Source organism: Microbacterium sp. CR_7, from assembly GCF_041954755.1.
Lineage (GTDB): Bacteria > Actinomycetota > Actinomycetes > Actinomycetales > Microbacteriaceae > Microbacterium.
Genome location: NZ_JAVAYF010000007.1, coordinates 1 through 55725 on the forward strand (window position 1 = coordinate 1; position 55725 = coordinate 55725).

Sequence of the window (55725 nt, forward strand, 5' to 3'; positions counted from 1 at the left end):
TCTCACGCCCCCCCCCCCCCCCCCGCGACGAGGATCGCGCAGCGCGCGTGTCAGAGTGCGGAGTCGCGACCCAGGTCCCTGAGGCCGATGGCGACGATCTCGGCGATCGTCCCTGCGTGCGCCCCGGTCGGATCGAGGTCGGGATCGAAGACGGTGACGGATGCACCCCATGCGCGGGGAGCGAGGAGCTCGAGCAGTCGGGTCAGCTCGTCGGGTGAGAGTCCGCCGGGATCCGGACTGTCGACCGCAGGCATGTGCTGAGGATCCAGCACATCCACGTCAACCTGCAGCCAGAAGCCTCGATCCGAGGCGGGGAGCGCGAGTACGTCCGCTGCCGCACGCGCCGCCCCGTGCAGGACGACCCTGTCTGCGGGCAGCACCAGACCGATCGTGTCGGCCAGCTCGTCGACGTGCTCGTCGTCGCGACGGCATCCGATGTGCGCTGTCGTCGCGCGATCGAAGTACGGACCGAGGCCGTCGATGTCGGAGATCTCCGGGAGATGGAGTCCGACGGCGGCGGCGAGGTCCTCGCCGGCGAGGGCGCCGATCTCGGGACTGTTGCCCGGATGCCGGAAGTCCGTGTGACCGTCGACGTGCACGAGCCCGCCCGGCCGCGCGACTCGTGACGCGAGACCCGCGGCGACCAGGAGACTGCAGTCTCCGCCCAGCACGAGCGGAGCGCATCCCTCTCTCACCAGGGTGACGAGCCGGGCCGCGAGCCGCCGCGCGTGATCGACGATCGCGTCGTGATTGCGAAGCGTGTGCCGGGAGCGGTTCGGATCGTCGACGTACCTCCCGGGGAGGATCGCCCCGGCGTCCGTCGCACCCTCGCCGAGGAGCCGCGCGTGGAGTCCTGCCTCTCGCAACGCCTCCGGCGCCTTGGCCGTGCCGGGCACCGCCCCCGGTTCCGGCGGGCGGAGGCCGAGGTTCGTGGGAGCGGAGACGATCGCGATCATCACGTCATCCTCTCAGCGACCGCCGACACCCGCTCGATCAGAGCCGGAGGGCGAGGACGTTCGCGGTGAGTCCCGCGGCCGTGCCGCAGAGGACGATGGTGTCGTCGCGGCCGACGCGTCCCACGTCGAGCGCCCGCGCGAGCATGAACGGGACGGAGGCCGAGACCATGTTGCCGAATCCGGTCACTTCGTCGATCCGACGATCGGCGGGGATGCCGAGGCGGTCGAGCATCGGACCGAGCGCCGCCGACGCCTGGTGGGGCACCCAGAGCGCGACGTCGTCGTAGGCGATGCCGGAGCGATCGTGGAAGTCCGCGAAGAAGTCGGGCAGCACGCGCATCATCGCCAGCAGCGCACGCCTGCCGTCCATGTCGAAGAGGTAGTCCGCGGGATCGGCGTCCGCATAGGCCTGCGCAGGGGAGCGCGACAGGCCGCCGCGGATCTCGGTGTCGTGGGCGTACGCCGGCCAGGTGCGCTGCGCACTCGCGATCACCCCCGTTGCCGGGCGGGCGGAGCGACGGAGCACCATGGCCGCACCCGCATCGCTGAAGAGCTCGTAGCTCTCGCGCTGGGCGGGGTTCAGGAACCGGGACCCGACATCACCCGAGACGATGAGCACGGTCTCCGCGTCGCCCGTGTCGAGGTATCGGGAGGCGACGTCGACCGCCGTGATGAAGCTCGTGCAGGTCGAGTTCACATCGAAGGCGGCGGCGTGACCGGTGAGCGTGAGGCGCTCGAGCACCAGTGCGGCCGTACAGGGGATGGGCTGGACCCCGGCAGCGGATGCCCCGAGCACCAGGTCGATCTCGTCGGCGGCGATTCCTGCGTTCGCCAGTGCACGCTCCGCCGCGTCGACGAGCATGTCGAGGTGGGACACGTCAGCGGCGATGCGATATCGCACCTCGTCTCCGAATCGGGTGATCCGATCGGGGAGCGACGTCCCCCAGCCGACGATCTCGCAGTTCCTCATGCTGTTCCGCTCCCCCAGTCCCGCACCACGCGGCGCAGCTTCACCGCCGGGTCGCGCTCGTACGGCACGAACACGACCTCAGGTCGTTCGCAGTCGAGCCGGTCGGCCAGATTGTCGACCTCCGCGACGACGCTGCGCCGCGATCGATCATCCACCACGTCGAGCGCGATCTCGAGACGCGACGCGGCGGTCTGCACGACCCGGTACTCGTCGAAGCCCTCGGCGAACAGCAGGGCCCGCGCCATGACGTCGGCGAACACGGGCACCTCGCCGCCCTCCCGTCCGCGGAAGAGAAGGGTGTCGCCCTCGCGGCCCTCGATGCGGTCGATCGCTGCGAGAGCACTGCCGCATGCGCACGGCCGGCCCGTCGCGCGCAGCACGTCGCCGAGCCGATAGCGCACGATCGGCTGGGCGCGCCGCCGCAGATCGGTCACGATCGGGACGAAGCGCTCCGCATCCAGCGGTTCCCTCTCGAAAAGCACCGCGTCCTCGTTGAGATGGATGACCCCGTGTTCGCAGGTGTGGGCGAGGAATCCCTCGGTGCACTGGTAGAGCTGGTGCAGGGTGGACTGCCGCAGAGCTGTGCGGATCCGGTCTGCGTCGGCGAGCTCGAGCACCTCCGCGACCGCGTAGACCTTCTTCGGCACGACGTCGAAGTCCCCTGCTTCCGCCGCCTTCGCGATCACGCGCAGCACGGAGGGCGGGGCGACGAGGACGGTCGGTCGGTACTCCTGCAGCCGCGCGACGTTCTCGGACATGTCCGCGTAGACGTCGAAGTAGCGGAACGAGACAGCGCGCGATCCCACGGATTCGTATAGGGAGTTGTCCGCGCGGAGGAAGAGCGCGATGCGATGCCCGAGCAGGTCGCCCCGGGGCAGCGTGCGAGCGAGCACGGTGCCGACCCAGGCGTCGCGCTCTGCGGGGCTGACGACGAAGAGCCCGCGATGACCGCTCGTTCCGCTGGAGAGCCCGACCGAGTTCGCACCGAGATCGGCGTCGAACTCGCGCGATCGCTCGTTCGCGATCGCGAGCCTCAGCGCCTCCTCCTTGTTCGCTCCGACGGTGTTCATGCGATCGAACTGCGCCATCATGGTGCGCTTGTCCATGAGCGGGAGCTGGTCGAACTCGGCGTCGGCGAGCAGTTCCCGGAAGTAGGGCGACCGCTGGCGCAGGAAGCGGAGATGCCGCCGCAGCAGACGGCGCTGACGCCTGTCGACCGCCCGGCGTGAGCGCAGCGGTCTGAACCACCGCACGGCGGCGAACTCTCTCAGGATGCGCAGGGTCGACATCAGGTCAGCAGGTCTGTCTCGCGCACAGGATCATGGCTGCACACGACTCGGACGCCGGCATCGGCGAGGAGGGAGACGGTGTGCGCCGTCCGGAGATAAGCGTCGGCGTCGAACTGCACGGCGCGGGGAACCGCGCGAAGACGCTGCACCTCCGGGAGCAGGTCCCTCCCCCAGGCGGCGTCCCCCGCGAGCAGGACTCGGCCTTCGACGAGCGCGCCCACGTGCCCGTCGGCGTGGCCGGGGAGATCCATGACGAGATAGCTGCCGTCATCGAACAGATCGACCGCTGCGACCTCGACCCCGTGAACGGTCCGTGGCGAGAACTCGTCGTCGCGGAGAACCCGCTTCGTGGCGCGGTCGAACCACGCGGGCAGCAGACCGGGCAGGACACCGCTGCGCAGAGTCGAGGCGGTGAGCGTGCGCTGCAGCCCCTCGCTGACGACGAACGTCGCGCCGGGGAAGCGCCGGACACCTCCCACGTGGTCCGGATGCAGATGGGACAGCACGACGTGCGTGACGGATGCCGGGTCGACACCGTCCTGACGCAGCCGGGAAGCGACATCGTCCTCGTCGTCGACCTGCGGCGGCAGGAGTCTCCGGTACACGGCGCCACGCCAGCCGGTCCGCCATCGCCCGGTCGCGTAGCCCGTGTCGAAGAGGACGCGGCGGCCGTCTCCGCCGTCGTAGAGGAAGACCCCGGAGGGGAATCGACGTCTCTCCCGGGGTGCGCCATGGAACATCGACGCCACGTCGTGCGACGTGCTGCCGCACGCGTGATGTCGCAGACGCCCGTTCATCCGTGGCCCCGCAGGTCGGCGGCGACCGCCGCGAGCGCATCGTCCAGCGTCACGGTCGGCACGTACCCGAGATCGCGTACGGCACGGGAGATGTCGAGCGTCTGCGTGTAGGCGATCGTGCTCAGCGTGTACCGGGTCAGTGGCGGCTCCGGGCGCCCTGGCAAGACGCGGCAGAGGGCTTCGAGGAAGGCGGCCGCCGCCCAGGCGGCCCGCCGGTTCGCGGAGCGGAACCGGGGCTGCTCCCCCATGAGCGCGAGCAGTCGTCCGAGGAGATCTCGGAACGACCGAGGCTCCCCGTTCGTGATGTTGTAGACGCCGCCGGCCGCATCGCCCGCGGCCAGGGCGAGCCGCAGCGCCGCCGCGACGTTCTGCACGGCGGTGATGTCGATGAGGTTCGCTCCTCCCCCGAAGACCGGCACCCCGATCCTGGCGTGCACGTCGAGCAGTCGAGGGACGAGGCTGGGGTCGCCGACGCCGATGAGTCCCCGCGGACGCACGATCACGAGCTCGGGGAACGCTCCACGACGCCGCGCCTCCTGGAGCAGTCCCTCGGCGGCGATCTTCGACCGGATGTACCCGTTGAGCCGGTTGGCTGTGTCGACGTCGTCCTCGCGGATGTCGACACGGTCCCGCGCGGCCGCGTAGACGCTGGGTGACGACACGTGGACCACCCGTCGCACCCGGTTGCGTCGGGCGAAGTCCGCCACGTGCGCGGTGCCGTCGACGTTCGCCTCCCGGAAATCCGCCCACCGCCCCCACGGCGTCGACAGCGCAGCGCAGTGGATGACGGCATCCACCGGCAGTTCGCACCATCTCAGCGAAGCGAGATCCCCCGGCACGCGATGGCGGTCATCGACGAGCACGCCGAGCCGATCGGCGTTCCGTCCGGCGGCGAACACCTCGAACCCGTGGTCCTTCAGATCGCGCACGACGTGGCCGCCGAGGAACCCCGTCGCCCCCGTCACCAGCACACGGGCTCCGGACATGACCCTCACCCTAGCTGGCCTATCGTGGTCGGGTGCGCATCGCCATGGTGACCGACTACTACCTGCCGACGCTCGGAGGCGTGCAGACGGTCATCAAGGCCCATCGCGAGGCTCTCGAGCAGGCGGGTCACGAGGTCTTCGTGCTCGCGCCGCTGGCGACCGCGAGTACGGACCGCCGGATCATCCGGCTTCCGACGGCTCGCGGATTCGCACCGGACGGATACCCGTTCACGTGGCCGCCCACCGCGGCGGCGACCGCCATGCACGACGCTCTGCGCGACCTGCGCGCCGACGTGATCCACGTGCACACCGAGATGTTCGCCGCGCTCGCGGGATTCCACGCGGCCCGAGCTCTCGGCATACCCGTGGTGCAGACCATGCACGGCCGCATCGACGTCTACACGCGCTCGGTCCTGCCCCTGCCGTCCGTGACGACCGCGCTGCTCGCGGCCCTGCACCGCCGCCGGATGCCGCACGACCGCGCCGCGATCGATGCGGCCGCGCCATACGCCCGCACACGCCAGGCCAGGCGGATGTGGCGCCTGATGGTGAGTCAGGCTAATCACGCCGACCACGTCATCGTCCCGTCCTCGCACTTCGCCGAGAAGCTCCTCGCCCAGGGCGTCCGCACGCCGCTGGCCGTTCTCTCCAACGGGCTCGAGGACACGGTCCTGGATGCCGTCGGCGCGCCCGCCGTACGCGAGCCCGCTGCCGCCGGGCCCCTCCGGGTGATGTGGTGCGGTCGTCTGTCGCCCGAGAAGCGTCCCGACGTGTTCGTCGAGGCCGTCCGGCGGACTCCCGGCATCATGGCGCACATGTTCGGCGACGGGGTCGTCCGTGCGTCGGTGGCGCGCTCAGCCGCCCGCCTCGACGACGGCCGTCTGACGGTTCACGGCGCTGTGCCCCAGTCCCGTGTCCTGGAAGCCATGCGCGATGCGCACGTGCTGGTCTCGAGCTCGCTCGACTTCGACAATCAGCCGATGGTGATCCTCGAGGCCGTCGCATCCGGACTCCCCGTCGTCGTCACCGACCCCGACCTCGTCGAGACGTTCCCGAAAGGCGCGGGTATCGTCACCGAGACACCGGATGCCGAGGGACTGAGCACCGCGCTCTCGGCGCTTCGCGACGACCCGACCCGGGTCACGGCGCTGAGCCGCGCAGCCGTCGCGCAGCGCGAGAGCGTGGCGCAGACCACGCACCGCGATGCGCTCGTCGAGGTCTACCGCTCGGCGATCAGGCGTCGATCGACTCGCGAGACAGCCGATCCGACGAGTCGATGATGAACTCGCGCCGTGGTGCCACCTCGTTGCCCATGAGCAGCTCGAACACGCGGCCGGCGGCCTCGGCATCCTCCATGCGCACCCGGCGCAGGAGCCGTCCGCCGCGGTCCATGGTCGTCGAGGCCAGCTGCTCGGCATCCATCTCGCCGAGGCCCTTGTAGCGCTGGATCGGTTCGTGCCACCGCTTGCCCGCCTTGCGGAGCTTGGCGAGGAGCGCGTGCATCTCCTGCTCGCTGTAGGTGTAGATCGTCTCGTTCGGCTTCGAGCCGGGATTGATGACGATCACGCGGTGCAGCGGCGGCACCGCGGCGAAGACGCGGCCGTGCTCGATGAGCGGTCGCATGTAGCGGTAGAACAGCGTCAGGAGCAGGGTGCGGATGTGTGCGCCGTCGACGTCGGCGTCGCTCATCAGGATGATCTTGCCGTAGCGCGCGGCGTCGATGTCGAAGCTCCGGCCCGATCCGGCGCCGATGACCTGGATGATCGAGGCGCACTCGGTGTTCGACAGCATGTCGCCGACCGACGCCTTCTGCACGTTGAGGATCTTGCCGCGGATCGGCAGCAGCGCCTGGAACTCGCTGTTGCGCGCGTTCTTGGCCGTGCCGAGCGCCGAGTCGCCCTCGACGATGAACAGCTCGCTGCGCTCCACGTCGTTCGTGCGGCAGTCGACGAGCTTGGTCGGCAGGGTCGAGGACTCGAGCGCGTTCTTGCGTCGCTGCGTCTCCTTGTGGGCACGCGCCGAGACGCGCGCCTTCATCTCGGCGACGATCTTGTCGAGCAGCTGCGTGGCCTGGCTCTTGTCGTCGCGCTTGGTCGACGAGAAGCGCGCCGCGAGGTCCTTCCGGATCACCTGAGCGACGATCTGACGCACAGCAGGCGTGCCGAGCACCTCCTTCGTCTGCCCTTCGAACTGCGGCTCGGGGACGTTGACGGTGAGCACGGCGGTGAGTCCGGCGAGCACGTCGTCCTTCTCCAGCTTGTCGTTGCTGCCCACCTTGAGACGGCGCGCGTTCTGCTCGACCTGAGCACGCAGCACCTTGAGCAGCTCCTGCTCGAAACCCTGCTGGTGCGTGCCGCCCTTGGGCGTGGAGATGATGTTGACGAAGGAGCGGGTGATCGTGTCGTAGCCGGTGCCCCAGCGCATCGCGATGTCGACCGCGCACACCCGCTCGACCTCGGTCGCCACCATGTGCCCGTCGGCCTGGAGCACGGGCACGGTCTCGGTGAAGGTGCCCTCGCCCCGGATGCGCCAGGTGTCGGTGACCGGCGCATCGGTCGCGAGGTACTCGACGAACTCCGAGATGCCGCCCTCGTACAGGTACGAGGTCTCCACGGCCGTGGACTCGCCGTCCGCCACGTCGCCCTTCGAGCGGGCGTCGCGGACCACGATCTCCAGGCCGGGCACGAGGAACGCCGTCTGCCGGGCGCGCGTCTCGAGTTCGCCCAGCTGGAACGCCGCGTCCTTCGTGAAGATCTGCCGGTCGGCCCAGTAGCGAACCCGCGTTCCGGTGACGCCGCGCGGAGCCTTCCCGATGACCCGCAGCTCGCTCTTCTGCTCGAACGGCGTGAAGCGAGCGTCGGGGCGCTTCTCGCCCTTGTCGGCGAAGATGCCGGGCTCGCCGCGGTGGAACGACATCGCATACGTCTTGCCGCCTCTGTCGACCTCGACGTCCAGACGCTCGGAGAGCGCGTTCACGACAGATGCGCCGACACCGTGCAGACCGCCGGATGCCGCGTACGAGCCGCCTCCGAACTTCCCACCGGCGTGCAGCTTCGTGTAGACGACCTCGACGCCGGTCAGTCCGGTGCGGGGCTCGACGTCGACGGGGATGCCGCGGCCCCTGTCGTGCACCTCGACGCTCCCGTCGTCATGCAGGATGACGTCGATCTTCGAGCCGTTGCCGGCGACGGCCTCATCGACGGCGTTGTCGATGATCTCCCACAGGCAGTGCATGAGCCCCGGAGAGCCGTTCGACCCGATGTACATGCCAGGGCGCTTGCGGACGGCCTCGAGGCCTTCGAGCACCTGGAGATGATGGGCGGAATACTCGGCGGTCACAATCTCCGATTCTATTCTCGGGCGCGGACACGGGCCGCTCGACACTCCCCGTACACGATCACTCCGCGTCCGGTCCACGTTCCCCGCGTACGCTCCGAGCGAAACACGCCGTCAACCGGGCATGCATACAGGTGCAGCGTGGTTGTATTGATCACGCCCACCAGCGAACCCGACACCTAGGAGGCACCGAAGATGAACGCAACGACCGAACGTGAGACCTCCGCCGTCGAGTTCCGCCTGACCGCCATGGATCGATGCGATTCCTGCGGCGCTCAGGCCTACATCGCGGCCGAGGTCAACGGCTCCGAACTTCTCTTCTGCGCGCACCACGGCCGCAAGTACGAGGAGAAGCTCCGCAGCGTCGCCACCAGCTGGCACGACGAGACCTCGCGTCTCATCGACGCCGTCTGACCCGCCGACCCGCACGAGTCGACACGGAGCCCGTCTCATGACGGGCTCCTTCTGTCTGTGCTCGTGCCGAGTCAGTCGACGGCGACCCGGCGGACGCGCGAGGTCAGCCGCGTGAGGATCTCCTCGCCGACCGTGTCGATCCGCTCGGCCAGGGTCGTCGCACTCGACTCCCCGTGGTCGCCGGCGCCGAAGATCCAGACCCGGTCGCCGACGGCCGCACCGGGCCACACCGCGACAGCCGAACTCGTCTCGTCGACGCGAACGAGCGTGCCCGCTCCGGCGGGCGTCCCGATCGTCGAGCCGGCCAGCGACGACGGGATGCCGTCGAAGGAGCCGATCCCGACGGTGGCCTCGTTCGCGCGAACCTCGGTCACCGTCGCCACGAGCTCGGCGACGGGAGCGATGCCCTCGAGGTCCGGGCCGTCTGCGGAGCGGATCCCGTAGCAGAAGGCGCCGATGCGCGACACCGTGCCCCGCAGCTCCGGGCGCCACCAGGACGCAGCCGATGCCGTCAGATGGAGCGCGTCCGGCACCTCGCCCGAGCGTCCGCTGACCTCGATCGCGTGCAGGAATTCGCGGCGAGCGTCGTCGTCCTCCTCGTCGCTGGCCTCCGCGAGGTGGCTCCAGATTCCGACGAGCGCCACCGCTCCGTCAGACTCCGCGCGCCGCACGTCCGCGATGGTCTGCTCCCACTCCTCCGGCAGCATGCCGTTTCGGTGCAGTCCGGTGTCGATCTTGAGGTGGATGCGCGCGCGGATGCCGAGCGCTGTCGCCCGCGCGATGACCGCAGACAGGTACTCCGTCGAACCGACCCCGAGGTCGATGTCGTGGCGCAGCGCCTCGTCGATCTCGTCGTCGATCGACGTCACCCACGCGAAGACGCGACCGTGCGCTCCCAGGATCTCCCGCACCCGCACTCCGCTGCACACGTCGTACGCGCCGTACCAGTCGACTCCGGCGGCGAGACCGGTCTCCACGGCCCAGGTCAGTCCGTGCCCGTATGCGTCGTCCTTCAGCACCATCATGAGCTCGGAGGGGGCGATACGGTCGCGCACCGCGGCGATGTTCCAGGCCAGGCGTCGGGTCGAGAGTCGCAGCTCCGGACGTCTCATGCCTCCCACCTCCGGCCGGCGTGCGCCCCCGTGACCGCGATCAGCTCTCCCGCCGACAGTCCGGTGACGGAGCTCCACCGGGCGAGGTTGGGACCTGCGGGCCCCGAGCCGCCGAAGTAGGTCACCTCGTCGCCGGTCGCGGCCCCTTCTGGGCTCTCGACGTCGACGACGCAGACGTCCATCGCGACGCGCCCGACGATCGGACGCATCGTGCCGCGGATCTCGACGTGCGCCGCGTTCCCGAGCGCGCGGACGATCCCCTGCGCGTAGCCGCCGGTGATGAGCGCCGCGGTGGTGTCGGACTCGGCACGATGGGTGTAGCCGTACGAGACGGCGTCTCCTGCCTTGAGTGGCTTCGTCGAGAGCACGCGGCCGACGAGGCGCATCACGGGTCGCGTACGCAGAGCGCCGTCCGCGTCGGGAAGTCCGTAGAGCAGAGCGGGATCGATGTCGGCGGAGCCGCTCGTCACGGCATCGATGCCCTCGAGCGCCAGAGCTTCCGCCTCTGCGGCGGAGTCGACGAGCATCGCCTGGCCGCCCGCAGCGGCCACCGCATGGGCGACCGCGACGAGTCCGTGTCCCCAGGCGTCGCGTCGCAGATCAGCCAGCCGACCCCCTCGCGACACGGCTTCCGAGGCCGCCGCCGCCAACGCCGATCGCGAGATCACGGCCTGCGGGAGGGAGCTGGAAGTCGAGTCACGCACCCACCCAGCCTAACTCCGGGCTGCCAGGTTGCCCGGTGGCCCGCCCGTAGACTGGAAGCGACCGAAGAACTTGGAGATCCATGTCGCGCTTTTCCCCTGTGCCCCGTGTCCGCTACCTGCTGGAGCGTGCGCGCCGCATCGACGTCGGCTCCGTGCTCGAGCGCGCGAAAGAGGCCTCCGCGCAGCACGGCAAGGCCCTGCCGCTCGTGGTGGTCGACATGCTCTGGTCCGCCGGACGCCACAACGTCGGGTTCCAGGACTACATCGACTACGACTTCGCGATCCTCACCAAGGCCGAGCGCGACACGTACATGACGCACCCGGTCTCGAATCAGATCTCGCAGCAGTACGACCACCCCGACTACCGCCACCTCTTCCACGACAAGGCGGAGTTCAACGCGAGGTTCGACGCTCTCCTGAAGCGCGAGTGGATGCTGATCACCGAGGGCAACGCCGACGAGCTCCGGGCCTTCACCGAACGACAGGGCACGATCGTCGTCAAGGAGACCCACGGTCAGGCCGGCACCGGCGTGCACCGCTACCACGCCGCCGATGTCACCGACTGGGACGCCTTCCACGCCGAGCTGCTGTCGAAGAAGCAGGTTCTCGTCGAGGAGGTCATCCGCCAGCACGCCGACCTCGCGGCGGTGTGCCCCGGCACCGTCAACACCACCCGCGTCACCGCCTTCTTCGACGGAGAGAAGACGCACATCCTGGCCATCGCGCAGAAATTCGGCCGCGGCGCCGTCAGCGACCAGATGAGCTTCGGCGGCTTCTACACGATGCTCGACGACGACGGCCACGCCGTCGGCCCCGGCTACGACTCGCACGGCCACGTGCACGTCACGCACCCCGACTCGGGCTTCGTGATCGCGGATTTCCAGCTGCCGATGATGGACGAGGTGCGCGCCTTCGTCGACCAGGCGGCCCGCGTCGTGCCGCAGGTGCAGTACGTCGGCTGGGACGTCGTCGTCACGCCGGACGGGCCCGTACTCGTCGAGGGCAACTGGGGCGCCGGCGTGTACGAGAACAAGCCGAGCGTGACCGGCATCCGCACCGGTCACAAGCCGCGGTACCGCGCAGCGATCGGGTTCTGACCTCCGCGGGACCCTCTCGCACACGACGAAGGCCCGGATGCCGAGCATCCGGGCCTTCGTCGTGTGCGCTGTCTGCCGGCGAGTCGCGCGTCAGGCCGCGCGGACGATGCCCATCGGCGTGGACTGACGGGCCTGACCGAGAGGGTTGTCGCCGAGGATCTGCACGAGCCGGCGCTCACCGGCCTTGTCGAGCGTGGATCCGAGGATGTTCCCGCCGATGTCGTTGATGTCGACCACGGCGACGTCGACTCCGCTGCCGACGAGCTTCTGCAGTCGCTGGGCGACCTCGCGCGGGTTCTTCGGTCCGAGCACGACCGCCTCGTTGTACGGAGGGATCGTGTTCTTGGTGGGGCCGTCGATCGCCCGCGCCTTGTCGCCGGCGATCCGGTAGAAGTCGCCGCGTCGCCCGAAGGCCTTCGTGACGACCGAGACGCCCGCCGCGAAGAGGATGCGAAGCGTTCCGCACTCCCGAAGCGCCATCTCCATCGTCTCGGGCATGCCGAGGCCGATGCCGTAGGACGTCCGCACGACGTACCGCGAGAGGAAGCGCGCCAGCGGGCGCGGCGTGATCTCGTCGAGACGGTACGACCGGCCCTGCGTGATCGCGACGATCTTCTCGGTCACGAACAGCAGGTCACCCGGCTGCACGGCGTCCTTCGCGTACTCGGTCACGATGGCGTCGAGGTCGTCGTCGGGCATCACCACGCGGGTCTTGAGCGGGATGCGGGCGTACTTCTTCCCGTCGACGCTCGCCTCGAGCGCCTTGCCGTCGTTCGCCTGCATCACTCGAGGTAGTCCCGCAGCGACTGCGACCGGCTCGGGTGGCGCAGCTTCGCCATGGTCTTCGACTCGATCTGACGGATCCGCTCGCGGGTCACGCCGAAGGTGTCGCCGATCTGGTCGAGCGTCTTCGGCTGTCCGTCGCCGAGGCCGAAGCGCATGCGGATCACGCCCGCCTCACGCTCGGACAGCGAATCGAGCAGCTGCTCGAGCTGACGCTGCAGCATCGTGAAGCCCACCGCGTCGGCCGGAACGACAGCCTCGGTGTCCTCGATCAGGTCGCCGAACTCGCTGTCGCCGTCCTCGCCGAGCGGGGTGTGCAGAGAGATCGGCTCGCGGCCGTACTTCTGCACCTCGATGACCTTCTCGGGCGTCATGTCGAGCTCGCGGCTGAGCTCCTCGGGAGTGGGCTCGCGACCAAGGTCCTGGAGCATCTGCCGCTGCACACGGGCGAGCTTGTTGATGACCTCGACCATGTGCACGGGGATGCGGATGGTGCGGGCCTGGTCGGCCATGGCGCGCGTGATCGCCTGGCGGATCCACCAGGTCGCGTAGGTCGAGAACTTGAAGCCCTTGGTGTAGTCGAACTTCTCGACGGCGCGGATCAGACCGAGGTTGCCCTCCTGGATCAGGTCCAGGAACTGCATGCCGCGGCCGGTGTAGCGCTTCGCGAGCGAGACGACGAGTCGCAGGTTGGCTCCGAGCAGGTGGCTCTTGGCGCGCTGGCCGTCACGGGCGACCCACTGCAGGTCGAGTCCGAGCTGCCCGGCCTTCTCGGCCGGCGACATCGCGGAGAGCTTCTCCTCCGCGAACAGACCGGCCTCGATGCGCATCGCGAGCTCGACCTCTTCGGCCGCGTTGAGCAGCGCGACCTTTCCGATCTGCTTCAGGTAGTCCTTGACCGGGTCGGCGGTCGCACCGGTGATCTGCGTGGAGTAGACCGGAACGTCCTCGTCGTCGTTCGACGAGATGACGATCGCGCCGGTCGGCAGCGGTTCGGTGAACTTCGGCTTCGAGTCCTCTTCGTCCTCGTCGGCCTCCTCGGGCGCGCCGGCGACGGGGGCCTCGTCCTCTTCGACGATGTCGTCCGACTTCTTCTTCTTCGCGGGGGCGCGCTTGGCAGCGGCGCGCTGTGCGGCGGTCTTGGGCGCCGGCTTCTCGGCCGCCGTCTCCTCGACCTGGGCGTCGACCTCGGGGGCCTCGGCGCTCTTCTTCGTCCGGGTTTTCTTGGTCGTGGCAGGAGTCACGTTTCGCCTTTCACGGGGCCGCTGGCAGCCCCGGGCCATTTCGGACACTAGTAAGACCCTTGTCAAGCCCGATCTCGGAAAAGATCGATTGACAACGGGTCAGACTCCTAGTATCGCACACGTGAGAGGATGCGGATGCATTCCCGCGAAGTCCGCCGACGGGAAAGTCAGCCGCGGCCGTTCTTGTCGTCGTCGCCCGTCGGGCGAGTGGCCAGGTAGCGCTCGAGCTCGGCCGCCAGCTCGTCGGCGCTCGGCAGATCGCGTTCGTTGAATCCGCCCTCGTCGTACGAGTCGTCCTCGGGATCGCGGCCGGCCATGTAGGCGTCGTAGCGACGCTCGAGACCGTGCACCATCTGCTGCAGCTCGTCGTTGCCGAGCACCTGCTCGTCGACACGGCCGAGGTAGTCCTCGCGGCGCTCCTGCACCTCGTCGAGGAGGATCACCAGGCCCGTCGCCGCCATCAGCTTGTCGGCCGCCGCGATCACGGCATCCGGGTTCTCGGTCTCGGCCAGGTAGTGCGGCACGAGCAGCACGAAGCCCACGACCCGTTCGCCCCGCTCCGCGAACCGGAACTCGAGGAGATGCCCGGCCGTCGCCGGCACCTGGGTGCGAGGTCGCCACACCGAGTGCGCGACCGTGAGCTCGCGACGGTTGCCGCTGACGGTCGTGCCGATCGGTCGCGTGTGCGGCACCGGCATCGCGATCGAGTGCACCCAGCTGAGACCGGACACCTCGAACTCCGCCGCCAGGTCCAGCACCGTGCGGGCGAACTGGTTCCAGGCGAAGTCCGGCTCGTAGCCGGCGAGGAGCAGGAACTTCTGCCCCAGGGCGTCGGTGGCGAGGGACAGCTCGAGGCGCGCCGGGCGGAACTCGGTCAGGTGGTCCTGATCGAAGGCGATCACCGGCCGACGAGCGCGGTAGTCGAGCAGCACGTCGTTGTCGAAGACGGCGATCGGCTGCGGCGAGGTGGTCTCGCGAAGGTGCTCGATGAGTCCGGAGACCGCGTTGCCCGCGTCGGTGAAACCGGTCAGCAGCAGCACCAGAGGAAGCCCGCGCGGCACCGCCGGCGCGTTCGCGACACGTTCGTGGATCTCTCCGGAGAAGGGCATGTGTCCATGCTACGAGCACCCGCGCGCGACGGGGTTGAGCGCGTCATGCTCAGAGCGAACACGCCGATCACGACCTCGGCCGAGCACGATCCCTAGGATGGAGGCATGACGCTTCCCGCGCTCTCGCGCACTACAGAACAGTTCCCCGGAAGCGCTGCAGACGCCGCAGTGCTCGTCATTCCCGAGATCACCGAATCCGGCGAAGAACTCGCCGCGTACCCGGGTCTCGCAGACGCTCTGAGGGGCGTCGGTTTCACCGGATCCGCGTCGGCCTTCACCAGGGTGTACGCGCCGGAGGTGACGACGTTTCCGCTCGCCGTCGTCGGGACCGGTTCCGCCCCGGACTCCGCCGCCGTCCGCAACGCGGTCGGCACCGCTCTACGCAGCCTCACCGGTTTCGACACCGTCTCGGTCGGGCTCGCGCCGGGCCTCGCACAGCACGCGCAGGCGGCAGCGGAGGGTGCTGTCCTCGGCGGCTACCGCTTCGACGGCTACAAGACCGATAAGGGCAAGAGCCGGGCGTCGTCGGTGCTGCTGCACGCCGACCTCGACGAGGAGTCCGTCGCGAAGGCGGTGGCTGTGGGAAACGCGGTCGCGCTGGTCAAGGACCTCGTCAACGTCCCCGCGGAGTGGCAGAGTCCCGCACAGCTCGCGCAGAGCGCGGCCGACAGCGTCGCCGACCTCGACGTGGCCGTCGAGATCCTCGACGAGGACGCCTTGACCGAACAGGGCTTCGGCGGCATCCTCGGCGTCGCGCAGGGGTCGGACCGCCCGCCACGCCTCGTGCGGCTCGATTACGCGCCCGCGGATGCCGCGCGGCACATCGCACTGGTGGGCAAGGGCATCACGTTCGACACCGGCGGTCTCTCGCTCAAGCCGGCCGCGTCGATGGTCGGCATGAAGTTCGACATGGCCGGCGCCGCCACGAGCCTCGCCGCCCTGCGCGCGATCGCGACGCTCGGTCTCCCGGTGCGCGTCACGGCCTGGCTCTGCATCACCGACAACATGCCGTCGGGACGCGCGCTGCGCCCCGGCGACGTTCTCCGCATGCTGGACGGCACGACCGTCGAGGTCCCCAACACGGATGCCGAGGGCCGCCTCGTGATGGCCGACGGCCTCGTCGCCGCGAGCCGTGAGAACCCCGACGTCATCATCGACGTCGCGACCCTCACCGGCGCGATCGTCATGGCCCTCGGGCACCGCCACACCGGCGTGTTCGGCGACGACGACGCCGTGGCGGAACTGCTCGCCGCAGCGAACGCCGTGGGCGAGCTCGCGTGGCACATGCCGCTCCCCGATTACATGGAGGACTCGCTCGACTCCCCCATCGCCGACATGCAGAACGCCAACATGGGCGACCGCATGGGCGGCGCGTCCTACGCCGGACTCTTCCTGCGCCGCTTCGTCGGTAGAGTCTCGGACGAGGACGGCGCACCCCGCATCCCCTGGGTGCACCTCGACATCGCCGGCTCCGGCGAGCACGGCGGAGCCCCCTACGGCTTCACCGAGAAGGGCCCAACGGGGGCGATGGTCCGATCGATCGTCGCCTTCGCCGACGCATCCCACACGGAGGCATGACCGAATGACAACCCACACCTTCGACATCGTCGTCCTGGGCGGAGGCAGCGGCGGCTACGCCGCAGCACTCCGAGCGAGCGAACTCGGCAAGACCGTCGCTCTCATCGAGAAGGACAAGGTCGGCGGCACCTGCCTGCACCGAGGCTGCATCCCCACCAAGGCGCTGCTGCACGCGGCCGAGGTCGCCGAGCACGTCCGCGACGCCGCGCACGTCGGCATCACCGCGACGCTCGAGAGCATCGACCCCGCCGGCGTCCGCGCCTACCGCGAGGGCATCGTCGCCAAGAAGTACAAGGGCCTCGAGGGGCTCGTCAAGGCGCGGGGCATCACCACGGTCGCGGGTCTCGGTCGGCTCAACGCCGACCGCTCCGTGAGCGTCGACGACGACGTCTACGTCGGCACCGACGTCGTGCTGGCCACCGGCTCGTACAGCCGCACGCTCCCCGGCCTCGAGATCGGCGGGCGCATTCTCACGAGCGAGCAGGCCCTGTCGCTCGACGTCATCCCGGAGCGCGTGCTGGTGCTCGGCGGAGGCGTCATCGGCGTCGAGTTCGCGAGCGTGTGGCGGTCGTTCGGCGTCGACGTCACGATCATCGAGGCTCTTCCTCACCTGGTGCCGAACGAGGACATCGCGATGAGCAAGGGGCTCGAGCGGGCCTTCCGCCGCCGCGGCATCCGGTACTCACTCGGTGTGCGGTTCCAGAGCGCCGCGCAGACGGATGACTCCGTCACCGTGACCCTCGAGGACGGCACGGAGTTCACGGCCGACTACCTGCTCGTCGCTGTCGGGCGGGGACCGGTGACGTCCGACCTCGGCCTCGAGGAGGCGGGCATCACGCTGGATCGAGGCTTCGTCACGGTCGACCAGGACCTCCGCACGGGCGTCCCCGGCGTGTGGGCGGTCGGCGACATCGTGCCGGGGCTGCAGCTCGCGCACCGCGGCTTCCAGCAGGGCATCGCGGTCGCCGAGCGCATCGCGGGGCTCTCCCCCGCGAACATCCCCGACTCCCAGATCCCGAAGGTCACGTACTCGAGCCCCGAGGTCGCCTCGGTCGGCATCACGGAGGAGGCCGCCGTCGTGGAGCACGGAGCGGATGCCGTCTCCGCCTACGAGTACAACCTCGCCGGCAACGGCAAGAGCGAGATCATCGGGACCGGCGGTCTCGTGAAGGTCGTGCGCCTCAAGGACGGCCCCGTGCTCGGCGTGCACCTCCTCGGCGACCGCGTGGGCGAGCTCATCACCGAGGGTCAGCTGGCCGTCGCGTGGGAGGCGCACCCCGAGGACATCGCGCCGCTCATCCACGCCCACCCGACCCAGAGCGAAGCGCTCGGCGAGGCGTTCCTGGCTCTGGCCGGGAAGCCGCTGCACGCTCTCTGAACCCCACACCGGCCACGCGGACCACCAAGGGTCGCGCAGGTCACTAAGCTAGACAAGCGTCATACAACTTCTAAAGGAGACTCCGTCATGAGCACATCCGTGGTCCTCCCCGCTCTCGGTGAGAGCGTCACAGAGGGTACGGTCACCCGCTGGCTCAAGCAGGTGGGAGACACCGTGCAGGCGGATGAGGGCCTGCTCGAGATCTCGACCGACAAGGTCGACACCGAGATCCCCTCCCCCGTCACCGGCGTGATCGAGGAAATCCTCGTCGCCGAGGACGAGACCGTCGAAGTGGGTGCACTGCTCGCGCGCATCGGCGACGGCAGCAGCTCCGCACCCGCCGCCGACGCCCCCGAGGCCGCCGCACCCGCGGCCGATGCGACGCCCGAGCCCGCCGACGCGAGCGTCGGCGCGCAGGCCGAGGCGGCTCCCGCCGAGCCCGCGCCGGCTGACGCTGCTCCCGCCGCCGCTCTCGCGGGAGACGCGAAGGACATCGTTCTCCCGGAACTCGGCGAGAGCGTGACCGAGGGCACCGTGACGCGCTGGCTCAAGCAGGTCGGCGACAGCGTCGAGGTCGACGAGGCTCTGCTCGAGATCTCGACCGACAAGGTCGACACCGAGATCCCGTCCCCGGTCGCGGGCGTGCTGCAGGAGATCGTCGCCGCGGAAGACGAGACGGTCGCCGTCGGCGCCGTCCTCGCCCGCGTCGGATCCGGAGCGGCGCCCGCCCCGGCCGAGTCCGCTCCTGCCGCACCCCAGGCCGCCCAGCCTTCCGAGGCCCCCGCCGCCGCGGCGTCCGTGTCCGAGACTCCCGTCGAGAAGCCGGCCGAGCGCCCCGCCGCAGAGGCTCCCGTCCAGGCTCCGGCCGGGGCGGCCAAGGAGGAGGCAGCACCCGCCACCTCGTCCACCCAGGCGCCGTCCGCTGAGTCGTCTGCACCGAAGCTCTCTCTCCCGACCGAGAGCGACAACCTCTACGTCACGCCGCTGGTGCGTCGACTGGCCTCGCAGCAGGGCGTCGACCTCGCGAGCGTCAAGGGCACCGGTGTCGGAGGACGCATCCGCAAGGAAGACGTCCTGAAGGCCGCCGAATCCGCATCCTCGGCCCCCGCCGCAGCTGCGGCACCGGCCGCGCCGGCTCCGCTCGAGGTGTCGCCGCTGCGTGGCACCACGCAGCCGATGTCGCGTCTGCGCAAGGTGCTCGCCCAGCGCGCCGTCGAGTCGATGCAGTCGACCGCTCAGCTCACGACCGTGGTCGAGGTCGACGTCACCGCTCTCGCGGAGTACCGCGACAGTGTCAAGGCGTCGTTCCTCGAGAAGACGGGCGACAAGCTGTCGTTCCTGCCGTTCTTCGCTCTCGCTGCCGCCGAGGCCCTGCAGTCGTTCCCGATCGTGAACGCCACGGTCGACGGCGACCAGATCACCTACCCGGCGACCGAGAACCTGTCGATCGCCGTCGACACCGAGCGCGGGCTGCTGACCCCCGTCCTTCGTGACGCGGCGACGAAGAACATCGCCGAGATCGCTCACGAGATCGCCGACCTGGCTGCGCGCACCCGCGACAACAAGCTGAAGCCCGACGAGCTCGCCGGCGGCACGTTCACGCTGACCAACACCGGTTCGCGCGGCGCGCTCTTCGACACCCCCGTCGTGTTCCTGCCTCAGTCTGCGATCCTCGGGACCGGCACGGTCGTCAAGCGTCCCGGCCTGGTCAAGGTCGGCGGAAGCGACGCGATCGCGATCCGTTCGTACGTGTACCTGGCGCTGTCGTACGACCACCGCATCATCGACGGTGCGGACGCCGCCCGCTTCCTCGGGGCAGTGAAGTCTCGCCTCGAGTCGGCGCAGTTCGCCGCTCAGCTCGGCGCCTGATCCGAGCACATCACTCCGGCTGGTCCGCGTCGTCATAGACGTCGCGGACCAGCCATTTCTCTGCTGTCTTCACGAGCACCAGAACGAGCGAGCCCGGTCCGTCGCCTCCCTCCGCGAGAGATTCCGCCACGCGGAGCACCGCGATATCGCCGTAGTCGTCGAGCAAGGTGAACTCGGGTTCCGCCCCACGCCCGCGGCCGGAGCTCAGCGCATCGACGACGCCGACCGATCCGGCTGCGACCGCGCCACGACACTCGGCATCGCCGGAATCCGCGCACTCTTCGACCGCGCGGAGCAGCCGAGGCGCCGCGGCGACAGGATCCTCCTCGCGAGGCTCCCCGGACGGCTCGGCGGATCCGGAACCCTCATCCGGCAGCTGCGGGGACGGACCCTCCTCCGTCGTCCTCGCCGTCTCCACCCCACTGTCACCGGCCTCACCTGGAGCGGTCTCGATCGGACGCGCCCCCGTCTGCTCACCCGTCGCTCCACCGGGCCAGAGTGCTCCTCCGGCGAGGACGAGAGCGGCGGCTCCGAGTCCGACGACGATCTTCGGCACACGTCGCCCGCGCCCGGCCCGTGTGCTCTCGACACCGGTGGACGGGTGTCCGGGCTCCGAGGGCATCTGCCGCCTTTCGGCCTTGCGCCGCCCGATCCGCGCACGCAGCTCCGTCGCCCGTTCCGCCGAGCGGCGGACGAGCGACACGACGGTCGAGCCCGAGAACCACCCCGATCTCACGACGCCGCCTCGCGTCTGCGCGGACCGACCGGCTCGACCTCGCGATCGTGTGCGTGCCTCACGCGTCGACTCCGACACGACGAGGTCGCGCACTCCCCTCGCGACATCGCTCTCGCGCACCTCCGCGCGATGCTCGAGCCGAAGCAACGGTCGCGGCGCGGCGATCTCCAACAGCTCGGCTTCCCATCCGAGAAGCTGGCGTCGCGGAACATCCGGGCGCTGCAGGGTGGCGCGCAGACCGTCGCGGATCGCTCCGAGCAGCCGCCGTAGAGCACGGTCTGCGCACCCGTCCTCCAGCGCCGCGACGAGCTCCGCTGCCGCAGCGCGGGCATCGGCTCGGCTCTCCGCCCCGATCACGAAGGTCGGACACCCCTCGTCCGTGAGCCACCATTCCCCGCCGGACCCGAGGGTGCCGGAGCTGATCGATTCGTCGACGCCCCTCAGAAGGCTGACGACGAGAGTTCCGACCTCGCCGGCGGACAGCGCGGGCTCCCCCAGCCCGCGCTGTCCGATGAAGCCCGCGACCCGCTCCGTGCACCACGGCAGCAGCACATCGTGTCCGTCGACACGACGCACGAGGTCGAGTGGGCCGACGACATGGCGGTTCCCCGCGTGCCGCCAGCCGTCCCAGCCGCTGACCTCGTCGACATCCCGCAGCACCGCCACACCGTCCCCACGGGTGACCAGCGTTCCGGGATACGGTCCTTCCTCCGCCGACAACCGCCGCACGACCCGGTGCGCACCGGGGACGAGCTGCGACTCGCGTCGAGTGATCTCCTGCTGGGCCTTCATGCCCCCATGACAGCGCATTCGGACACCCGGTGGTCACGAAAGAGGCGCCTGTGCAGGGATCGCCCACGGTTCGCGGGTTGTGCAGAAGAGCTACACGCACGGTCCGCCTCCCGCGAACGGCGACATGGCGGCATCCGGGAATCGGTATTCTTGTACCCATGGCAAACCGATCGTCCGCGCCCGAGAAGCGCCCCGGCTTCTTCTCTCAGATCAAGTCGCTCTTCCGGTTCACCCGCGAGGTGTACCCCTGGCTTCCCTGGGCGCAGATTGGCGTGCTGATCGCCGGCGTGCTGATCGGTCTCATCGTCGGCTACCTGATCCCGCCGTTCCAGGTGTGGACCCTCATCCTGTGGGGCATCTCGGGCCTGATGCTCGGCGTTCTCGGCGCGATGTTCCTCATGACACGGCTGTCGACCTCGGCCATGTACCAGAAGATCGACGGGATGCCCGGAGCGACCGGTCACGTGATCAGCACGAGCCTCGGCCGCAGCTGGCAGGGCTCCGACACCCCGGTGGGCATCAACCCGAAGACGCAGGACGCCGTCTACCGCGCCGTCGGCCGCGGCGGCGTCGTCGTGATCGGCGAGGGTGCCCGCGGGCGCCTCACCCGGCTGGTGAACGACGAGCGCAGCAAGGCCGCCCGCGTCGCCCACGGCGTCCCGGTGACCGTGCTCTACGTCGGTCACGGCGACGACGACGTCGCGATCGCCGATCTCGCGAAGACCATCAAGAAGCTGCCCAAGGCCATCGACAAGGCCACCATGGCCGCTGTCATCAAGCGCATCGACTCGGTGTCGCAGTCGATCTCCTCGCTGCCGATCCCGAAGGGCATCGATCCGACCAAGGTGCGTGCCCAGCGCCCGCGTTGATCGCACTTCCGCACACGACGAAGCGCGGCCGTTCTCCCGAGGAGGACGGCCGCGCTTCTGTCTGTCACTCCGACAGCGGCTGCCGCGGCAGCTTCCGCACCTTGGCCCGGCGCCGACGCCGTTCCGGGATCATCGACCGCATCTCGTCGAGCTTGCCGAAGCAGAACAGACGGTCGTCCGCCTCGAGGACCACGTGCTTGCGCGGGTTCGGGATCACCGAGACGCCGCGGTGCAGGGTCAGGACGGTGATGTCGCGCTCCCACAGCCCGGCCTCGCCGAGTGTCTTGCCGACGAGGCCTGCTGCGTTGTGCACCATGAGCTCGGCGACGCCGTAGCCCGTCGAGACCGTGAGCCGCTGGCGGACGTCGATTTCGGGGAAGGCCACCTGACCAGCGATGTAGTCGATGATCGCTCCCGCGACGTCGAGCTTGGTCGCGGTCTCGATTCCCTGCAGACCCGGAGAGGAGTTGACCTCCATCACGAGCGGTCCCTCGTCGCCCTCGAGCATGTCGACACCCGCGACGCGCAGGCCCATGATCTGAGCGGAGCGGACGGCGGCGCGCTCATACACCGGGTCGAGCTCGATCGCCTCGACCGATCCCCCGCGGTGCACGTTCGAGCGGAACTCGTCTCCCGCGGCGGAGCGACGCATGGCAGCGACGACGCGGTCGCCGACGACGAGGGCGCGGATGTCTCGGCCGCGGCTCTCGGAGATGAACTTCTGGATGAGCACGTTCTGCTTCGTCGAGTGGAGGGTCTCGATGATCGCCTCCGCCACCTTCACCTGAGGCGCGAGGATCACGCCGATGCCCTGGGTCCCCTCCAGGAGCTTGATGACGACGGGTGCCCCGCCGACGCGCTCGATCGCCGGCCGCACATCAGCCCGATTGCGCACGAACGCGGTCGGCGGCATCGCGATGTTGTGTCGGGACAGGATCTGGTTCGCGCGGAGCTTGTCCCGCGCGCTGCTGATGCCGTTCGCGGTGTTCGGGGTGTACACGTCCATCTGCTCGAACTGACGCACGACGGCCGTACCGAAGTACGTGATCGAGTTGCCGATGCGAGGCAGGATCGCGTCGTAATCGCTGAGCTGGCGACCGCGGTAGTGCAGGTCAGGCTCGTCTGAGGTGAGGTCGATCGCGAAGCGCAGCGTATTCAGCACTTTGACGTTGTGCCCGCGCTGGAGAGCGGCGGCACGCAGTCGTTGCGTGGAGTACGCCTGAGGCGCACGGGAGAGCACTGCGATCTTCACGGGGGATTTCCTGCCAGGATGGTCGGGTGAGTAAGTCATCCCATTCAAACACTCTTATCGGGTGGCGAGAATGGGTGAGCCTGCCCGATCTCGGAGTCGACTGGATCAAGGCCAAGATCGACACGGGTGCGCGCACGTCGTCGCTGCACGCGTTCGACATCCACGAGTTCGAGCGTGACGGCGCAGCATGGGTGCGCTTCCGCGTGAAGCCCTGGCAGGACAGCCAGGAGGATGCCGTGGTCGTCGAGTCTCCCGTGCACGATCGCCGGGCGGTGCGCAGCTCGTCGGGTCACGCGCAGGACCGCTTCGTCGTCGAGCTGCTCATCCGCCTCTACGACCGCGAGGTGCTCGCGGAGGTCACCTTGAGCAACCGCGACGAGATGGGCTTTCGGATGCTGATCGGCCGCGAGGCTCTCAAGCAGGGCTACGTCGTCGACCCGGCACGGTCGTTCGTCGGCGGACGCGCGCCTCGCGAAGCGCGCCGACGCAACCGCGGTAAGGACTGACCCGGCTCAGGCGCGGATGAGGACGAGACCCGGGAGCTTGTCATGCAGACCCCGCTGATCTGAATCCCAGATGACGGCCGGGATGACGACGACGAGCAGCAGCGTCCGGACGATCGGTCGCCAGAGGCCGACCCATCCGCCGTGCAGGCGGACGACCCGCATTCCGAGGATGCGGTGACCGGGGCTCCCGCCCGCGGTCGGGATGAACAGGATCTGCAGCACCGCGAACACGGCGATCGGTCCGAACTGCGACAGCCCCGCCTCGGAGGGAAGCGCGAACTGGTCGAACCCGAGGAACGCCGTGGCGATGATCGTCGCCGCGAGGTAGTCGATGACGAGCGCCCCGATCCGGCGCCCTGGGCGGGCGATGCTGCCGGTCCCGGTGTTCGGCAATCCGAGTCGCTCTCCGGGGTACGCGTTCACAGCATCCGTCACGTCTCCAGCCTACCGGCGCGTAACATCCCCGAAACAAAGTCGATACCCCGGGGAAACGCCTCAGCCGTACTGTGCAGAATGGCCGTAAGCCATCGATCCGCAATCCAGGAGTCGTCCATGTTCACAGATTCGTCCGAGGTTCTCGCCTACATCAAGGAGAACGAGGTCAAGTTCCTCGACATCCGCTTCACCGACCTCCCGGGTGTGCAGCAGCACTTCAACATCCCCGCCTCCACGGTGGACGAGGACTTCTTCACCAACGGACAGCTCTTCGATGGCTCGTCGATCCGCGGTTTCGCGAACATCCACGAGTCCGACATGCAGCTCATCCCTGATGTGACGACCGCATACATCGACCCCTTCCGCGAGGCGAGCACGCTCGTCATGATCTTCGACATCTACAACCCGCGCACGGGTGAGATCTACACGAAGGACCCGCGCCAGGTCGCCAAGAACGCCGAGAAGTACCTCGCGTCGACCGGCATCGCCGACACCGCGTACTTCGCCCCCGAGGCGGAGTTCTACATCTTCGACGAGGTGCGCTACTCGGTCACCGCGGGCGAGAGCTTCTACAAGGTCGATTCCGAAGAGGCCGCGTGGAACACCGGTCGCGAAGAAGAAGGCGGAAACCTCGGCAACAAGACCCCGTACAAGGGCGGCTACTTCCCGGTCTCCCCCGTCGACAAGACGGCCGACCTGCGCGACGACATCACCCTGAAGCTCATCGACGCCGGCTTCATCCTCGAGCGTTCGCACCACGAGGTCGGCACCGCCGGTCAGCAGGAGATCAACTACCGCTTCGACACCATGGTGCACGCGGCCGACGACATCCTGAAGTTCAAGTACATCGTCAAGAACACGGCAGACCTCTGGGGCAAGACCGCGACCTTCATGCCGAAGCCGCTGTTCGGTGACAACGGCTCGGGCATGCACACGCACCAGTCGCTGTGGAACGACGGCAAGCCGCTCTTCTACGACGAGGCCGGCTACGGCCAGCTCAGCGACATCGCACGCTGGTACATCGGCGGCATCCTGGCGCACGCGCCGGCACTGCTGGCCTTCACCAACCCGACCCTCAACAGCTACCACCGCCTGGTGAAGGGCTTCGAGGCGCCGGTCAACCTGGTGTACTCGGCGGGTAACCGCTCCGCCGCGATCCGCATCCCGATCACGGGCTCAAACCCGAAGGCCAAGCGCATCGAGTTCCGCGCACCGGACGCCTCCGGAAACCCGTACCTCGCGTTCGCCGCGCAGCTCATGGCCGGCCTCGACGGCATCAAGAACCGCATCGAGCCGCACGAGCCGGTTGACAAGGACCTCTACGAGCTTCCCCCCGAGGAGGCCAAGAACATCCCGCAGGTGCCGAACTCGCTGCTGGACTCCCTCGAGGCGCTGCGCGCCGACCACGCCTTCCTCCTCGAGGGCGGCGTGTTCACCGAGGAGCTCATCGAGACCTGGATCTCGTACAAGTACGAGAACGAGATCCTGCCGATGGCACAGCGTCCGCACCCGTTCGAGTTCGAGCTGTACTACGGCGTCTGATCCCGATCAGCACCACGGGAGAGCCCGCCTCCGGCATCGCGCCGGAGGCGGGCTCTCCCGTTCGCATTCCCGCGCTTCTCGGTGCTCTGCCGGAAGTCCTGTTCAGGCAGAGGCGGTCCGGACGGGATGGAGGTCGAGCGCCCACTCGTGAGAGTGCAGCTCGGACCCGCGGAACTCTCCCGATGACGAGCCGACGAGCTCGAATCCCGCCCGACGGCAGACGCCGTTCGAGGCGGCGTTCTCGACGCCGGGGAAGGCGACGAGATGGCGCAACCCCGCGGGGTGCGCCCGGGCGTCGTCGATCAGCAGCGCGAGCGCGCGCGAGGCGATGCCCCTCCCCTGCGCCTCCGGCACCACGAACCAGCCCGTCTCGAACGCCGGCTCCTCTCGCCACGAGACGGTCCAGTATCCGATCGCGCCGACCGCGGTGCTCGTCGCGTCCAGCACGACGAACATCCTCGCCTCCGCGGGGTCGAGACCGAGGTATCGACGGTGGCGGTCGAGAACCTGCTGCTCGCTCTCCGGCCCGTTCAGATGGGCCGTCATCTCGGCGGTGTTCGCCGCGCGCAGCAGCGGCAGATCGTCATCCGACCACGGCCGGAGTCTCAATGTCTCCATGCATCGACCCTGCCACGGGCCGCCGACATCCCGCATAGCACCGGAGAGTGCCCTGGCGCCACCCGGCGTGCCCTGCTTGACCGGCATCCGCGGCGATGGTCAACTGAGAGGTCGGCAACAACAGAGGGGGCATCATGCGTCGGAAGACGATCAAGGCGCAGACCGCGGCCACGGAAGAGCTGATGAACCAGCCGAAGACGGCGGCGGCGGCGATCGCTCGGATCAATCCGTTCATGTACGGGCTCCTCGGCGCCCTCGGGGTGCTCGTCGCACTCGTGATCGGCGGCATCGTCGATCAGCTCGCCACCGTGCTCGTCTACATCGGCGTCGCCATCTTCCTCGCCCTCGGGCTCGACCCGATCGTCACCTGGATCGAACGGAAGCTTCCCCGGCCGGCCGCTGTCGCCATCGTCGTGTCGGCCGTGGTGCTGGCCTTCGCCGGCATCCTGCTCGCGATCGTGCCGATCCTCGTGGAGCAGATCTCCAACCTCATCAAGGACGGGCCCAGGATGGTCCAGGACTTCATGGCCAGCGACTGGTTCACGAGCATCAGCGAACAGTTCGGCTCGACCTTCGACGACGCGGCCCAGGGCGTCCTGAGCTTCATCCAGGACCCCGGCAACATCCTCAACATCTCCGGCGGCGTCTTCGCCGTCGGCGCCGGCATCGCCGGCGGGTTCACCGGCGTCACCATCGTCCTCATCCTCACGCTCTACTTCATGGCCTCGCTGCGCAGCATGAAGAAGGTCTCCGCACGCTTCGTCCCCGCCTACCAGCGCGAGACGTTCAGCGGCCTGCTGGAAGACGTCTCAGGGGCGGTCGGACGCTACGTGATGGGCCAGGCGAGCCTGGCTCTGATCAACGGCATCCTGAGCCTGATCGTGCTGAGCATCATCGGGGCCCCTGTCCCCGCTCTCCTGGCCCTCATCGCCTTCATCGGATCGATGATCCCGCTCGTCGGAACACTCACGGCATCGATCATCAACTCGCTGATCTGCCTGATCGCGAGCCCGATCACGGCGCTGATCGCGTTCATCTACTACCTCGTCTACATGCAGATCGAGGCATACGTCCTCTCGCCCCGGATCATGAACAAGGCGGTCGCGGTGCCCGGTGCTCTCGTCGTGATCGCCGCAGTGGCTGGCGGTGCTCTCGGCGGCATTCTCGGAGCGCTCGTCGCGATCCCCGTCGCGGCGAGCATCATCATCGTCGTGCAGAAGGTCGTCTTCCCGACGCAGGACGCGAAGGTCGTGCCGCCGGGAACGCTCAGCGAACGGTGACCGCGGCCGGCTGAACCCGCACGCTGAAGCGGGAGACCTCGCCGACCTCTTCACCGTCGATCTCGAAGACCTGAGGCGACGACAGCTCGACCGAGATCCGCTCCGCGGCGACGTGTGTCGTGGAGTTCGTGCTGACGGCCTCGTCGACCGCCCCGAAGATGCGGCGGATGCCGTTCTCCCAGACGACCGAACGCACGGTGTCGAGCCACTGCAGCGGCCCCTCCGCACTCACGAGGAGCATGTCCAGCTGACCGTCGTCGAGCACGGCGTCGGGGAGCAGGCGGATGCCGCCCTGAACCATGCCGCAGTTGCCGATCAGCATCGTGTGACCGCGCAGCTCCTGTGCTTCGCCGTCGTCGAGCGTGAGCGCGATGTCTGTCATCTCCGTGCCGGCGAGTGCGCGACCCATCGCCTCGACGTAGGCGAGCCACCCGGCCCGGTCCTTCAGGTCCTCATCGGTCTCGACGAGCATCTGCGCGTCGATGCCGAATCCGACCATGACGACGAACGCGTGCTCCTCTCCGTCGACCTCCACCCAGCCGATGTCGATCTTCGCCTCCTCGCCGTCGCGCACCCGGATGAGCGCGGCCGACGGGTCGTTGAGCGGGATCGACAGATTCCGCGCGAGCAGGTTCCCCGTTCCGCGCGGCACGATGCCGAGCGCGGCATCGCTGCCGGCGAGGCCCTCTGCCACCGCGCGCACGGTGCCGTCGCCACCCGCTGCCACCACGACATCGCACCCGGCCACGACGGCGTCGGCAGCCTGCCCGCGGCCCGGATCCTCGACGGTGGTCTCCCACCACTCGACCTGGGTCCCGTCGGCGTCGCCGAACACCTCCTCCACGGCGGACCGCAACTGGTCTGCGCCCGGCTTCGAGGGGTTCCAGATCACACCGAGCTTCGAGATCGCCATGAGGTCAGCCTGTTCCAATCCCGGCCGCTTGGCAACTCGACGGGCGGTCAACCGTAGAACAGCTGCTCGAACGCGCGTCGCGCACGGCGTGTCACGCCGAGGTAATCGTCCTCCATCACGCTGGCCGAGCGATCCGGATACCCGAGCAGCCGCCCGATCGCGTCGAGGTCGCGGGGGTCGGTCGGCAGCACATCGCTCGTCCTGCCCGTGTAAAGGGTGATCGCCGACCGCAACCTGCTGGAGAGGAGCCACGCCTCTCGCAGCAGCTCGGCGGAGTCCTCCGGCACGTAGCCCGCCTCGACCGCGGCATCCAGCGCAGCGATCGTCGACGTGGTCCGCAGCGCGGGCGTCTCGTGCGCGTGCTGCAGCTGGATCAGCTGCACGAGCCACTCCACGTCGCTGAGCGTCCCGGGACCGAGCTTCAGGTGGCGCCGCGGGTCGACACCCTGCGGGAGGCGCTCCCCCTCGACTCGCGCCTTGATGCGCTTGATCTCCCGTGCGCCCTGCAGATCGACGGAGGCCGGATAACGGATGCTGTCGGCGAGCTCAGTGAACTTCGCGATCAGCTTCGCGCTACCCGCCACGCCGCGGGCGCGCAGCAGCGCCTGCGCCTCCCACGAGAGCGACCAACGCCGGTAGTACTCGGCGTACGCCTGGAGCGTGCGCACGAGAGGGCCGTTGCGCCCCTCCGGTCGCAGGCCCGCGTCGAGGTCGAGCGGCACCCGGTGGTCGGTGAGGTGCTCGCGGAGTCCCGCGACGATGCGTGCGGCGAGGGCCTGGGCGCGTTGCGGGTCCACGCCGTTCGGGTCGTACACGTAGAGGATGTCGGCGTCGGATCCGAATCCGAGCTCGGCTCCCCCGAACCGCCCCATGCCGATCACGGCGAAGTCGAGGGCGTCGTCCTCCGGCGGCACGATCTCGCGACGCACGGCCCTCAGCGCGGCCTGGATCGTCGCGTCGGTGATCTCGGTCAGGGAGGTGGCGACCTCCTGGATCGTGAGCACGTCGAGCACGCCGCCCATGGCGGTGCGCAGCAGCTCCCTGCGCCTCAGCGCGCGGACCGCCTGCAGCGCATCGCCGATGCCGCGGTGCCGTGTCTGGATCGCCCTGGCCTCGTCGTCGAGCGCCGCACCGCTGCGGGGTCGCAGCAGGTCGCTGCTGTCGAGCCAGGCCACGGATTCGGGAATCCACTCCATCAGGTCCCCGACGTAGCGTGACGACGAGAGGAGGCGAGTGAGGCTCTCCGCCGCGCCGGAGGAGTCGCGCAGCATCCGCAGGAACCACGGCGTGTCGCCGAGCCTCTCGCTGATCCGACGGAACGAGAGCAGCGCGTAGTCGGGGTCGCTGCCGTCGGCGAACCAGCGGACCATGATCGGCATGAGGTGCCGCTGGATCGTCGCCTTGCGGCTGAGCCCGGTGGTCAGGGCTCCGATATGGCGCAGCGCGCCGGCGGGGTCACGGAAGCCGATGGCCATGAGCCGGTCGTGCGCCTGCTCCGTCGACAGCGTGCGCTCGTCTTCGGGCAGCGCTGCGACGGCGCTGAGCAGCGGCCGATAGAACAGACGGGTGTGGATGTCGCGCACTTCGCGGCGCACGCTCTCCCACCGTGCCCAGATCGCCTCGCCGGAGTCGGCGAGTCCTGAGCTGCGCGCGAGGATCCGCAGTCCGGCGGGCGTGCGGGGCATGAGGTGCGTGCGGCTGAGCTCGCGGAGCTGCAGACGGTGCTCCATGAGTCGCAGGATTCGGTAGTCGTCTGCGAAGGTTCCGGCATCGGCCCTGCCGATGTAGCCGCCGTCGACCAGCGCATCGACCGTCTCGAGGGTGCCTCTCGTCCGCAGCCTCGGGTCGGTGAGCCCGTGCACGAGCTGCAGGAGCTGCACGGTGAACTCGATGTCGCGAAGGCCGCCGGCGCCGAGCTTGATCTGATACGGCACGTCGGCCGGGTCGATGTGCTCCATGACCCGTTCACGCATACGCTGCACGCTGTCGACGAAGTTCTCGCGGGCCGCGCTCGAGAACACCTTGGGCTGCATCGCTGCGATGTAGTCGGCGCCGAGCTGCGCATCGCCGGCGAGCGGTCGGGCCTTGAGCAGCGCCTGGAACTCCCAGCTCTTCGCCCAGCGGTCGTAGTACGCCACGTGCGAGGCGAGCGAGCGCACCAGAGCCCCCTGCTTGCCCTCGGGACGCAGCGCGGCATCCACCTCCCACAGCGGCGGCTCGACCTCGATGCCGCTGAGCCCGCGCATCGTCTCGCGCGCCAGGCGCGTGGCGATGTCGATGGCCCGCGATTCGGCGACGACATCCTCGTCCGAGGTGCCGCCGACGAAGATCACATCCACATCGCTGACGTAGTTGAGTTCGCGCGCGCCCGCCTTGCCCATGCCGATGATCGCGAGCTGCGTGGCTGCGACCTGCGCCTCCCCGGAGGCGTCGGCGACCCGTCGTCGTGCCACGGCGAGAGAAGCCTCCAACGCCGCCCCGGCGATGTCGGCGAGAGTCGCAGCGACCTCGCCGACAACCATCACGGGATTGTGCGCGGTGAGATCGAAGGCGGCGATCGCGGCGAGGTTGCGCCGGTAGGCGATCCGGAGCGCGACGATCGCGGCATCCTCCCCCGAGGAGGCGAAGCCGTCGCGGGCGTCGACCGCGGCGAGCATCCGGTCGCGCAGCTCGTCGGACGAGGGCAGCGTCGACACCCGCTCGGCGAGGACCGAAAGCTCCTCCGGGTGGCGGAAGAAGAAGTCGGCGAGCCCCTGCGAAGCGCCGAACACGCGCCACACCCGGTCTCGGACCGCCGCATCGCCGAAGAGCGCGCGCAACGGTGCCGGATCGCGGCGTGCGACGCGCAGCATCCCCTCCACCGCCGCATCAGGATCGGCCGCGACGGCGCCGTCGAGCAGCCCGACACGATCGATCCCGAGGAGCCCTGCCAGCTCTTCGAGGTTCGCGGCCGCCTCGCTCAGCTCCGCGAACCCGAGTCTCGCCAGCGCAGAGAGGGAGACGGAGTCGTGCGAGCGGGCCATGCGACGGTCAGAGGAGCTCGAGGTTGTTCTTCAACTCCAGCGGGGTGACCTGCCCACGGTAGGCCTCCCACTCCTTGCGCTTGTTGAGCAGCACGTAGTTGAAGACGGACTCGCCGAGCGTCTCGGCGACGAGCTCCGAGCTCTCCATGTACTCGAGGGCGTGATCGAGGCTCGCAGGCAGCGCGGCGTAACCCAGAGCCCGACGCTCGGCATCGCTGAGCGACCACACGTTGTCCTCGGCCTCGGGCGGGAGGTCGTACTCCTCCTCGATGCCCTTCAGCCCTGCGGCGAGCATGAGCGCGTAGGCGAGGTACGGATTGGCCGCCGAGTCGAGGGCGCGGTACTCGACGCGCGAGGAGCCGCCCTTGTTGGGCTTGTACATGGGCACCCGCACGAGCGCGGAGCGGTTGTTGTGGCCCCAGGTCACGAAGCTCGGAGCCTCGTCGCCGCCCCAGAGGCGCTTGTACGAGTTCACGAACTGGTTCGTGACCGCCGCCATCTCGTTGGCGTGGCGCAGCAGACCGGCGATGAAGTGGCGCCCCGTCTTGGAGAGCTGGTACTTCGCACCCTCCTCGTAGAACGCGTTGCGCTCGCCCTCGAACAGCGACATGTGCGTGTGCATGCCGCTTCCGGGGTGACCGCTCAGCGGCTTCGGCATGAAGGTCGCGTACACGCCCTGCTCGATCGCCACCTCCTTGATGACCGTGCGGAACGTCATGACGTTGTCGGCCATGGTGAGAGCATCCGCGTAGCGCAGATCGATCTCGTTCTGCCCGGGCCCACCCTCGTGGTGGCTGAACTCGACCGAGATGCCGAGGTCCTCCAGCATCCGCACGGAGCGACGGCGGAAGTCGTGCGCCGTGCCACCAGGCACGTTGTCGAAGTAACCGGCCGAGTCGACCGGCACGGGACCCTCCGGGCCGAAGTTCGACGACTTCAGGAGGTAGAACTCGATCTCCGGGTGGGTGTAGAACGTGAACCCGGCGTCGGCGGCCTTCGCGAGCGTGCGCTTGAGCACGTGACGGGGGTCGGATACCGCCGGACGCCCGTCGGGAGTCGTGATGTCGCAGAACATGCGCGCGGTCGGGTCGATCTCACCGCGCCACGGCAGCGTCTGGAACGTGGTGGGGTCGGGCTGCGCGAGCAGGTCGGACTCGTAGCTCCGCGTCAGTCCCTCGATCGCGGAGCCGTCGAAGCCGATGCCCTCCGCGAACGCTCCCTCGACCTCAGCCGGCGCGATGGCGACCGACTTCAGCGTGCCGATGACGTCGGTGAACCACAGACGCACGAACTTGACGCCGCGCTCCTCGATCGTCCGGAGGACGAAGTCCCTCTGCTTGTCCATCGTCACTCTGCGGAGCTCTTGCCGATGCCGGCGTCCCAGCCGTCTTCCGCGGCCTCCTCGTCGGCCCACGCACGCGCGCGCTCCTGGAGCTTCTCGGGGGCGCGGGCGGCCTCGGCCTCGGTGTCGAACGGGCCGACGCGGTCGGCCGACGGCGAGATCATGCCGAACTCGACCTGTCGGGTCTCCAGGTTGTACCAGTACTTCTCATCGCCGTTCGACATGGCCGATCCCCTTCATCACGTGGTGTCATCGATCCTACTGGCGCAGAGCGCGGTCGCTAAGCTATCGACCATGGTGAAAGCGATCGGCGTCGACATCGGCGGCACGGGTATCAAGGCAGGCATCGTCGACCTCGAGCACGGCACTATGGCTTCGGAGCGTGTGCGTGTGCCCACACCCGAGGGCGCTGCTCCCGAAGACGTGCTGCTCGCCGTGCAGACGGTTCTGAAGACCCTCGACGTGCATGAATCGACCCTGCCCCTCGGCGTGGCATTCCCGGCGATCGTCAAGCGCGGCAAGACCCTGTCGGCCGCGAACGTCTCGAAGAAGTGGATCGACTTCGACGCCGAGCGCTTCTTCCGCGACGGCCTCGGCCGCAACATCGTCTTCGTGAACGACGCGGATGCCGCGGGCGTCGCCGAGGCGCGTCACGGTGCCGCCCGCGACGTGCGCGGCTTCACGCTGCTGACCACGCTGGGCACCGGCATCGGCTCGGCCTTCCTCTACGACGGCGTTCTGCTGCCGAACACCGAGCTCGGACACCTGAACTTCGGAAAGTACGAGTCGGTCGAGACCTATGCCGCGACGTCGGCGCGCGAGCGCGAGAACCTCTCGTGGGCCGAGTGGGCCGAGCGCCTGCAGAAGTTCTACTCGCACATCGAGTTCCTGTTCAGCCCCGACCTCTTCGTGGTCGGCGGCGGCGTCTCGAAGAACGCCGGCGACTTCCTGCCGCTGCTCGACCTCAAGACCCCGATCGTCCCGGCGATCCACCGCAACAACTCGGGCATCATCGGCGCCGCCTCGCTGGCCGGCGACTGACCCTGCGCCGACGACGGCGATCCGACGATGAAGGCCCCGCTGGATCAGCGGGGCCTTCATCATGTCTGAGGCGAATGGGCCGACCTGTACGCCGGGTTCTGTTCCGGGGTTCTTCGCCCCTTCGACGGCCATCTCTCTCGGCGACACGTTGCCGTGGCACTCTAGCGGTCTACCCGAGGACTCGGCGAGCCGCGTCATCATCCTCTGTCTGACCTTGCTCCGGACGAGGTTTACCTGGCGGGCCATGTCACCATGGCCCCCGGTGGTCTCTTACACCACCCTTTCACCCTTACCCCCGGACCTCGCGGTCGGGGGCGGTCTGCTCTCTGTGGCACTGTCTCGCGGATCACTCCGGGTGGGCGTTACCCACCGTCCTGCCCTGTGGAGCCCGGACGTTCCTCGGTGCGGTCTCCCGCCACGCGACCGTCCAGTCGACCCATTCGCGTCTTCCAGTCTACGCGGGCGCTACTTCTCCGCCGACTCCGCGATGCGCAGATCCAGCGGGACGTCGATCGGGAAATCGCCGAACAGGCGACGCGTCGCGACGGCCGCCGCGTCGCGCACGGCATCCGCCGCCGCCTCCGCCTGCTCCACGGGGACGTGGAGGATGACCTCGTCGTGCAGGAAGAACGCGAGATGGGCGCGGGTGCGGAAGACGCCGGATGCCGGGGCTGGTCGCTCCGCCTCCGGGAGCTGCTGCAGACGATGACGGATCTCGGCGAGCCAGATGAGCGACCACTCCGCGGCCGTGCCCTGCACGACGAAGTTGCGGGTGAAGCGCCCCCAGTCGCGGGCCCGTCGTCGGGCGACGCTCACGTCCGTCGGCTCCGCGTCGGCATCCGTCGCCCTCGCCTGCATCCGCGACCACTCGGTCGACGGTCGGGGCGACGATCTGCCCAGCCACGTCGACACCACCCCGCCGTCCTCGCCGACCCTGGCCGCCTCGTCGACGAGGGCCATCGCCCGCGGGTACACCTTGCGCAGCCGCGGCACGAGACGGCCGCTGTCACCCGTCGTCGCTCCGTACATCGCCCCGAGCACCGCGTACTTGGCCTCCTCGCGCGTGCCGACGGCGCCGGTCGCGACGATGCCCGCGTAGAGGTCGCTGCCCTGCGCGGCACGCGCCATGGCCCGATCCCCTGCCATCGCCGCGAGCATGCGCGGCTCCAGCTGAGCGACGTCCGCCACCACGAGTCTCCACCGGTCGTCGGCACGTACCGCGCGACGGAGGATCCGCGGGATCTGCAGTGCCCCGCCGCCGGCCGAGGCCCAGCGCCCGGTCACGACCCCGCCGGGGATGTACACGGGGCGGAAACGCCCCTCGTGCACCCACTCGGCGAGCCATGCCCATCCGTTGGCGCTGAGCAGCCGCGCGAGCTTCTTGTACGCCGTCAGCGGGCCGATGACCGCATGGTCGTGACGAGCGAGCTCCCATCGTGCTGTCGACTCGACCTGCACGCCCACCCGGTGGAGGGCACGCAGCAGCTTCGGCTGGCTGTCGAGATTGAGCCCGGGGTCGCCCAGGATGCTGCGGACGCGCTCCGCCTCCGCGACCATGAGGCTCGGCAGACCGCCGGCGATCGGGCGGGTGCCGAGCGTCTCGACGAGGATCCTGTCGTGGATCTCCTCGCTCCACGGAAGCCCCGCCGCGCGCATCTCCTCCGCGACGAGGCCGCCGGCCGACTCGGCAGACGTGAGGAGGGCGAGTCCGCCGTCCGGCGAGGACTCGATCACGCGCCTCTGCAGACGGTACTGGTCGAGCAGCTCGCCGACGGGGTCGCCGGTGTCCGGGCGCTCCAGCGCGTCGAACAGCGAGGGAGTCTCGTCGACGACGGGGTCCTGCCGCACCCAGTCCGGCGACGGGGCGAGGGGCCGTGCGACCCGGTCGGTGTCGCGGAGGATCGCGTGGCACAGCAGCAGGTCGTGCGTGCGCGTGAGTCGTGTCCCCATCGCGAGCAGCGGAGCGTAGACCTCTCGGGCGCTGCGGATGACCCACCGCGGGGCGCCGTCGCGCTCCTGCGCCGCTATCCAGTCGGCCACGGCGGTTTCGGCGAGTGTCTGGCGCTGCTCCTCCTCCCCCGCGTCGTCGAGCACGACCGCCGTCCAGGCGCCTGCGCTCTCGCGCGCCAGGACGATCCGACGCTCGGGGGTCCGCCGCGAGGTCACGTCCGGCGCGCTCGCGGCGAGGCTGTCACAGGCCGGATTCCTCGGTGCGCACGAGGATGCACCCGCACTCGGGGCACGAGACCACGGCGTCGTCGGCGGCGCGGCGGATCTCGTTCAGGTCGGTGCCGGGGAGCACGATCCGGCACCCCTCGCAGGTGCCCCGCGTGAGCAGAGCCGCTCCCGCGCTGTTCGCGGCGCGGCGCGTGTACTCGGCGAGCAGCGGCGCGGGGACCGTCGCGGCGACGGCCTCGCGGTCGCGGGCGAGCTGCGCGCCGAGGTCGGTCGCCGCGGCGACGTCGGCCTTCGCCTGCGCGGTGAGAGCTGTGCCCTCGGTCGTCGTCGTGTCGAGCAGCGCCTGCTGAGCCGCTACCGCGGCATCCGCGTCTTCAACCCGCCCCATCACGTCGAGCTGCGCGTCTTCGAGGTCGCTCTGCCGGCGGGCGAGGCTGGCGATCTCGTGCTCGAGGGCCTGCGCCTCCTTGGGGTTCGTGGCGGCGGCCAAACGCTGGGCGTCGCGCGCGCGGCGCTGCTCGACGAGGGCGACATCCGACTCGATGCGCTTCAGCTCGGTGCGCACATCGTCGCGAGTGCCGGTCACAGCGGTCAGCTCGCGCAGCTGCTCCTGACGGATCGCGACGAGCTCTGAGATGCGAGCGGCCTGCGAGGGCTTCGTGCGGGCTCGCTCGGCCTGAGCGATGCGCCGGTCGAGGTCGGCGATGTCGAGAAGGATGCGCTGGTGCTCGGGGCTGGCGTTCACGCTCTCAAATCTACTCGGTGGGTCGGACGAGCGGACTCCCGGACCCCGACGTCATGAGACGTCGCCGTCGACGTAGAGCCAGCTGCGACCCTCGCGGCGGAATCGGCTGCGCTCCCGCAGCACGCCGCGTTCGGTCCCCTGCTGCCACGACGCCGCGAACTCGACGATGCCGTCCCGGTCGAACGGTCCGCCGGCCACCCGATCGAGGATCGCGAGCCGCCGCCACACGAGACCGTCGTCGAGATCGATCGTCGCCGGGCGTGTCGAGGGATGCCAGGTCGCGTGCAGATGGCTCGCGTCGCCGCGCGCGAACGCGGTGTATCGCGACCGCATGAGCCTTTCGGCCGTCGGCGCAGGCGCTCCCTCGAGCAGGGGGCCGCAGCAGGAGCGGAAGAGATCACCCGACCCGCACGGGCACCGGAGCGTATCCTGCCCGCTGCCGTCATCCGGCGCCATGGTCTCCGCTCCCGTCACCGCTCCAGCGTACGCTGACGTCATGACCGCTCTCCCCCAGTTCACCGCCCACAACGGCTTCACCCTGCCGGCCCTCGGACTCGGCACCTATGCGCTCAACGGCGACGCAGGGGCGGATGCCGTGACCACCGCGATCGGAGCCGGCTACCGCCTCCTCGATTCGGCGTTCAACTACGAGAACGAGGGATCGGTCGGGCGCGGCGTCCGGCAGTCGGACGTCGACCGCTCCGACATCATCGTCACGACCAAGCTCCCCGGCCGCCACCACGCTCGAGCCGAAGCCGTCGCGAGCATCGAGGAGAGCCGGTCTCGTCTCGGCCTCGACGCCACCGATCTGCATCTCATCCACTGGCCGAACCCGAGCCAGGACGAGTACGTCCAGGCCTGGGAGGCACTCGTCGATGCGCAGCAGCGCGGTGTGGTGCGGCAGATCGGCGTCTCCAACTTCCTGCCGGAGCACCTGGAGCGCATCGAGCGCGAGACCGGCGTGCGCCCCGTCGTCAACCAGATCGAGGTGCACCCGTACTTCCCGCAGACCGAGCAGCTGGCCTATCACCGCGAGCACGGCATCCTGACCGAGGCGTGGAGCCCGCTCGGCCGAGCGAAGGAGCTGCTCGACGAGTCGGTGATCGCCGAGGTCGCCGCCGCGCACGGGATCACGCCGGCACAGACAGTGCTCGCCTGGCATGTGGCGCGCGAGACCGTGGCGATTCCGAAGGCGTCCTCGCTGGAGCACCAGCAGTCGAATCTCGCCGCGGGAGAGGTCGTCCTGGACCCGGCCGAGGTCGAGGCGATCACCGCGCTGGGCCGCGCGGACGGCCGTCTGTTCGGCGCGGATCCCCGCACGCATGAGGAGTCCTGACGCGGCGGAGGGAGATCAGACCCGCTGCGTGCCCAGCACGCGGAGCAGCTCCAGCTTGCTCGCCGATTCCGAACCGGGGGCGGCCGTCAGCACCACCAGCGTCTGCGACTCGTCCTCGGTGAAGAGCGCCTGGCAGTCGACCTCGATCTCGCCGATATCGGGGTGGATGAGCACCTTGTGGTCGTCGAAACGCCGACGGACCTCGTGCACCTGCCACAGCGCGGCGAACTCGGGGCTTCGCGCCGTCAGCTCGCGCACGATGTCGCCGGCGCGCGACCTCTCCCCGAGCGCGCCGTAGGCCGCTCTCAGGGAGGCGACCAGCACGCGGCTGCGGTGGTCGTGATCCGCCTCCGGGTATCGGCGGCGCTCCTCGTCGACATCGGTGAACCACCGGTAGATCCCGCTGCGTTCCAGCCCCTCCAGAGCGCTCGCGTCGCCGAGAAGGGCCTTCGCCGCATCGTTCTGCACGAGGACCTCGTCGAGCACCGAGACGATGAAGGCGGGCGTGTCGCTCAGCCGGTCGAGGATCCTCAACATCCCGGGGTGCACGTAGTCGATGAACATCGCCCGATCGGGCGCGCTGTGTCCGCTCACGCGGTGCAGGTAGTCGCGCTCATCGGGAGTGAGTCGCAGCGCCCGCGCCAGCGAGGCGAGGATCTGGACGCTCGGCTGCGGCCCACGCCGCTGCTCGAGACGGGTGTAGTAATCAGTCGACATGGCGGCGAGCTGCGCCACCTCCTCACGGCGGAGCCCGGGCGTGCGTCGACGTGGCCCGGCGCTCAGCCCGACATCGCCGGGGCGCAGCTGCGCGCGGCGCGCGAGGAGGAAGTCCGCGAGTGCATCTCTGTCCACCTCCTCAGTATCGCGCGCGGCGGACGAGGCCATCCAGGGACCCCGGATCCCTGGATCATCGGCCCCTGGAGCGGCGCTCGGGATCCGCGCAGAGTGGACGCATGAACATCAGCGGAAACACCATCTTCATCCCCGGAGCGACGAGCGGCATCGGTCTCGCGCTCGCACAGCGGTTCGCCGAGCGCAGCAACACCGTCATCGTCGGCGGACGACGCGGCGAGCTGCTGGAGCGGATCGCCGCGGAGAACCCGGGCATCGACACGGTGCAGATCGACACGACGGATGCCGACAGCATCCGCTCGGCCGCCGCGCAGGTGCTCGACGCGCACCCCGACCTCAACGTGCTGATCACGATGGCGGGCATCATGCGCGCCGAGGACTGGACGACATCGAGCGGCTTCCTGGAGACGGCGGAGTCCATCGTGACGACGAACCTGCTCGGGCCGATCCGCCTGATCGCCGCCTTCATCGATCATCTGGTCACGCGACCGGACGCGACCATCATGACCGTGTCATCGGGTCTGGCGTTCGCTCCGCTGCGGGTGACTCCGACGTACAACGCCACGAAGGCCGCCATCCACATGCTCAGCGAGTCGGTGCGGCTTCAGCTCGCCGGGACGAGCGTGGCCGTGCAGGAGCTCGAGCCGCCGTCGGTGCGCACCGCCCTCATGCCCGGCCAGGAGTCGAGCGACTTCGCCATGCCGCTCGACGACTTCGTGTCGGAGGTCATCGGGATCATCGAGTCGCAGCCCGACGCCCGGGAGATCCAGGTCGAGAACGTCAAGTTCCTCCGCTATGGCGAGGCGCGCGGCGACTACGACCAGGTCGTGGCGACGCTGAACGCCCGCGACCCGCACGGGAACTGATCGGACGGCGGTCGGCGCGGTCCGTTAAAGCGCCGCGTCGACCGCCTGCCGAACAGTGCGGTGGGTGAACGAGAAACCGCTCTGCTCCAGCGCCTCCGGACGCACGTCGGCATCGGGGAGCAGGAGGGATTCGGCCGCCGCCCCCAGCGCGAGCCTCAGCGCCCAGGCGGGCGCCGGCAGCCAGAACGGGCGGTGCATGGCCGCTGCGACCGCGCGGCCGAGGTCGTTCGCGGTGGCGGGAGTGGGACCGGAGAGGTTGACCGGGCCGTCGAGCTTCGCATCGATCACCTGACGGATGCCGCGCACCTCGTCGTCGAGCGAGATCCACGGCCACACCTGCGTGCCACGCCCGAGCGGCCCCGCGAGTCCGAACCGCGTCAGCTGGATCAGCGGCTTGAGGACACCCTGCCGGTGCACGATGGGCGCCGTGCGCAGAAGCGCCACGCGCGTGCGGTCACCGGCGCGTCGCGCCTCGTCCTCCCACCGTACGCAGAGCTTGGCGAGGAACGTGTCGCCCGGACCCGCGGCCTCGGAGAGGATCTCCCCCGGTGCCGAGCCGTAGTACCCGACGGCGGAGGCCGAGACCAGGGCGGGCGCGTCGTCGCCGAGGGCCCGAAGGGCGGTCGCGATGGTCCGCGTCGACGAGATTCGGGAATCCACGAGTTCGCGGCGGTACCCGGCGGTCCACGGCAGGCGTCCGACACTTGCCCCGCCGAGGGCGACGATCGCGGCGGCACCGTCGAGAGCGCCCGGAGAAAGGACTCCCGCGGACGGATCCCACTGGATTTCGTCGGACGAGCGGGCGGGGCGTCGGACGAGCGTCGTGACGGGGATGCCGTCGGCCCGGAGAGAGGAGACGAGAGCCGTCCCGACGAGCCCGGAGGCTCCGCTGACCACGATGCGTCCGTCCATGCCGGCTCCCGATCCTCGACCCGTGCGGAGAAGTCTCCTGCCCCGAGTCTGTCACGGTGCGGTCACGACGCGCCCGAGTTTCCCTCCGCGCCTTACGCCTCGCGCGATCCGACCGATATTACAGTTCGGGGAGCGCAGGAAGAGGAGAAGTGACCACCACCTACATCGAGACCGGCGGCCATGTACGCGTCTACGACGACGCCGTGCGGACCCATCAGGTGTTCCCCCTCGGCACCTACCGGGTGCACTTCACCTCGAAGGAGGGGTTCAGCCTGGTCAAGGTCGACGACCTCACCGTCGGCACGGAGCGGGTCTACGGGGGCCTCGAGAAGAAGGTCGCGAAGATCTTCCGCTCGTACGCGCTGTCGGACCGCAGTCTCGGCGTGATGCTGTCGGGCGACAAGGGCATCGGCAAGACGCTCTTCCTGCGGATGGTCGCGGAGGAGGCGCGGGATCAGGCGCTGCCCGTCGTGATCGTCTCGGAGGACAACGAGGGCATCGTGGAGTTCCTCGACAGCCTCGACGAGTGCCTCATCGTGTTCGACGAGTTCGAGAAGACGTTCCCGGTGGCACGCCGCGGCGGCGTCGACGGCGCGAACCGCCAGAATCAGTTCCTCTCGCTGTTCGACGGCCTCTCATCGGTCAAGCGCATCTACTGCCTGACAGTGAACGACATCAACGACGTCAGCACGTACATCGTGAACCGGCCGGGGCGGTTCCACTATCACATGCGGTTCGAGTACCCCGGCCCGGACGAGGTCAGGCAGTACCTGCTCGACCAGGCGCCGCACGCCGACCCCGCGGAGATCGAGAACGTCGCGCTGTTCTCGCGTCGAGCACGTCTGAACTACGACCACCTCCGCGCGATCGCATTCGAGCTCGCGCAGCCCGACTCGCTCTTCTCCGAGATCGTGCAGGATCTCAACATCAAGTCGATCGAGCCGAGCCTGTACCGCATCGAAGCGCGCTTCCCCGACGGCAAGGTGTGGTCGGAGGAAGCGGAGATGAATCTCTTCGAGCGCGGTGACGTGGGCCGCACCTACGAGCTGCGCAACTCCAACCGGTCGCTGTTCGTATCCTTCGTGCCCCGCGACCTCGTGTTCGAGACCGACGGCACGATCTTCGTGCCGATCGACCGGCTCGACCTCGTCGACGACGAGGACGAAGAGCCCGAGGTGTACCCGACGAGTGTGAGCCTCACCCTCGTCGGTCAGACCGCGTACGGGTTCGGGCTCTGAGACGACGCTCGAGACAGGACTGAGGCGACGCTTCAGACCCCGATCGTCTGGCCGAGGAAGGCTCGCGCGTACCGGTGCCCGCTCGCGATGGCCAGCCGGTCGAAGTACGCGTCGAGGACGGCGGTCGATGAGCGCGACCGACGGGTCTCCCCCTCATGCCCGTCGGCGAGATGGCGGTCGAGCGCGTCGCGCAGCATCCGCACCGCCTCCGCACGCTGCTGCGACACGGCAGCATGGGAGACCCCGAGCTCCTCGGCGATCTCGGTGACGGTGCGATCGTCGAAGTAGATCGCCCTGATGATGCGTCGTTTGCGCTCGGGCAGGGCATCGACGGCGATGTGCAGGAGCTCCTCCCGCTCCGCAGCGATCGCCATCTCCTCGGGGAGGTACCCGGTCCAGACGATCTGATGCACGTCGAGCACGTCCAGGCTCGTGATGGTGCGCTCGGCGTCGGCGATCCGCTGCTTGACGGCGCTCGCGTCGATTCCCATCGCGTCGGCGATCTCAGCCACCGTCGGCGTTCGCCCGAGCAGGCCGCCCAGCATGTCGCGGACCCGGGTGGTCTCCCTGGCCTTCGCCCTGACGTCGCGCGGCGCCCAGTCCATCGCCCTCAGCTCATCCTTCAGAGCCCAGTTGATCCGCTCGCGCGCATAGGCGCCGAAGGGCACGCCGAGATCCGCGTCATAACTGTCCGCCGCGCGCACGAGCGCGAACGCGCCGGCGGCGGCGAGGTCTTCTCTGGAGACGTGGGTCAACCGGGCGACGACAGCGGCGGTCGCCGCTCCCACGATGTGCAGGTGATCGATCACGAGCTTGTTCCGCGCGCGCAACGGCATTCGGTCCCGCCTCTTCCGCTGTCAGTGCAAGCCCCCCAGCGACCCACAGCATCACCACCCCACGGTGACGAGAAACATCATTCGTGTACATGCTAGGGCCGCGCGGGGCGCGAAGAGGGACCGAACGTCGAAACGCTCGTGAATTCTCGTTTACGTTTAGATCACGATTGCTAATCGGTCGACTTGACGCGCTTGTTCACCTCGCGCGTCGCCGAGAACTTCAGCACCGTGTAGTCGTCGACCTCGCCGGCGCCCTCGTCCTTCGAGAACTGCACCCGGTGCCCCTTGTGGGTCTGCGGGTAGAACTTCCCGAAGTTCGTCAGGGTCACGGTGTTGCCGCGACTGACGAGATCGACGAGCTCGTCGATCATCGCGTTGTACGCCGTCTGCGCAGCGCCCACGGAGATCCCGCCCCGTCTTGCGAACCGCTGCACGAACTCCCTCTTGCTCACCCGACTCGTGTCGAGCGTCCTGGATGTGCTCATCTTTCCGTCCAATGGAAATGTCACCCGTCACCGGGTGTCTTGCGCTGTACCCCACCAGCGACATCCGCCGACGCGCGCAGGCCCCAAACTTCCTGCAACGTCGTCGGATCTGCCAGTACCCCAGCCTGTGCTCCTCAGAGGATAACTGCTGTTCCTTGGTATACGCGGTGAAAATCGAATTCCTCTGATCGTCGACCCACCGAGCGCCCGAGCGGCTGCGAGGATCGCCCTCAGCCGTCGAGCCGCACCCGGATCGGATACTCCTCGCCGTCGAGGATGATCTGCAGCGCCCGTCCGGACGCGGGATCGAGCACGATCGGCGCCCGGAGGTTCACGTACACGCCGTCGTCCGACGGATTGGCCACGATGAGGATCCGCACGTCGTCGGCCTCGCCCACCCCGATATCGGAACGGACTCCCGCGGAGATGCGCGGGGCGTAGTCGTAGTCGTTGAACACCGCGTCGAGCAGGAAGAGTCGAACGTCGGCATCCGTCGCACGCAGAGCATAGAGCCCTTCGGCGCCCGCGATCGGCTCCAACGAGAACGACGTGTGCGGCCGCAGACCGGGCATGGGCGCGACGAAGTCGACGGCGATGCCCGCGGTATCGGTGAGGACGGTCATCGCAGGAACTCCAGCAGGTTGGTCTGCAGCGACTTCGCGGTCACCTGCAGGGCGGATTGGAACACGAGCTCGGCGGACTGCAGGCGCACGAGCACCTCGAGGCTGTCGACGTTCTCGACCTCGACCCGGCGGGCCTCCAGGTCGGTCGACACCGACAGGTTCTGCGACATGGCTCTCTCGATCTGAATCTGACGGGCTCCCGTCTCCCCGCGCGCCGCGGTGAAAGCGGTGAGACGTGCGTCGACGTCGGCGAGACGTGCGCCGATGTTCGCGCCCCCGCGCAGGTCGGTGGCGATGTCGCGCAGCATCGCGAAGGCGCTGGTCGGGCCGGATCCGAACGCCTGGGCGCCGTCGAAGTCCACCCGCACGGTCTCGTTGTCGCTGATGCGCCGGCGCACGCCGTCGCCGGCCGCGCCGTTGAAGCCGAAGGTCACCGGATCGAACGCCGTGGCCGCATCACTGGTGCCGGCGAACACGCTCCGACCGAGCACGGTGGTGTTCGCCTGGGAGAGCAGCTCAGCGCTGATCGTCTCCAGTTCCTGCGCGATCGACTCGCGGGCCGTCGCGCTGAGCGCACCCGAGTTCGCACCCTGGGCGACGAGATCGCGTGCGCGGTTCAGCAGGTCGGTGCTGGCGTCGAGAGCCGTGTCGACGGTCGTGACCCAGGCCAGGCCGTCGCTGAGATTGCGTGAGAACTGAGCCACGCGCGACTGCTCGCCGTGCAGCCCCAGGGTGGTCGCGGCCGCTGCCGGGTCCTCGCTCGGCGTGCGGAACGCACGCTGCGAGGTCGCCTGGTGCTGCAGCCGCTCCCGGTCGACGAGGTTGCTCTGCAGGGTGCGCAGCGACTGCTGCGTCATGGTGTTGCTCGTGATGCGCCCGATCATGATGCCTCCGGGATCAGCGGCCGACCAGGCCGGTGCGGTTGATGAGCAGATCGAGGGCCTCGTCGACGGCGGTCAGCACGCGCGCAGCCGCCTGATACGCGGTCTGGTAGGTGAGGAGGTTGATGGTCTCCTCGTCACCGTCGACCGAGGCGTTCGACTGCTGCGCGGTGACGGCGGCGACCGCGCCCATGTCGGCGATGTCGGCCCGCTGGCGGTCTCCGGCGACGGTCACGGCGAAGCCCGTCACGAAACTCGACCACACGGTGCTCGGTCCTGTCGCCGCCGATCCGAGGGTGCTGATGCGGTCGGCGATCGTGGTGTCCTTCGCTCCGGCGCCCGGCGCGGCCAGCGCGAGGTCGGCGAGTCCGTCGGGTACCACCCGGAGTCCGAGCGCGGCCGGTCCGCTCGGATCGATCGCGAAGAAGTCGCCGCCCGGCGTGCCGGCGGACGTGACACCGGTGCGATGGATGTCGTTGACGGCCGTCGCAAGGGCGGATGCCGTCGCGTTGTATGCCGCGGCGACGCCGGCGAGCGTTCCGCCGTCGGCGGCAGGGCCGAGCGCGCTGATCGCACCGCCGACCGAGCCGCCGGTCACGGCGACCGGGACGGTCGGACGGTCGGCCCAGGCCACCGTGATCCGGCCACCGGCCGCGATCTCCCGCGGACCGCTCACGGTCAGCGCACGGCTCACGTCGCCGGAGACGAGAGCGTTCCCGTCGATGCGGAGGGTCAGGGTGCCGTCGGCCTCGACCGCTCCCGTCGCGCCGACCGCGGTCGACAGCTGCTGCGCGAGCACGTTGCGCTGATCGATGAGTTCGTTGGCGCCGCGCCCCGAGAGGAGAGCATCGCGGATCTGCCCGTTGAGGGCCGCGACCTGCCCGGCGATCGCGTTGACGTCGGTGATCTGCCGATCCACCTGACCGCGCAGATCGGTCCACTGACCGGCGATCGACTGATAGCCGGCGGCGATCTGACCGACGAGCACCTCGGCGTTCGTCAGCACGACCTTGGCGGCCCCGGCATCCGGGGTGTTGGCGAGGTCGGACCAGCCCGACCAGAACCGGTTGAGGTTCGCGGCGAGTCCGTCGGACGTCGGCTCGGCCATCACGGCCTCCGCCTGACCCGCCGCGGTCGCCCTGGTGACCCAGAAACCCGACGTCCCGAGGGCATCACGCACCCGCGCGTCGAGCAGATCGTTCCCGAGTCGGGCGACGCCAGTGACCCCGACTCCCCCGCCGACGGAGAACGTGGTCGGCCAGCGTCCGGTCGACCCCGGAGCCGACAGCGACGTCTGCTCGAGGCGCTGACGCGTGTAGCCGGCGGTGGTCTGGTTGGCGATGTTCTGCCCGGTGACGGTCATGCCCGCGCGGGCCGCGGCGAGGGCGGATTCGGCGAGCCGGAGTCCTGCGAACGACGACATCGCGGTCACACCCTCGTGTCGAGCAGCCGGGCATCGCCGTCGCGCACGACGTCGCCGGACGGGTCGTATTCACCGGTCGGTGTGCCGAGGCCGGCGATGGTCTCCTGCGTGACGCGGATCGCCGTACGCAGGCGCTGCTCGTTGACCTTTTTCATCTGGGCGATCTCCTCGGCGAGCGAAGTCATCGCCTCGAGGTGACCGGACATGACCTCGCGCCAGGCGTCGGTGGGTGCGGCGTCGATCAGCTCCCGCAGCGTGGTGGCCTCGGGGACTCCCCATTCGTCGGCGACGGCGACCACCAGTGTGTCGCGCGAGAGGGCGACCGTCGGCATCGCCGCCAGCACCCGATCGATCTCGTTCGCCGCGTGGTGGATCCAGCGGTTCCGTCCGGTCGCGAGGAGCATCTGCTGCTCGTCGAGCTTGAAGAGCAGCACTTCGAGCAGATCGCGCTCTCGCATCAGCTGCATGCTCAGGTCGTGAGCGGCCACGGTTCGTCACCTCGTCAGTCGCGGTTTGCCGACGGGATTGCCCGTCATACTCAGGACTATCGCGACATCGATGTGCGGGGTAACTCGGGCCGGATGGGGAGAACTCCCCATTGACAGCCTCAGGGTTTCGTGCTGATCCGCGCGAGCGCACCAAGAAGGGCGTTCTCTGCGGCGTCGTCGGCCGAGGTCTGCACGGCCTCCTGATTGGCGTCGGAGACCGCGAGCACGATCTCCGCGCGGTTGATGCGCTTGTCGCGCGGTGCATCGATGCCGACCCGGACGCCGCCCGGTGTGACCGCGAGGATCGTGACAGTGATGTCGTCGCCGATCAGGATGCTCTCGTTCGCGCGCCTCGTGAGTACCAGCATGCTCGTCCGCCTTCCATGGCCGGCACGCAGGAGCGCGCCCAGACAAAACTAGCGCATGATCCGCTCGTAAATGAGAGGAAGGAGGGACCTATGCCGCAGGGCTCGGGAGGGCGGTGGGCGCGATGCGCACGACGCCGACCACGTCGGTCGCGAATCCGCCGGCCGCAGCCTCGTCGTACGACAGCACCGGCAGCCCGCGCACCTGGGCCGTCAGCATCTTCCGCACGGCCGCGCGGAGCGAGGGAGCGCAGACCAGCACGGGCTCGGGGCCGGACTGGTCGAGCTCTGCGACGGTCCGCCGCACGCTCTCGAGGAGGTGCATCGTGGCGTCGGGGCTCAGCACGATCTGAGTCTGTCCTTCGACGGCGCGCATGCCCTCCAGCATCTGCTGCTCGAGCATCGGGTCGAACATGAGCACACGGAGGCGACCGTCCTGCGCGAAGCGGGCCGCGATGGCCGGTCCGAGTGCGGCGCGCGCCGCCTCGATGAGACCCGGGGTGTCGGTCGAGGTCTTCGCCCGGAGCGCGAGCGCCTCGTATATGCGGGCGAGGTCGTTGATCGGGACTCGCTCAGAGAGCAGCCCGGCGAGCACGCGCTGGATCGCCGCAAGCGAGAGCATCGCGGGCGTCAGCTCCTCTACGGTCGCGGGGCTGGACTGCTTCAGGTGCTCGGTCAGCTGTCGCACGTCTTCGAGCGAGAGCAGCCTGTCCGCCTGGCTCTGCACCACGTCGGACAGATGGGTGATGATGACGCTCGCGCGGTCGATGACCGTCGCTCCCGCCATGTCGGCGGCATGCGACATCTCGGTCGGCACCCACTTGCCCTCGAGCCCGAAGACCGGATCGGTCACCGCGGTACCGGGCAACTGGTCCAGTCCGGTCCCGATGGCCAGCACATGTCCGCGTGGCACCGTGCCTCGTCCGACCTCGACGCCGGCGATCAGCAGCGCGTACGTCTGCGCCGGCAGATCGATGTTGTCACGGGTGCGCACCGGCGGCATCAGGATGCCGATCTCCATCGCGAGCTTGCGGCGGAGCGACTTCACCCTGGTCAGCAGATCGCCCTGACCGCCCGAAGCCAGATCGACGATGTCGGGGGCCAGCGAGATCTCGAGGGCGTGCACGCGCATCCGGTCCATGAGCTCTTCTGGGCCCTCGGCCGCCGCCTCCGCCGCTTCGAGCTGCTGGGCGTCGAGCGCCGCCGCCGTCTCCTTCGCCTCGTTCGCCCGCACCCGCGAGGCGGCGAACAGCAGCACGGCTCCGATCGCGAGGAACACCAGCAGCGGCATCCCGGGGATGAAGCCCATCGCACAGGCTGCGAGACCGGTGATGAGCAGCGCGTTGCGCGACTGCAGCAGCTGGCGTCCCGCCGCCTGCCCCATCTCGGCCTCGGCGTTCTCGCGGGTCACGATCATGCCGGTGGACACCGCCATGAGCAGCGCGGGGATCTGGGTGACCAGACCGTCGCCGATCGTGAGGATGCTGTACGTCTCGAGCGCCTCGCCGACCTCCATGCCGTGCTGGACCATGCCGATGATGATGCCGCCGACGAAGTTGATGACGACGATCACGATGCCGGCGATCGCGTCGCCCTTCACGAACTTCGACGCACCGTCCATCGCACCGTAGAAGTCGGCCTCCGCGGCGACCTCTGCCCGTCGGGCTCGCGCCTCGGCCTCGGTGATGAGTCCGGCGTTGAGATCGGCGTCGATCGCCATCTGCTTTCCCGGCATCGCGTCGAGGGTGAAGCGGGCGCCGACCTCGGCGACGCGCTCCGCGCCCTTGGTCACCACCACGAACTGGATGACCGTGAGGATGAGGAAGATCACCGCGCCGATCACGAGGGATCCGCTGATCGTGATCTGTCCGAACGCCTGGATCACCTGTCCGGCGTGGGCCTCGCTGAGCACGAGACGGGTGGAGGCGACGTTGAGTCCCAGGCGGAACAGGGTCGCGACCAGCAGCAGGCTCGGGAACACCGAGAACTCCAGCGGCTTCTTGATGAACATCGCCGTGAGCAGGATCAGCAGGGCGAATGAGATGTTGACGACGATGAGCACGTCGAGCAGCGGCGTGGGGATCGGCACGATGAGCAGCAGGATGATGCCGACGACGCCGACCGGCACTGCGGCCTTCGACAGGATCTGTCCGATCATGGGTGTCTCGTTCTCTCGTGACGGTGGATGTGCGGGGTGCCGGGGATCAGAGGCCGCGGTCGCGGGTGCTCTCGAACGGCATGGTGTGGGTTCCGCGCGCCGACCCTCGACGCTTCAGATGCTCGATGAAGGCGAGCACCTGCGCGACGGCGGTGTAGAGCTCCTCGGGGATCTCCCGCCCGAGCTCGCACGCCGAGTGCAGCGCCCGCGCGAGCGGGATGTCGCGTACCAGCGGCACACCCGCCTCCTCCGCCTTCTCACGGATCTTCTGCGCCACGACGCCCGCGCCCTTCGCGACGACGCGCGGGGCGGACTTGCCCGGTTCGTACCGGAGAGCGACCGCGACGTGGGTCGGGTTGACGAGGACGACGTCGCTGTCGCCGACGGCGGCGATCATGCGATTGCGACTCAGCGCGATCTGACGCGAACGACGCTGGGAGCGCACGAGCGGGTCTCCCTCGCTCTTCTTGTGCTCGTCCTTCGCCTCCTTCTTCGTCATGTGCGTGTGCTTGCGGTTGCGGCGCATCACGACGACGACGTCGATCGCGGCGAGCAGGATGCCGACGGCCACCGCGACCTGCAGCAGTGCGACGGCTCCCCCGGCGGCCTGCTCCAGCAGCCAGGTGATGTTGTGGCTCCCGCTCGCCATGAGCACGGGCACGAGCCCGGACACGACGATCCACAGCGAGACGCCGATCGCGACGGTTTTGAGAAGCGCCTTGAGCCCCTCCCACAGCGCCTGACGCCCGAAGACGCGTCTGAGCCCGGCCACGATGTTGAACTGCTCGGCACGCATCGGCACGCCCCGCAGGTGGATGCCGCCCTGGGCGACCGCGGTGGCTGCGGTGGCGAGCAGCACCACCAGGAGCATCGGCAGCAGCACTCCCCCGAGCGACGCGATCGCCGCGCCCAGCGCATCCATCGCGGCGCCGTCCGCAGGGTGCCGAGCGACCTGCGAGACACGGAGGAAGAGATCCGTGGTGACCTGGGTACCCGCGGCGACGGTCGGCACCATCATCACGGCCGCGGCGGCGATGCACACCCACGCCGTGAAATCCTGACTGCGTCCGATCTGTCCCTTGCGACGGGCGTCTCTGAGCCGCTGCTCGGTCGCCTTCTCGGTGCGTTCCCCGGTGTCGACGTCGCTCATCGCGTCACCCCCACGAGCAATCGGGCCGCATCTTCAGCGATCGCACCGACCACGCTGGGGAGCGCGGCGTACACGAAGCCGACCAGCACGAGCGTGAGTCCGATCTTCACGGGGAAGCCCATCGCGAACGCGTTGAGCGCCGGCGCGACCCTGGTCACGAGACCGAGACCCACGTCGGCGAGGAACAGCACGATGAGCAGCGGTCCGGCGATCTGCACCGCGCTGAGCATCATCTGACCCGCGGCGCCGACGAGTGCTTCGGCGGGGCTCGTCAGGTCGATGACACCGGAGACCGGGATCGCGTCGAACGAGCGGAAGAGGCCGCCCAGGACGAGCTGGTAACCGTCGGACGCGAACAGCAGCAGCAGCGCCGTCATCTGGAACAGGCGGGTGAACTGCGCCCCGTTGATCGCCATTCCCGGGTCGAACGCCTGCGCCAGCTGGAAGCCGCCGAACGTGTCGACCAGGTGACCGGCTCCCTGGATCGCGCTGAACAGCACCATGACGAGGAAGCCGAGCAGCGCCCCCGTGAAGGCCTGGCCGACGAGGGCGAGCAGGAACCCCCCGGTGTCGAGGCGCTCATACCCCACCGTGACCACGGGCGAGACCGCGAGGGCGAGACCCGCACCCAGCATCGCGCGGATGCGCATCGGGATCGTGGCGTGGCTGAACGGCGGCGCCAGCACGAGGAACGCCGTGATGCGCACGCAGGCGAGCGCCGTGGCCTCGAGCCAGGTGAAGTCGATGGGGATGTTCATCATCCCCCGTTCAACAGGCCGGGAATACGGGCGAACATCTCGTTCGAGAAGGCGATGAGCTCGGCGATCATCCAGTGCCCGCTCACGAGCAGCGCGATGCCCACCGCCACGAGCTTCGGCACGAACGAGATCGTCATCTCCTGCACCTGGGTGATCGACTGCAGCAGCGAGATCGCGAATCCCACGACGAGCGCCGTGATCAGCAGCGGCGCGCAGAGCTTCGCGCCGAGGATCAGGGCGGCCTGTCCGATGTCGATGACGGCTTCGGGGCTCATCAGCCGCCCCCGCTGTACGACTGCACGAGGGCGGTGATGATCATTCCCCATCCGTCGATGAGCAGGAAGAGGAGGATCTTGAACGGCAGCGAGATCATCACCGGCGGGAGCATCATCATGCCCATCGACATGAGGGCGCTGGCCACGACGAGGTCGATGACGAGGAACGGCACGAAGATGACGAACCCGATGAGGAACGCGGCCCGGAGCTCGCTGATCATGAACGCCGGGACGAGAGTCTGCAGCGGGATGCTCGCCGCGTCGGTGGGGTTGTCGAGCTGCGCCGCGCGGTGCATCAGGGCGATGTCCTCCTCGCGCGTGTACGACAGCATCCAGTCGCGCAGCGGCGCCTGGGCGAGGTCGAACGCCTGACCGAAGTCGATCTGCCCGGCTGTGAACGGGCTCACGGCGACGGTGTTGATGTCGGTGAGCACCGGCCACATGATGAACAGCGTCAGAAACAGGCTGAGACCCGCGAGCACCTGGTTGGGCGGGATCGAGGGCAGCGAGAGCGCGTTCCGGGTCAGGGCTAGCACGACGAAGATCTTCGTGAAGCTCGACATCATGAGCAGCAGCGCCGGCGCGACGCTGAGGACCGTGATGCCGAGCAGCGTCATGATGCTGTCGGACGGCGTTCCGTTGATGCCGTTGATGGTCACACCACCGCCGTCACCGGTCTCGGAGGGCAGGACGGCCGCCTGAGCGTCCGCGGCCCCGAGCACGACCATCGCGACGGCCACGCCGACCGCGAGGAGCGCGATCGTCCCGACCCTCCGGTGCGCCTGCGCACGCCGGCGCCGCTCGAGCGCACGCGGCGCGGAGAGGGGCACGACTGAGGACACGGCGGCACTCCGGGAATGGGTGTCGTGGCCGATCCGTAGCCGAGGGGGCGAGCTATCCGTGCTCGCAGACGACTATCGCGACAGAGCGTCCCGAGCGTAACCTCGGGCGCCGGTTCAGGCGACGGAGCGCAGAGCCCGGTCGACGATGTCGTCGGGTGGGGCGCTCGGCGCCTCGTCGCGAGCCGTGACGGACTCGTCGTCGGCGACCGGAGCCTCCTGCGTGTCGACGACGCTCACGCCCTGCTCGGTCACGCCGAGCACATAGCGGATGCCGCCGAACTCGGCCACCACGAGCTGCGCGCGACCACCGAGGCCAGAGCGTGCGACCACCGTGATCTTCTCCGGACGCGCGCGGCGCACCGGGGCGGGCCGCGGCGCACGCGTCCGCGCGAATCCGGTGAGCTTCTTGGGCATGAGCCCGGCGAAGGGGCTCGTCCCCGTCGACTGGCTCTTCTGCAGCCGCTTGCTGAGGAAGACGAGCAGACCGAGCACGGCCGCCAGCGCGACGATCGCGCGCACCGCGACGAGCAGGTCGTTCACGGCTACACGACCTCGGCGCCGTCGAGGATCCGCTCCACGCGGATCGCGAAGTCACCCTCGGCCACGACGACCGTGCCGTGGCCGATCAGGCGCCCGTTGAGCTTGATGTCGGCGGGCGAGCCGGCCGCGCGGTCCAGTTCGACGACGCGGCCCGGTTCGAGTGAGAGCACGTCGCGCACCGGCATCCGCGTGCGTCCGATCTCCACGACGAGCTCCATCTCGACACCGGCGATGCGGCTGAGTCGCTGCGGTCCGGTCGATCCCGCAGGCTGCGCTCCGTCGATGCGCACGGCGGCGCGGGCGACGACTGCTCCTGCGGCGTCGACCAGGTCGAACACCTGGGTCCCCGCGTCCGTGAAGACCGACGCGGCGGGCAGGAGCTCTCCCTCGCTCAGAGAGCCGGCGCCGAGCACCACCACGGCGGCCTCGAAGATCGGATGCAGGCGATCGGCGAGCGGTGCGGTCGCGGATCCGTCCTCCAGCTGGGTCGGATCGACCACCTGAAGCGCGATGCGAGCGCCGGGCGTTCCCGTGAAGGTCACGGCGACGGCATCCCCGACGGCTCCCGGATCGGTGGACGGGGCGGGGATGACGGGGAAGGCGAACGGCATCCTGCCGGCAATCGCCGCGGCGACGGCGGTCTCGTGGAAGGTGCTCATGAGTGGTTCTCCTCGGGGGTGCTGGTGATCAGACAGGTCAGCCGGGAACCTCGGCTGCCCGGGGTCGCGAAGCCGATGGTCGTGCGGTCGGCGACGAGTTCGTAGGGGCGCGTCTCGGGGTGCGGGAGTCGCAGGAGGTCACCGGGAGCGAGATCCAGCACCTCTCCCGCTCCGATCGTGATCGGCGCGAGTCGCAGGGTGACCTCGAGCGGCGTGCTGCGCACCTGCTCCAGGGTGTGCTCTGCGGTGTGCGCGGTCGCGGCGTCGGAACCGGACGCGGCGAGGCGGTCTACCACGGCGGATGCCGGCAGCATCACCGTGGCCGTGGTCTCGACGTCGCCGAGGCGCAGGGAGTACCGGGCGACGATCACGGCCGCTGTCCCGGAGATTACCTGCATGTACTGGGGGTTGTAGTGCACGGCCGCGAAGCGCGGCTCGCCGGGGAGCAATCCGTCGAGGCTGACGTGCAGATGCTCGAACGTGCCCTCCATCAGGTGCCGCACGAGGGCGAGCTCGATCGGCGTGAACGTCCGAGCGGCCGGGAGCGACGTGCTGCGCCCGCCCATCATCTGCACGACCCACAGCAGCGCGCTGTCGAGGCCGAACTGCACGACGCACGGCTCCTCGCGGCCCGGGAGGGCGCCGGCCACCATGGCGGTCGTGCCGGGAAGAGTCTCCGCGTACTCCTCGTACGAGATGAGCTCGACGCGTTCGAGCGCGAGGTGCGCCCTGACCCGCACCTTCGCCGTGAGCTGCGACGACCACAGGCGCGCGAAGGACTCGAACGCCGCCTCCAGATGGCGTGTGCTCTCGCGGTCGAGCTGCGTGGGTCGGCTGAAGTCGTAAGCCGGGTACCGGGTCGCCGGGTCGTCGATCACGGGTGCGGACATGCGTGGCTCCTGGGCGGTGGTGGTCATCGGTTCAGCCCGTTCCGGCGGCCGAGGCGAGGGCGGGGATGAGGGCGCGCACCTGGTCCTCCTCGGAGGACTCGACGACGATGTCGACGCGGCGGTTGCTGGCCAGGGCCTCCGGTGCGTCGCCCTGGGCGATGGGCCGTGTGTCGGAGAACGCCGTCGCCTTGACCCGTGCGCCCGCGATGCCCTCGTGCTCGACGAGAAAGCGGGCGACCTGGGTCGCGCGTCCGCCCGACAGCTCCCAGTTCGTCGCGAACGGATAGGCGGAGACGCGGTGGTCGGCGTGCCCCTCGATGCTCACCTGGTTGTCGACCGAGGTGAGGACGTCGCCGATCGAATCGAGGACTGCGTCCGCCTTGCCCGACAGCGCGGTGCTGTTGTCGCCGAAGAACGTCTCCGCCCCGACGAGCCCGACCCGCAGACCGCGCTCGTCGATCACGAACGACACGGTGTTCTGCAACCCATGCGCGGTGAGCGCCTCGAGCATGCGGTTGCGGAGCTCCTCCAGCGACTCGTACTCGGCGTTCGCCCGCGCCTGCAGATCGATCACGCCGTCGTCGTCGCGCAGCTCCGGCGGCACGACGACGCCCTCCGCGGTGTCGGCCGCTCCGCCCGGCTTCTCCTCCTGGCCGAACCCGGTCGCCAGGCTGTTGGCCAGCAGCTCGAACTTCGTCGCGTCGACGTTCGAAACCGCGAACAGGACGATGAACAGGCACATGAGCACCGTGACCATGTCGGCGTACGACACGGCCCAGCGCTCGTCCGGCTCGTCGTGCGAGTCGTCCGCATGGCCGCGTCCGCGTGCGCGACGGGCGCTGCTCACGCGTCCTCCCCCAGCGGGTCGGACGACACCTTGGCCTTCTTCTCCTTCGGACGCACCGTCGACATGGCCTCGAGACGTTCCTTGAGCAGGTGCGGCGCGCTGCCGGCCTGGATCGCGAGCATCCCCTCGGCGACGAGGGACATGCGCTCGAGTTCCACGGCGCCGATGCGGTTCAGGCGGCCGGCGATCGGGTTCCAGATGAAGTTGGCCGAGAGCAGACCCCAGAGCGTCGCGACGAAGGCGGCGGCGATCATGGGGCCGAGGTGATCGGGCTCGTCGAGCTTCTCGAGCACGTGCGTCAGCGACACGACGGTGCCGACGATGCCGATCGTCGGCGCGTATCCGCCCAGGGAGGCGAAAAAGCGGGCTGCGACGCGGGTTCGGGAGGACGCCGCCTCGATCTCGTC

55 protein-coding genes and 1 other RNA gene (1 of these 56 only partly in view) are annotated in these 55725 nt (G+C 69.2%); 14 read left to right on the top strand and 42 right to left on the bottom strand.

What is annotated here, in order from left to right:
• Nucleotides 1–50 precede the first annotated feature (50 nt).
• The 5 genes from RAC81_RS14815 to RAC81_RS14835 are packed head-to-tail and all read right to left on the bottom strand — an operon-like array spanning nucleotide 51 to nucleotide 4998.
• A complete protein-coding gene (locus RAC81_RS14815) occupies nucleotides 51–956 on the bottom strand; it encodes an arginase family protein (protein WP_375083071.1) in 906 nt (301 codons plus the stop codon).
• A gap of 37 nt (nucleotides 957–993) precedes the next feature.
• The gene (locus RAC81_RS14820) at nucleotides 994–1926 is read right to left on the bottom strand and encodes a 3-oxoacyl-ACP synthase III family protein (protein WP_375083072.1); all 933 of its coding nucleotides are present in this window, start codon (nucleotides 1924–1926) and stop codon (nucleotides 994–996) included.
• Complete coding sequence (locus tag RAC81_RS14825) at nucleotides 1923–3215, bottom strand: F390 synthetase-related protein (RefSeq protein ID WP_375083073.1); 1293 nt, start codon at nucleotides 3213–3215, stop codon at nucleotides 1923–1925. The genes RAC81_RS14820 and RAC81_RS14825 overlap by 4 nt, the downstream gene beginning before the upstream one ends.
• Nucleotides 3215–4012: an MBL fold metallo-hydrolase gene (locus RAC81_RS14830; RefSeq protein WP_375083074.1), complete on the bottom strand. Its 798-nt coding sequence runs from the start codon at nucleotides 4010–4012 to the stop codon at nucleotides 3215–3217. The genes RAC81_RS14825 and RAC81_RS14830 overlap by 1 nt, the downstream gene beginning before the upstream one ends.
• Nucleotides 4009–4998, bottom strand: a complete 990-nt coding sequence (locus RAC81_RS14835) for an NAD-dependent epimerase/dehydratase family protein (RefSeq protein ID WP_375083075.1) — start codon at nucleotides 4996–4998, stop codon at nucleotides 4009–4011. Before RAC81_RS14835 ends, RAC81_RS14830 begins: the two co-directional genes overlap by 4 nt.
• Nucleotides 4999–5030: 32 nt before the next feature.
• On the opposite strand from RAC81_RS14835, the gene RAC81_RS14840 reads away from it, so the two are divergent.
• Nucleotides 5031–6278 carry a glycosyltransferase gene (locus tag RAC81_RS14840; protein WP_375083076.1) on the top strand — a complete coding sequence of 416 codons (1248 nt, stop codon included), beginning with the start codon at nucleotides 5031–5033 and terminating at the stop codon, nucleotides 6276–6278.
• Here the strand turns inward: RAC81_RS14840 and RAC81_RS14845 are convergent.
• On the bottom strand, nucleotides 6232–8337 hold the full coding sequence (locus RAC81_RS14845; protein WP_375083077.1) for a type IIA DNA topoisomerase subunit B: 2106 nt from the start codon (nucleotides 8335–8337) through the stop codon (nucleotides 6232–6234). The two genes, RAC81_RS14840 and RAC81_RS14845, sit on opposite strands and share 47 nt — an antisense overlap.
• 192 nt (nucleotides 8338–8529) lie before the next feature.
• On the opposite strand from RAC81_RS14845, the gene RAC81_RS14850 reads away from it, so the two are divergent.
• The gene (locus tag RAC81_RS14850) at nucleotides 8530–8748 is read left to right on the top strand and encodes a hypothetical protein (RefSeq protein ID WP_096715398.1); all 219 of its coding nucleotides are present in this window, start codon (nucleotides 8530–8532) and stop codon (nucleotides 8746–8748) included.
• A 71-nt stretch (nucleotides 8749–8819) separates the two neighbouring features.
• On the opposite strand, the gene RAC81_RS14855 is transcribed toward RAC81_RS14850, so the two are convergent.
• A complete protein-coding gene (locus RAC81_RS14855) occupies nucleotides 8820–9860 on the bottom strand; it encodes an alanine racemase (RefSeq protein WP_375083078.1) in 1041 nt (346 codons plus the stop codon).
• Nucleotides 9857–10564 (bottom strand): alanine racemase, encoded by a 708-nt coding sequence (locus RAC81_RS14860; protein WP_375083079.1) that lies wholly within the window; start codon nucleotides 10562–10564, stop codon nucleotides 9857–9859. Before RAC81_RS14860 ends, RAC81_RS14855 begins: the two co-directional genes overlap by 4 nt.
• An 80-nt stretch (nucleotides 10565–10644) precedes the next feature.
• On the opposite strand from RAC81_RS14860, the gene RAC81_RS14865 reads away from it, so the two are divergent.
• Complete coding sequence (locus RAC81_RS14865) at nucleotides 10645–11661, top strand: sugar-transfer associated ATP-grasp domain-containing protein (protein WP_375083080.1); 1017 nt, start codon at nucleotides 10645–10647, stop codon at nucleotides 11659–11661.
• 90 nt (nucleotides 11662–11751) lie between these two features.
• Here RAC81_RS14865 and RAC81_RS14870 read toward each other — a convergent pair whose 3' ends face one another.
• From RAC81_RS14870 to RAC81_RS14880, 3 genes are all read right to left on the bottom strand, one after another.
• Nucleotides 11752–12444: a coenzyme F420-0:L-glutamate ligase gene (locus tag RAC81_RS14870; protein ID WP_375083081.1), complete on the bottom strand. Its 693-nt coding sequence runs from the start codon at nucleotides 12442–12444 to the stop codon at nucleotides 11752–11754.
• Nucleotides 12444–13688, bottom strand: a complete 1245-nt coding sequence (locus RAC81_RS14875; protein WP_375083082.1) for an RNA polymerase sigma factor — start codon at nucleotides 13686–13688, stop codon at nucleotides 12444–12446. The genes RAC81_RS14870 and RAC81_RS14875 overlap by 1 nt, the downstream gene beginning before the upstream one ends.
• Nucleotides 13689–13855: 167 nt before the next feature.
• On the bottom strand, nucleotides 13856–14797 hold the full coding sequence (locus tag RAC81_RS14880) for a proteasome assembly chaperone family protein (protein WP_375083083.1): 942 nt from the start codon (nucleotides 14795–14797) through the stop codon (nucleotides 13856–13858).
• Nucleotides 14798–14902: 105 nt separating this feature from the next.
• Here RAC81_RS14880 and RAC81_RS14885 point away from each other — a divergent pair, with 105 nt between their 5' ends.
• The 3 genes from RAC81_RS14885 to sucB all read left to right on the top strand — a co-directional run bounded on the left by RAC81_RS14885 (nucleotide 14903) and on the right by sucB (nucleotide 19622).
• A complete protein-coding gene (locus RAC81_RS14885) occupies nucleotides 14903–16375 on the top strand; it encodes a leucyl aminopeptidase (RefSeq protein WP_375083084.1) in 1473 nt (490 codons plus the stop codon).
• A gap of 4 nt (nucleotides 16376–16379) precedes the next feature.
• A complete protein-coding gene (gene lpdA / locus RAC81_RS14890; protein ID WP_375083085.1) occupies nucleotides 16380–17753 on the top strand; it encodes a dihydrolipoyl dehydrogenase in 1374 nt (457 codons plus the stop codon).
• An 87-nt stretch (nucleotides 17754–17840) separates the two neighbouring features.
• Nucleotides 17841–19622, top strand: a complete 1782-nt coding sequence (gene sucB, locus RAC81_RS14895) for a 2-oxoglutarate dehydrogenase, E2 component, dihydrolipoamide succinyltransferase (protein WP_375083086.1) — start codon at nucleotides 17841–17843, stop codon at nucleotides 19620–19622.
• Between the two features lie 10 nt (nucleotides 19623–19632).
• Here sucB and RAC81_RS14900 read toward each other — a convergent pair whose 3' ends face one another.
• Complete coding sequence (locus RAC81_RS14900) at nucleotides 19633–21150, bottom strand: hypothetical protein (RefSeq protein WP_375083087.1); 1518 nt, start codon at nucleotides 21148–21150, stop codon at nucleotides 19633–19635.
• Between the two features lie 158 nt (nucleotides 21151–21308).
• Here RAC81_RS14900 and RAC81_RS14905 point away from each other — a divergent pair, with 158 nt between their 5' ends.
• Complete coding sequence (locus RAC81_RS14905) at nucleotides 21309–22019, top strand: DUF4191 family protein (protein ID WP_375083088.1); 711 nt, start codon at nucleotides 21309–21311, stop codon at nucleotides 22017–22019.
• Nucleotides 22020–22083: 64 nt separating this feature from the next.
• Here RAC81_RS14905 and RAC81_RS14910 read toward each other — a convergent pair whose 3' ends face one another.
• Nucleotides 22084–23271 carry a RimK family alpha-L-glutamate ligase gene (locus tag RAC81_RS14910; RefSeq protein WP_341934327.1) on the bottom strand — a complete coding sequence of 396 codons (1188 nt, stop codon included), beginning with the start codon at nucleotides 23269–23271 and terminating at the stop codon, nucleotides 22084–22086.
• 26 nt (nucleotides 23272–23297) lie between these two features.
• On the opposite strand from RAC81_RS14910, the gene RAC81_RS14915 reads away from it, so the two are divergent.
• The gene (locus tag RAC81_RS14915; RefSeq protein WP_375083089.1) at nucleotides 23298–23777 is read left to right on the top strand and encodes an ATP-dependent zinc protease; all 480 of its coding nucleotides are present in this window, start codon (nucleotides 23298–23300) and stop codon (nucleotides 23775–23777) included.
• A gap of 6 nt (nucleotides 23778–23783) precedes the next feature.
• On the opposite strand, the gene RAC81_RS14920 is transcribed toward RAC81_RS14915, so the two are convergent.
• The gene (locus tag RAC81_RS14920; RefSeq protein ID WP_375083090.1) at nucleotides 23784–24212 is read right to left on the bottom strand and encodes an RDD family protein; all 429 of its coding nucleotides are present in this window, start codon (nucleotides 24210–24212) and stop codon (nucleotides 23784–23786) included.
• Between the two features lie 117 nt (nucleotides 24213–24329).
• Between RAC81_RS14920 and glnA (RAC81_RS14925) the strand changes: the two genes are divergently transcribed.
• Nucleotides 24330–25754, top strand: a complete 1425-nt coding sequence (glnA, locus tag RAC81_RS14925; RefSeq protein ID WP_375083091.1) for a type I glutamate--ammonia ligase — start codon at nucleotides 24330–24332, stop codon at nucleotides 25752–25754.
• 102 nt (nucleotides 25755–25856) lie between these two features.
• Here glnA (RAC81_RS14925) and RAC81_RS14930 read toward each other — a convergent pair whose 3' ends face one another.
• Entirely contained in the window at nucleotides 25857–26372 is a 516-nt protein-coding gene (locus tag RAC81_RS14930; RefSeq protein WP_375083092.1) for a GNAT family N-acetyltransferase, read from the bottom strand.
• 134 nt (nucleotides 26373–26506) lie between these two features.
• Here RAC81_RS14930 and RAC81_RS14935 point away from each other — a divergent pair, with 134 nt between their 5' ends.
• Nucleotides 26507–27652, top strand: a complete 1146-nt coding sequence (locus RAC81_RS14935) for an AI-2E family transporter (protein ID WP_375083093.1) — start codon at nucleotides 26507–26509, stop codon at nucleotides 27650–27652.
• Here the strand turns inward: RAC81_RS14935 and RAC81_RS14940 are convergent.
• The 4 genes from RAC81_RS14940 to RAC81_RS14955 are packed head-to-tail and all read right to left on the bottom strand — an operon-like array spanning nucleotide 27639 to nucleotide 33154.
• On the bottom strand, nucleotides 27639–28565 hold the full coding sequence (locus RAC81_RS14940) for a diacylglycerol/lipid kinase family protein (RefSeq protein WP_375083094.1): 927 nt from the start codon (nucleotides 28563–28565) through the stop codon (nucleotides 27639–27641). The genes RAC81_RS14935 and RAC81_RS14940 overlap by 14 nt on opposite strands.
• A 47-nt stretch (nucleotides 28566–28612) precedes the next feature.
• Nucleotides 28613–31588 (bottom strand): bifunctional [glutamine synthetase] adenylyltransferase/[glutamine synthetase]-adenylyl-L-tyrosine phosphorylase, encoded by a 2976-nt coding sequence (locus RAC81_RS14945; RefSeq protein ID WP_375083095.1) that lies wholly within the window; start codon nucleotides 31586–31588, stop codon nucleotides 28613–28615.
• Nucleotides 31589–31595: 7 nt separating this feature from the next.
• Nucleotides 31596–32933, bottom strand: coding sequence for a type I glutamate--ammonia ligase (gene glnA / locus RAC81_RS14950; RefSeq protein ID WP_096715417.1), 1338 nt, complete (start codon nucleotides 32931–32933; stop codon nucleotides 31596–31598).
• A 2-nt stretch (nucleotides 32934–32935) separates the two neighbouring features.
• A complete protein-coding gene (locus RAC81_RS14955) occupies nucleotides 32936–33154 on the bottom strand; it encodes a hypothetical protein (RefSeq protein ID WP_096715418.1) in 219 nt (72 codons plus the stop codon).
• Between the two features lie 70 nt (nucleotides 33155–33224).
• Between RAC81_RS14955 and ppgK the strand changes: the two genes are divergently transcribed.
• Nucleotides 33225–33971: a polyphosphate--glucose phosphotransferase gene (gene ppgK / locus RAC81_RS14960; protein WP_375083096.1), complete on the top strand. Its 747-nt coding sequence runs from the start codon at nucleotides 33225–33227 to the stop codon at nucleotides 33969–33971.
• Nucleotides 33972–34042: 71 nt separating this feature from the next.
• Here the strand turns inward: ppgK and rnpB are convergent.
• From rnpB to RAC81_RS14980, 4 genes are all read right to left on the bottom strand, one after another.
• Nucleotides 34043–34410, bottom strand: an RNA gene (rnpB, locus tag RAC81_RS14965) — RNase P RNA component class A.
• A 26-nt stretch (nucleotides 34411–34436) separates the two neighbouring features.
• Entirely contained in the window at nucleotides 34437–36137 is a 1701-nt protein-coding gene (locus tag RAC81_RS14970) for a bifunctional 3'-5' exonuclease/DNA polymerase (protein WP_375083097.1), read from the bottom strand.
• A 25-nt stretch (nucleotides 36138–36162) separates the two neighbouring features.
• Nucleotides 36163–36894 (bottom strand): zinc ribbon domain-containing protein, encoded by a 732-nt coding sequence (locus RAC81_RS14975; protein WP_375083098.1) that lies wholly within the window; start codon nucleotides 36892–36894, stop codon nucleotides 36163–36165.
• Between the two features lie 51 nt (nucleotides 36895–36945).
• Nucleotides 36946–37350 (bottom strand): YchJ family protein, encoded by a 405-nt coding sequence (locus tag RAC81_RS14980; RefSeq protein ID WP_375083183.1) that lies wholly within the window; start codon nucleotides 37348–37350, stop codon nucleotides 36946–36948.
• Between the two features lie 40 nt (nucleotides 37351–37390).
• On the opposite strand from RAC81_RS14980, the gene RAC81_RS14985 reads away from it, so the two are divergent.
• The gene (locus RAC81_RS14985; RefSeq protein ID WP_375083099.1) at nucleotides 37391–38230 is read left to right on the top strand and encodes an aldo/keto reductase; all 840 of its coding nucleotides are present in this window, start codon (nucleotides 37391–37393) and stop codon (nucleotides 38228–38230) included.
• 15 nt (nucleotides 38231–38245) lie between these two features.
• On the opposite strand, the gene RAC81_RS14990 is transcribed toward RAC81_RS14985, so the two are convergent.
• Nucleotides 38246–39082: a helix-turn-helix transcriptional regulator gene (locus RAC81_RS14990; protein ID WP_375083100.1), complete on the bottom strand. Its 837-nt coding sequence runs from the start codon at nucleotides 39080–39082 to the stop codon at nucleotides 38246–38248.
• Nucleotides 39083–39183: 101 nt separating this feature from the next.
• Here RAC81_RS14990 and RAC81_RS14995 point away from each other — a divergent pair, with 101 nt between their 5' ends.
• Nucleotides 39184–39948: an SDR family oxidoreductase gene (locus RAC81_RS14995; RefSeq protein WP_375083101.1), complete on the top strand. Its 765-nt coding sequence runs from the start codon at nucleotides 39184–39186 to the stop codon at nucleotides 39946–39948.
• 24 nt (nucleotides 39949–39972) lie between these two features.
• Here RAC81_RS14995 and RAC81_RS15000 read toward each other — a convergent pair whose 3' ends face one another.
• Nucleotides 39973–40860, bottom strand: coding sequence for a TIGR01777 family oxidoreductase (locus RAC81_RS15000; RefSeq protein ID WP_375083102.1), 888 nt, complete (start codon nucleotides 40858–40860; stop codon nucleotides 39973–39975).
• 149 nt (nucleotides 40861–41009) lie between these two features.
• Between RAC81_RS15000 and RAC81_RS15005 the strand changes: the two genes are divergently transcribed.
• Nucleotides 41010–42098, top strand: a complete 1089-nt coding sequence (locus tag RAC81_RS15005) for an AAA family ATPase (protein ID WP_375083103.1) — start codon at nucleotides 41010–41012, stop codon at nucleotides 42096–42098.
• Between the two features lie 32 nt (nucleotides 42099–42130).
• On the opposite strand, the gene RAC81_RS15010 is transcribed toward RAC81_RS15005, so the two are convergent.
• The 17 genes from RAC81_RS15010 to RAC81_RS15090 all read right to left on the bottom strand — a co-directional run.
• Nucleotides 42131–42934 (bottom strand): sigma-70 family RNA polymerase sigma factor, encoded by an 804-nt coding sequence (locus RAC81_RS15010; RefSeq protein WP_375083104.1) that lies wholly within the window; start codon nucleotides 42932–42934, stop codon nucleotides 42131–42133.
• A 170-nt stretch (nucleotides 42935–43104) separates the two neighbouring features.
• Nucleotides 43105–43419, bottom strand: coding sequence for an HU family DNA-binding protein (locus RAC81_RS15015; RefSeq protein WP_375083105.1), 315 nt, complete (start codon nucleotides 43417–43419; stop codon nucleotides 43105–43107).
• A gap of 230 nt (nucleotides 43420–43649) precedes the next feature.
• On the bottom strand, nucleotides 43650–44042 hold the full coding sequence (locus tag RAC81_RS15020; RefSeq protein ID WP_375083106.1) for a flagellar assembly protein FliW: 393 nt from the start codon (nucleotides 44040–44042) through the stop codon (nucleotides 43650–43652).
• Nucleotides 44039–44926: a flagellar hook-associated protein FlgL gene (gene flgL, locus RAC81_RS15025; protein ID WP_375083107.1), complete on the bottom strand. Its 888-nt coding sequence runs from the start codon at nucleotides 44924–44926 to the stop codon at nucleotides 44039–44041. Before flgL ends, RAC81_RS15020 begins: the two co-directional genes overlap by 4 nt.
• 13 nt (nucleotides 44927–44939) lie before the next feature.
• Nucleotides 44940–46346, bottom strand: coding sequence for a flagellar hook-associated protein FlgK (flgK, locus tag RAC81_RS15030; RefSeq protein WP_375083108.1), 1407 nt, complete (start codon nucleotides 46344–46346; stop codon nucleotides 44940–44942).
• Nucleotides 46347–46351: 5 nt separating this feature from the next.
• The gene (locus RAC81_RS15035) at nucleotides 46352–46834 is read right to left on the bottom strand and encodes a flagellar protein FlgN (protein ID WP_096715429.1); all 483 of its coding nucleotides are present in this window, start codon (nucleotides 46832–46834) and stop codon (nucleotides 46352–46354) included.
• 119 nt (nucleotides 46835–46953) lie between these two features.
• On the bottom strand, nucleotides 46954–47202 hold the full coding sequence (gene csrA / locus RAC81_RS15040; RefSeq protein WP_251587990.1) for a carbon storage regulator CsrA: 249 nt from the start codon (nucleotides 47200–47202) through the stop codon (nucleotides 46954–46956).
• A gap of 88 nt (nucleotides 47203–47290) precedes the next feature.
• Nucleotides 47291–49357, bottom strand: coding sequence for a flagellar biosynthesis protein FlhA (locus tag RAC81_RS15045; RefSeq protein ID WP_375083109.1), 2067 nt, complete (start codon nucleotides 49355–49357; stop codon nucleotides 47291–47293).
• Nucleotides 49358–49403: 46 nt separating this feature from the next.
• The gene (locus RAC81_RS15050) at nucleotides 49404–50507 is read right to left on the bottom strand and encodes a flagellar biosynthesis protein FlhB (protein ID WP_375083110.1); all 1104 of its coding nucleotides are present in this window, start codon (nucleotides 50505–50507) and stop codon (nucleotides 49404–49406) included.
• On the bottom strand, nucleotides 50504–51265 hold the full coding sequence (locus RAC81_RS15055) for a flagellar biosynthetic protein FliR (RefSeq protein WP_375083111.1): 762 nt from the start codon (nucleotides 51263–51265) through the stop codon (nucleotides 50504–50506). Before RAC81_RS15055 ends, RAC81_RS15050 begins: the two co-directional genes overlap by 4 nt.
• Nucleotides 51265–51540: a flagellar biosynthesis protein FliQ gene (fliQ, locus tag RAC81_RS15060; protein ID WP_096715435.1), complete on the bottom strand. Its 276-nt coding sequence runs from the start codon at nucleotides 51538–51540 to the stop codon at nucleotides 51265–51267. The genes RAC81_RS15055 and fliQ overlap by 1 nt, the downstream gene beginning before the upstream one ends.
• Complete coding sequence (gene fliP, locus RAC81_RS15065) at nucleotides 51540–52268, bottom strand: flagellar type III secretion system pore protein FliP (RefSeq protein WP_375083184.1); 729 nt, start codon at nucleotides 52266–52268, stop codon at nucleotides 51540–51542. Before fliP ends, fliQ begins: the two co-directional genes overlap by 1 nt.
• Before the next feature lie 228 nt (nucleotides 52269–52496).
• Nucleotides 52497–52922: a flagellar biosynthetic protein FliO gene (locus RAC81_RS15070; RefSeq protein ID WP_375083112.1), complete on the bottom strand. Its 426-nt coding sequence runs from the start codon at nucleotides 52920–52922 to the stop codon at nucleotides 52497–52499.
• A gap of 2 nt (nucleotides 52923–52924) precedes the next feature.
• The gene (locus tag RAC81_RS15075; RefSeq protein WP_375083113.1) at nucleotides 52925–53581 is read right to left on the bottom strand and encodes a FliM/FliN family flagellar motor switch protein; all 657 of its coding nucleotides are present in this window, start codon (nucleotides 53579–53581) and stop codon (nucleotides 52925–52927) included.
• A complete protein-coding gene (locus tag RAC81_RS15080; RefSeq protein WP_375083114.1) occupies nucleotides 53578–54471 on the bottom strand; it encodes a flagellar motor switch protein FliM in 894 nt (297 codons plus the stop codon). The genes RAC81_RS15075 and RAC81_RS15080 overlap by 4 nt, the downstream gene beginning before the upstream one ends.
• A gap of 31 nt (nucleotides 54472–54502) precedes the next feature.
• Complete coding sequence (locus RAC81_RS15085; RefSeq protein WP_375083115.1) at nucleotides 54503–55318, bottom strand: flagellar motor protein MotB; 816 nt, start codon at nucleotides 55316–55318, stop codon at nucleotides 54503–54505.
• Nucleotides 55315–55725: the 3' portion of a motility protein A gene (locus tag RAC81_RS15090; RefSeq protein WP_375083116.1), read on the bottom strand. Its footprint extends 387 nt past the window's final position; only the last 411 of its 798 coding nucleotides appear in the window; its start codon lies off the right edge, out of view; it ends in the stop codon at nucleotides 55315–55317. Before RAC81_RS15090 ends, RAC81_RS15085 begins: the two co-directional genes overlap by 4 nt.

Bases quoted from the DNA above. Each gene is read 5' to 3' on its own strand.
- lpdA (WP_375083085.1), top strand. From the start codon at position 16,380: ATGACAACCCACACCTTCGACATCGTCGTCCTGGGCGGAGGCAGCGGC.
- glnA (WP_375083091.1), top strand. From the start codon at position 24,330: ATGTTCACAGATTCGTCCGAGGTTCTCGCCTACATCAAGGAGAACGAG.
- RAC81_RS14885 (WP_375083084.1), top strand. From the start codon at position 14,903: ATGACGCTTCCCGCGCTCTCGCGCACTACAGAACAGTTCCCCGGAAGC.
- RAC81_RS15020 (WP_375083106.1), bottom strand. From the start codon at position 44,042: ATGACCGTCCTCACCGATACCGCGGGCATCGCCGTCGACTTCGTCGCG.
- RAC81_RS14865 (WP_375083080.1), top strand. From the start codon at position 10,645: ATGTCGCGCTTTTCCCCTGTGCCCCGTGTCCGCTACCTGCTGGAGCGT.
- RAC81_RS14825 (WP_375083073.1), bottom strand. From the start codon at position 3,215: ATGTCGACCCTGCGCATCCTGAGAGAGTTCGCCGCCGTGCGGTGGTTC.
- RAC81_RS14905 (WP_375083088.1), top strand. From the start codon at position 21,309: ATGGCAAACCGATCGTCCGCGCCCGAGAAGCGCCCCGGCTTCTTCTCT.
- RAC81_RS14930 (WP_375083092.1), bottom strand. From the start codon at position 26,372: ATGGAGACATTGAGACTCCGGCCGTGGTCGGATGACGATCTGCCGCTG.
- RAC81_RS14985 (WP_375083099.1), top strand. From the start codon at position 37,391: ATGACCGCTCTCCCCCAGTTCACCGCCCACAACGGCTTCACCCTGCCG.
- csrA (WP_251587990.1), bottom strand. From the start codon at position 47,202: ATGCTGGTACTCACGAGGCGCGCGAACGAGAGCATCCTGATCGGCGAC.
- RAC81_RS14815 (WP_375083071.1), bottom strand. From the start codon at position 956: ATGATCGCGATCGTCTCCGCTCCCACGAACCTCGGCCTCCGCCCGCCG.
- RAC81_RS14880 (WP_375083083.1), bottom strand. From the start codon at position 14,797: ATGCCCTTCTCCGGAGAGATCCACGAACGTGTCGCGAACGCGCCGGCG.
- RAC81_RS14900 (WP_375083087.1), bottom strand. From the start codon at position 21,150: ATGAAGGCCCAGCAGGAGATCACTCGACGCGAGTCGCAGCTCGTCCCC.
- fliP (WP_375083184.1), bottom strand. From the start codon at position 52,268: ATGGTCGTGCTCGGGGCCGCGGACGCTCAGGCGGCCGTCCTGCCCTCC.
- RAC81_RS14855 (WP_375083078.1), bottom strand. From the start codon at position 9,860: ATGAGACGTCCGGAGCTGCGACTCTCGACCCGACGCCTGGCCTGGAAC.
- RAC81_RS15050 (WP_375083110.1), bottom strand. From the start codon at position 50,507: ATGAGCGACGTCGACACCGGGGAACGCACCGAGAAGGCGACCGAGCAG.
- RAC81_RS15075 (WP_375083113.1), bottom strand. From the start codon at position 53,581: ATGAGCACCTTCCACGAGACCGCCGTCGCCGCGGCGATTGCCGGCAGG.
- RAC81_RS14830 (WP_375083074.1), bottom strand. From the start codon at position 4,012: ATGAACGGGCGTCTGCGACATCACGCGTGCGGCAGCACGTCGCACGAC.
- glnA (WP_096715417.1), bottom strand. From the start codon at position 32,933: ATGGACAAGCAGAGGGACTTCGTCCTCCGGACGATCGAGGAGCGCGGC.
- RAC81_RS14995 (WP_375083101.1), top strand. From the start codon at position 39,184: ATGAACATCAGCGGAAACACCATCTTCATCCCCGGAGCGACGAGCGGC.
- RAC81_RS15010 (WP_375083104.1), bottom strand. From the start codon at position 42,934: ATGCCGTTGCGCGCGCGGAACAAGCTCGTGATCGATCACCTGCACATC.
- flgK (WP_375083108.1), bottom strand. From the start codon at position 46,346: ATGTCGTCGTTCGCAGGACTCCGGCTCGCCGAATCCGCCCTCGCCGCG.
- RAC81_RS14955 (WP_096715418.1), bottom strand. From the start codon at position 33,154: ATGTCGAACGGCGATGAGAAGTACTGGTACAACCTGGAGACCCGACAG.
- RAC81_RS14945 (WP_375083095.1), bottom strand. From the start codon at position 31,588: ATGGCCCGCTCGCACGACTCCGTCTCCCTCTCTGCGCTGGCGAGACTC.
- RAC81_RS14820 (WP_375083072.1), bottom strand. From the start codon at position 1,926: ATGAGGAACTGCGAGATCGTCGGCTGGGGGACGTCGCTCCCCGATCGG.
- RAC81_RS15055 (WP_375083111.1), bottom strand. From the start codon at position 51,265: ATGAACATCCCCATCGACTTCACCTGGCTCGAGGCCACGGCGCTCGCC.
- RAC81_RS14940 (WP_375083094.1), bottom strand. From the start codon at position 28,565: ATGGCGATCTCGAAGCTCGGTGTGATCTGGAACCCCTCGAAGCCGGGC.
- flgL (WP_375083107.1), bottom strand. From the start codon at position 44,926: ATGATCGGGCGCATCACGAGCAACACCATGACGCAGCAGTCGCTGCGC.
- RAC81_RS15045 (WP_375083109.1), bottom strand. From the start codon at position 49,357: ATGATCGGACAGATCCTGTCGAAGGCCGCAGTGCCGGTCGGCGTCGTC.
- RAC81_RS14980 (WP_375083183.1), bottom strand. From the start codon at position 37,350: ATGGCGCCGGATGACGGCAGCGGGCAGGATACGCTCCGGTGCCCGTGC.
- sucB (WP_375083086.1), top strand. From the start codon at position 17,841: ATGAGCACATCCGTGGTCCTCCCCGCTCTCGGTGAGAGCGTCACAGAG.
- RAC81_RS14835 (WP_375083075.1), bottom strand. From the start codon at position 4,998: ATGTCCGGAGCCCGTGTGCTGGTGACGGGGGCGACGGGGTTCCTCGGC.
- fliQ (WP_096715435.1), bottom strand. From the start codon at position 51,540: ATGAGCCCCGAAGCCGTCATCGACATCGGACAGGCCGCCCTGATCCTC.
- RAC81_RS14935 (WP_375083093.1), top strand. From the start codon at position 26,507: ATGCGTCGGAAGACGATCAAGGCGCAGACCGCGGCCACGGAAGAGCTG.
- RAC81_RS15000 (WP_375083102.1), bottom strand. From the start codon at position 40,860: ATGGACGGACGCATCGTGGTCAGCGGAGCCTCCGGGCTCGTCGGGACG.
- RAC81_RS14870 (WP_375083081.1), bottom strand. From the start codon at position 12,444: ATGCAGGCGAACGACGGCAAGGCGCTCGAGGCGAGCGTCGACGGGAAG.
- RAC81_RS15080 (WP_375083114.1), bottom strand. From the start codon at position 54,471: ATGTCCGCACCCGTGATCGACGACCCGGCGACCCGGTACCCGGCTTAC.
- RAC81_RS15015 (WP_375083105.1), bottom strand. From the start codon at position 43,419: ATGAGCACATCCAGGACGCTCGACACGAGTCGGGTGAGCAAGAGGGAG.
- ppgK (WP_375083096.1), top strand. From the start codon at position 33,225: ATGGTGAAAGCGATCGGCGTCGACATCGGCGGCACGGGTATCAAGGCA.
- RAC81_RS14850 (WP_096715398.1), top strand. From the start codon at position 8,530: ATGAACGCAACGACCGAACGTGAGACCTCCGCCGTCGAGTTCCGCCTG.